47 protein-coding genes and 1 pseudogene (1 of these 48 running past the window's edge) are annotated in these 57,671 nt (G+C 43.6%); 36 read left to right on the top strand and 12 right to left on the bottom strand.

The window, feature by feature from the left end; translation table 11 throughout:
• The 7 genes from ABMY45_RS15120 to tcdA form a co-directional block, all read left to right on the top strand.
• Positions 1–748, top strand: the end of a protein-coding gene (locus tag ABMY45_RS15120; RefSeq protein ID WP_349289091.1) for a DNA internalization-related competence protein ComEC/Rec2. 1,499 nt of this gene lie to the left of the window's left edge; 748 of the gene's 2,247 nt are visible here — the last part of the coding sequence; the start codon falls outside the window, past its left edge; the stop codon is at positions 746–748.
• Positions 749–810: 62 nt separating this feature from the next.
• Positions 811–2,550 (top strand): lipid A export permease/ATP-binding protein MsbA, encoded by a 1,740-nt coding sequence (gene msbA, locus ABMY45_RS15115; RefSeq protein ID WP_349289090.1) that lies wholly within the window; start codon positions 811–813, stop codon positions 2,548–2,550.
• The gene (lpxK, locus tag ABMY45_RS15110) at positions 2,551–3,534 is read left to right on the top strand and encodes a tetraacyldisaccharide 4'-kinase (protein ID WP_174168951.1); all 984 of its coding nucleotides are present in this window, start codon (positions 2,551–2,553) and stop codon (positions 3,532–3,534) included.
• Positions 3,524–3,721 carry a Trm112 family protein gene (locus ABMY45_RS15105; protein WP_010371492.1) on the top strand — a complete coding sequence of 66 codons (198 nt, stop codon included), beginning with the start codon at positions 3,524–3,526 and terminating at the stop codon, positions 3,719–3,721. Before lpxK ends, ABMY45_RS15105 begins: the two co-directional genes overlap by 11 nt.
• On the top strand, positions 3,709–4,470 hold the full coding sequence (kdsB, locus tag ABMY45_RS15100; protein WP_174168950.1) for a 3-deoxy-manno-octulosonate cytidylyltransferase: 762 nt from the start codon (positions 3,709–3,711) through the stop codon (positions 4,468–4,470). Before ABMY45_RS15105 ends, kdsB begins: the two co-directional genes overlap by 13 nt.
• Complete coding sequence (locus tag ABMY45_RS15095) at positions 4,457–5,122, top strand: TIGR01621 family pseudouridine synthase (protein ID WP_174168949.1); 666 nt, start codon at positions 4,457–4,459, stop codon at positions 5,120–5,122. The genes kdsB and ABMY45_RS15095 overlap by 14 nt, the downstream gene beginning before the upstream one ends.
• A gap of 1 nt (position 5,123) precedes the next feature.
• On the top strand, positions 5,124–5,921 hold the full coding sequence (gene tcdA / locus ABMY45_RS15090) for a tRNA cyclic N6-threonylcarbamoyladenosine(37) synthase TcdA (protein ID WP_017218707.1): 798 nt from the start codon (positions 5,124–5,126) through the stop codon (positions 5,919–5,921).
• 29 nt (positions 5,922–5,950) lie between these two features.
• Here tcdA and ABMY45_RS15085 read toward each other — a convergent pair whose 3' ends face one another.
• From ABMY45_RS15085 to ABMY45_RS15075, 3 genes are all read right to left on the bottom strand, one after another.
• Positions 5,951–6,358, bottom strand: coding sequence for a SufE family protein (locus ABMY45_RS15085; RefSeq protein ID WP_010604648.1), 408 nt, complete (start codon positions 6,356–6,358; stop codon positions 5,951–5,953).
• Between the two features lie 4 nt (positions 6,359–6,362).
• Positions 6,363–7,574 (bottom strand): cysteine desulfurase, encoded by a 1,212-nt coding sequence (locus ABMY45_RS15080; protein WP_174168948.1) that lies wholly within the window; start codon positions 7,572–7,574, stop codon positions 6,363–6,365.
• A gap of 102 nt (positions 7,575–7,676) precedes the next feature.
• Positions 7,677–8,963: a citrate synthase gene (locus ABMY45_RS15075; RefSeq protein WP_010371472.1), complete on the bottom strand. Its 1,287-nt coding sequence runs from the start codon at positions 8,961–8,963 to the stop codon at positions 7,677–7,679.
• A 416-nt stretch (positions 8,964–9,379) separates the two neighbouring features.
• On the opposite strand from ABMY45_RS15075, the gene sdhC reads away from it, so the two are divergent.
• The 9 genes from sdhC (at position 9,380) to ABMY45_RS15030 (ending at position 19,871) form a co-directional block, all read left to right on the top strand.
• A complete protein-coding gene (sdhC, locus tag ABMY45_RS15070) occupies positions 9,380–9,757 on the top strand; it encodes a succinate dehydrogenase, cytochrome b556 subunit (protein WP_125252744.1) in 378 nt (125 codons plus the stop codon).
• Positions 9,748–10,095, top strand: coding sequence for a succinate dehydrogenase, hydrophobic membrane anchor protein (sdhD, locus tag ABMY45_RS15065; protein WP_010371467.1), 348 nt, complete (start codon positions 9,748–9,750; stop codon positions 10,093–10,095). Before sdhC ends, sdhD begins: the two co-directional genes overlap by 10 nt.
• Positions 10,096–11,868, top strand: a complete 1,773-nt coding sequence (sdhA, locus tag ABMY45_RS15060) for a succinate dehydrogenase flavoprotein subunit (RefSeq protein WP_010371464.1) — start codon at positions 10,096–10,098, stop codon at positions 11,866–11,868.
• A gap of 10 nt (positions 11,869–11,878) precedes the next feature.
• The gene (locus ABMY45_RS15055) at positions 11,879–12,598 is read left to right on the top strand and encodes a succinate dehydrogenase iron-sulfur subunit (RefSeq protein ID WP_174168947.1); all 720 of its coding nucleotides are present in this window, start codon (positions 11,879–11,881) and stop codon (positions 12,596–12,598) included.
• A gap of 84 nt (positions 12,599–12,682) precedes the next feature.
• Positions 12,683–15,496 (top strand): 2-oxoglutarate dehydrogenase E1 component, encoded by a 2,814-nt coding sequence (gene sucA / locus ABMY45_RS15050; protein ID WP_102056725.1) that lies wholly within the window; start codon positions 12,683–12,685, stop codon positions 15,494–15,496.
• A 10-nt stretch (positions 15,497–15,506) separates the two neighbouring features.
• Entirely contained in the window at positions 15,507–17,000 is a 1,494-nt protein-coding gene (gene odhB, locus ABMY45_RS15045; protein ID WP_045989062.1) for a 2-oxoglutarate dehydrogenase complex dihydrolipoyllysine-residue succinyltransferase, read from the top strand.
• A 173-nt stretch (positions 17,001–17,173) separates the two neighbouring features.
• Positions 17,174–18,340, top strand: a complete 1,167-nt coding sequence (sucC, locus tag ABMY45_RS15040) for an ADP-forming succinate--CoA ligase subunit beta (protein WP_010371452.1) — start codon at positions 17,174–17,176, stop codon at positions 18,338–18,340.
• Positions 18,340–19,212 carry a succinate--CoA ligase subunit alpha gene (sucD, locus tag ABMY45_RS15035; protein WP_010371451.1) on the top strand — a complete coding sequence of 291 codons (873 nt, stop codon included), beginning with the start codon at positions 18,340–18,342 and terminating at the stop codon, positions 19,210–19,212. Before sucC ends, sucD begins: the two co-directional genes overlap by 1 nt.
• 41 nt (positions 19,213–19,253) lie before the next feature.
• Positions 19,254–19,871 (top strand): cyclic nucleotide-binding domain-containing protein, encoded by a 618-nt coding sequence (locus tag ABMY45_RS15030; protein ID WP_349289089.1) that lies wholly within the window; start codon positions 19,254–19,256, stop codon positions 19,869–19,871.
• Position 19,872: 1 nt separating this feature from the next.
• Here the strand turns inward: ABMY45_RS15030 and ABMY45_RS15025 are convergent.
• The 3 genes and pseudogenes from ABMY45_RS15025 to ABMY45_RS15015 form a co-directional block, all read right to left on the bottom strand.
• Positions 19,873–20,087, bottom strand: a pseudogene (locus ABMY45_RS15025) (antibiotic biosynthesis monooxygenase).
• Between the two features lie 476 nt (positions 20,088–20,563).
• The gene (locus ABMY45_RS15020; protein WP_349289088.1) at positions 20,564–21,775 is read right to left on the bottom strand and encodes a Xaa-Pro peptidase family protein; all 1,212 of its coding nucleotides are present in this window, start codon (positions 21,773–21,775) and stop codon (positions 20,564–20,566) included.
• Between the two features lie 15 nt (positions 21,776–21,790).
• Positions 21,791–23,026 (bottom strand): FAD-dependent oxidoreductase, encoded by a 1,236-nt coding sequence (locus tag ABMY45_RS15015; RefSeq protein ID WP_349289087.1) that lies wholly within the window; start codon positions 23,024–23,026, stop codon positions 21,791–21,793.
• A 228-nt stretch (positions 23,027–23,254) separates the two neighbouring features.
• On the opposite strand from ABMY45_RS15015, the gene ABMY45_RS15010 reads away from it, so the two are divergent.
• The 5 genes from ABMY45_RS15010 (at position 23,255) to ABMY45_RS14990 (ending at position 30,667) form a co-directional block, all read left to right on the top strand.
• Positions 23,255–24,169: a dihydrodipicolinate synthase family protein gene (locus ABMY45_RS15010; protein ID WP_211868845.1), complete on the top strand. Its 915-nt coding sequence runs from the start codon at positions 23,255–23,257 to the stop codon at positions 24,167–24,169.
• Positions 24,170–24,173: 4 nt separating this feature from the next.
• On the top strand, positions 24,174–25,175 hold the full coding sequence (locus tag ABMY45_RS15005; RefSeq protein ID WP_349289086.1) for a 4-hydroxyproline epimerase: 1,002 nt from the start codon (positions 24,174–24,176) through the stop codon (positions 25,173–25,175).
• 84 nt (positions 25,176–25,259) lie between these two features.
• Complete coding sequence (locus ABMY45_RS15000) at positions 25,260–26,756, top strand: aldehyde dehydrogenase (NADP(+)) (protein WP_349289085.1); 1,497 nt, start codon at positions 25,260–25,262, stop codon at positions 26,754–26,756.
• A 630-nt stretch (positions 26,757–27,386) separates the two neighbouring features.
• Positions 27,387–28,052 (top strand): GntR family transcriptional regulator, encoded by a 666-nt coding sequence (locus ABMY45_RS14995; RefSeq protein ID WP_010604660.1) that lies wholly within the window; start codon positions 27,387–27,389, stop codon positions 28,050–28,052.
• Between the two features lie 713 nt (positions 28,053–28,765).
• Positions 28,766–30,667 (top strand): propionyl-CoA synthetase, encoded by a 1,902-nt coding sequence (locus tag ABMY45_RS14990; RefSeq protein ID WP_206472854.1) that lies wholly within the window; start codon positions 28,766–28,768, stop codon positions 30,665–30,667.
• A gap of 574 nt (positions 30,668–31,241) precedes the next feature.
• Here the strand turns inward: ABMY45_RS14990 and sbcB are convergent.
• Positions 31,242–32,711, bottom strand: coding sequence for an exodeoxyribonuclease I (sbcB, locus tag ABMY45_RS14985; RefSeq protein ID WP_227387159.1), 1,470 nt, complete (start codon positions 32,709–32,711; stop codon positions 31,242–31,244).
• A 258-nt stretch (positions 32,712–32,969) separates the two neighbouring features.
• The gene (locus ABMY45_RS14980) at positions 32,970–34,172 is read right to left on the bottom strand and encodes an MFS transporter (RefSeq protein ID WP_227387158.1); all 1,203 of its coding nucleotides are present in this window, start codon (positions 34,170–34,172) and stop codon (positions 32,970–32,972) included.
• Between the two features lie 107 nt (positions 34,173–34,279).
• On the opposite strand from ABMY45_RS14980, the gene ABMY45_RS14975 reads away from it, so the two are divergent.
• Complete coding sequence (locus tag ABMY45_RS14975; RefSeq protein WP_010604665.1) at positions 34,280–35,170, top strand: LysR family transcriptional regulator; 891 nt, start codon at positions 34,280–34,282, stop codon at positions 35,168–35,170.
• Between the two features lie 19 nt (positions 35,171–35,189).
• Here the strand turns inward: ABMY45_RS14975 and ABMY45_RS14970 are convergent, their stop codons facing one another.
• Positions 35,190–35,621 carry a MarR family transcriptional regulator gene (locus ABMY45_RS14970; protein WP_017217491.1) on the bottom strand — a complete coding sequence of 144 codons (432 nt, stop codon included), beginning with the start codon at positions 35,619–35,621 and terminating at the stop codon, positions 35,190–35,192.
• Positions 35,622–35,809: 188 nt separating this feature from the next.
• Here ABMY45_RS14970 and ABMY45_RS14965 point away from each other — a divergent pair, with 188 nt between their 5' ends.
• Positions 35,810–36,238: an organic hydroperoxide resistance protein gene (locus tag ABMY45_RS14965; protein ID WP_010604667.1), complete on the top strand. Its 429-nt coding sequence runs from the start codon at positions 35,810–35,812 to the stop codon at positions 36,236–36,238.
• A gap of 287 nt (positions 36,239–36,525) precedes the next feature.
• On the opposite strand, the gene ABMY45_RS14960 is transcribed toward ABMY45_RS14965, so the two are convergent.
• The 3 genes from ABMY45_RS14960 to ABMY45_RS14950 form a co-directional block, all read right to left on the bottom strand.
• The gene (locus tag ABMY45_RS14960) at positions 36,526–36,969 is read right to left on the bottom strand and encodes a hypothetical protein (protein WP_010604668.1); all 444 of its coding nucleotides are present in this window, start codon (positions 36,967–36,969) and stop codon (positions 36,526–36,528) included.
• A 233-nt stretch (positions 36,970–37,202) separates the two neighbouring features.
• Positions 37,203–39,353 (bottom strand): ATP-binding protein, encoded by a 2,151-nt coding sequence (locus ABMY45_RS14955; protein ID WP_206472860.1) that lies wholly within the window; start codon positions 39,351–39,353, stop codon positions 37,203–37,205.
• Complete coding sequence (locus ABMY45_RS14950; RefSeq protein ID WP_010604670.1) at positions 39,328–40,515, bottom strand: extracellular solute-binding protein; 1,188 nt, start codon at positions 40,513–40,515, stop codon at positions 39,328–39,330. The genes ABMY45_RS14955 and ABMY45_RS14950 overlap by 26 nt, the downstream gene beginning before the upstream one ends.
• Before the next feature lie 237 nt (positions 40,516–40,752).
• Between ABMY45_RS14950 and tmk the strand changes: the two genes are divergently transcribed.
• From tmk to ABMY45_RS14885, 13 genes are all read left to right on the top strand, one after another.
• Positions 40,753–41,406: a dTMP kinase gene (gene tmk, locus ABMY45_RS14945; protein ID WP_039497867.1), complete on the top strand. Its 654-nt coding sequence runs from the start codon at positions 40,753–40,755 to the stop codon at positions 41,404–41,406.
• Positions 41,399–42,307, top strand: coding sequence for a DNA polymerase III subunit delta' (gene holB / locus ABMY45_RS14940; protein ID WP_206472865.1), 909 nt, complete (start codon positions 41,399–41,401; stop codon positions 42,305–42,307). The genes tmk and holB overlap by 8 nt, the downstream gene beginning before the upstream one ends.
• 11 nt (positions 42,308–42,318) lie before the next feature.
• The gene (locus tag ABMY45_RS14935) at positions 42,319–42,642 is read left to right on the top strand and encodes a PilZ domain-containing protein (RefSeq protein WP_010604673.1); all 324 of its coding nucleotides are present in this window, start codon (positions 42,319–42,321) and stop codon (positions 42,640–42,642) included.
• Positions 42,643–42,649: 7 nt separating this feature from the next.
• On the top strand, positions 42,650–43,444 hold the full coding sequence (locus ABMY45_RS14930; RefSeq protein ID WP_045990081.1) for a YchF/TatD family DNA exonuclease: 795 nt from the start codon (positions 42,650–42,652) through the stop codon (positions 43,442–43,444).
• Positions 43,428–45,266, top strand: a complete 1,839-nt coding sequence (locus tag ABMY45_RS14925) for an alkaline phosphatase D family protein (protein ID WP_206472867.1) — start codon at positions 43,428–43,430, stop codon at positions 45,264–45,266. The genes ABMY45_RS14930 and ABMY45_RS14925 overlap by 17 nt, the downstream gene beginning before the upstream one ends.
• A gap of 163 nt (positions 45,267–45,429) precedes the next feature.
• Positions 45,430–49,122: an ATP-binding protein gene (locus ABMY45_RS14920; protein ID WP_349289084.1), complete on the top strand. Its 3,693-nt coding sequence runs from the start codon at positions 45,430–45,432 to the stop codon at positions 49,120–49,122.
• 58 nt (positions 49,123–49,180) lie between these two features.
• Entirely contained in the window at positions 49,181–49,696 is a 516-nt protein-coding gene (locus tag ABMY45_RS14915) for a YgjV family protein (protein WP_174168927.1), read from the top strand.
• 291 nt (positions 49,697–49,987) lie between these two features.
• Positions 49,988–52,972, top strand: coding sequence for a TonB-dependent receptor (locus tag ABMY45_RS14910; RefSeq protein WP_349289083.1), 2,985 nt, complete (start codon positions 49,988–49,990; stop codon positions 52,970–52,972).
• 95 nt (positions 52,973–53,067) lie between these two features.
• Positions 53,068–54,066, top strand: a complete 999-nt coding sequence (locus ABMY45_RS14905; RefSeq protein ID WP_349289144.1) for a proline racemase family protein — start codon at positions 53,068–53,070, stop codon at positions 54,064–54,066.
• Complete coding sequence (locus ABMY45_RS14900; protein ID WP_349289082.1) at positions 54,063–55,151, top strand: Xaa-Pro peptidase family protein; 1,089 nt, start codon at positions 54,063–54,065, stop codon at positions 55,149–55,151. Before ABMY45_RS14905 ends, ABMY45_RS14900 begins: the two co-directional genes overlap by 4 nt.
• A gap of 9 nt (positions 55,152–55,160) precedes the next feature.
• On the top strand, positions 55,161–56,105 hold the full coding sequence (locus tag ABMY45_RS14895) for an ornithine cyclodeaminase family protein (RefSeq protein WP_349289081.1): 945 nt from the start codon (positions 55,161–55,163) through the stop codon (positions 56,103–56,105).
• Positions 56,086–56,343, top strand: coding sequence for a hypothetical protein (locus ABMY45_RS14890; RefSeq protein WP_017217477.1), 258 nt, complete (start codon positions 56,086–56,088; stop codon positions 56,341–56,343). The genes ABMY45_RS14895 and ABMY45_RS14890 overlap by 20 nt, the downstream gene beginning before the upstream one ends.
• A 534-nt stretch (positions 56,344–56,877) precedes the next feature.
• A partial coding sequence (locus ABMY45_RS14885) for a tyrosine-type recombinase/integrase (RefSeq protein ID WP_349289080.1) occupies positions 56,878–57,671 on the top strand: 794 nt, incomplete at its 3' end.

The raw sequence follows: 57,671 nt of genomic DNA, 5'->3' as shown, positions 1-57,671 counted from the left end.
TTCTCCGCTATGGCAAATCGATATCTTTGACGTGGGTCACGGAACGGCAGTGTTAGTTTCTCGCAATAACAAAGGGCTGCTCTATGATGTGGGGGCCAAGTATTTTGGTTATTTTTCGATGTTCGAGTTTGTGATCAAACCTTATCTTTTGAATAATCGAATTACGCTGCAAGATACCATCATTAGTCATAATGATGGCGACCATAATGGTGGCGTTGACGACCTCATTGCCTATGATGGCGGAAAATCGTTACAGCGTTTTCACCCTGCAAGTCCAGCTGATAGTTGTGTGCTAGGAACACATCAATTTCAAGGGCTAGACGTATCTGTGATCTGGCCTCAAGAAGTGTCGAACAATGACAATAATAATTCTTGTGTGGTTCGTATCTCTGATGGGCGTTTTACGCTTTTATTACCAGGAGATATTGAGAAAATAACTGAAACTAAGCTGCTTAACATTGAAAAAGAAGCACTCAAGGCCGATATATTACTGGTTCCGCATCATGGTAGTGGCAGCTCTTCAAGCGAGCAGTTTATTCAAGCGGTTGACCCAGATATTGCGATATTTTCTCGTGCCTTTTATTCGCCGTGGAAAATTCCCAATGAGAAAGTGATTGAAAGATACCAAAGAGTAGGGAGCACACTATTGGATACCGCTTTAGATGGCCATATAAAGATCTCAATTTTTGCTCAAGAAATTACAGTTGAACGAGCTCGGGAAGTGGAAAATTACTGGTTTCTCAGATAATCCATTCAGTTTTAATGATTTGAAAGTTACAATAATGCCATATAGAAAAGTAGAGGCTGGCAATGCAACCAACCGACAAGCAGATTTACGCTAGATTATTTAGCTATGTAAAAGACTTTAAACTCGCTGCCATATTTTCAGTAATTGGCATGATAGGGTACGCTGCGATGGACGCTTCGTTCGTTGCCTTAATGGATCCGTTTATCGATGAGGGTCTCACTGCAGGCAATCGCGACGTACTAAAATTAGCTCCCTTTGTTGTCATCGCGTTAGTTATTGGACGCGGCATCTTTAATTATATGGCATCGTATTGCTTGTCTTATGTCGGGTCGCAGGTTGTGCGTGCTTTGCGACAGCAACTATTTGAACACATGTTGTATCTACCAGTGTCGTTTCATGATCAACATTCTAATGGTGAAATGATATCAAAAATCACTTTTGATACGGAGCAGGTACAGCAAGCCGTCACTAAGGCACTTCAAGTGCTGATCCGTGAAGGCGCATTTGTTTTTTTCTTACTTATCACGATGTTTTATGCAAGTTGGCAGCTATCGCTCATTTTCTTAGTTGTGGTACCGATCGTGGCGGTGATCGTTACTGTGGTGTCTAAGCGCTTCAAGAAAATCTCCAAGAATATTCAAGATGCGATGGGAGAAGTGACGAAAAGCTCTGAGCAAATGATGGCGGGTCATAAAGTCATTCATGGCTTTGGTGGCCAAGAAAAAACCATCTCTCACTTTGCTAAAGTTAATAATCATAACCGTCAGCAACGCGTAAAAATGGATGCGACTAAAGCGCTGAGCGTATCTATCATCCAAATCATAGCGGCGAGCGCAATGGCGGTGATACTCGCGATTGTCGCGATGCCTACTATGGTAGACAAAATTTCATCGGGCACTTTTGTCACTTTGATCACCTCTATGATGATGATGCTGCGTCCTTTAAAACAACTTGCCAATGTGAATAGCGACCTGCAACGCGGGATCTCTGCGGCGAAAAGTGTGTTTGCGGTGATTGATCTTGAAAAAGAAAAGGACACTGGCACTCAGTCTTTATCTCGTGCTCAAGGTAACCTACAAGTCAAAGACTTAACCTTTACTTATCCATCTAAAAACGATCCGGTGATTGAGTCATTAAACCTTGAAATCAAAGCTGGGCAGAGTATTGCGTTGGTAGGTAGAAGTGGTTCAGGCAAATCAACTATCTCTAATCTATTACCACGTTACTATGATATTGAAGCGGGCAGTATTGAGTTAGATGGCACGAACATAAATGATTACCAGCTTGCGGATCTACGCGCGCAGTTTTCCATCGTGTCGCAGCAAGTGGTGTTGTTTAATGACACCATTGCAAACAATATTATGTACTCGTTAAAGCAACCCTTATCGCAAGAAGCTCTAGAAAAAGTAGTAAAACAAGCCCACGTCTGGGAATTTGTTAAAGATCTTCCTGAGGGCCTAAATACCCTTGTTGGTGAAAATGGCGTGATGCTTTCTGGCGGACAACGACAACGTATCGCTATCGCGCGTGCTATTGTGAAAGATGCACCTATCCTTATTTTAGATGAAGCAACATCAGCATTAGACACAGAATCTGAGCGTTTGATCCAACAAGCGTTAGAAGAGCTGATGGCCGACAAAACAACCATAGTAATTGCCCATCGGTTATCGACAATCGAGCGTTGCGACTGCATCTATGTGCTAGATAAAGGCAAGATCATCGAACAAGGCAAGCATGCTGAATTGGTCGCGCAGGAAGGGGTTTATCATGCACTTTGCAAAATGCAGTTTGGTGAGCAATAAATGGCATCCAAAATAGAGCAAAGTTGGTATAAAAAACCGGGACTACTAACGCTATTATTGCTTCCGCTAAGCCTGTTATTTGGACTTATTAGCTCGGTGAGAAAGGGGCTTTATCAACTCGGCTTTTGCCCTGCGTACCGCTCGCCTGTTCCGGTTATTATTGTCGGTAACATCAGTGTGGGCGGTAACGGCAAAACGCCATTTGTACTTTGGTTAGTCCCTTTTCTTGAAAATCTTGGTTTTAAGGTTGGGGTGATCAGTCGAGGCTACGGTGCAAAACCCAGTTCAACCCCATTTTTGGTCACTGAAGCGACCTCAACGGAAGAGGGCGGTGATGAACCTTGTTTGCTCGCCAAACGATTGAAATGCCCAGTGATGATTGGTGCTGATAGACAAGCCAGTATTGAAAAATTATTGGGTAATAGCGATGTAAACATCATCGTCAGCGACGATGGGCTACAGCACTATAAATTGGCACGAGATATTGAGTTCTGTATTGTTGATGCTGTGCGACGCTTTGGTAATGGCTTATGGATGCCAGCAGGGCCGCTTAGGGAATTACCTAAGCGTATTCAGAGTGTTGATCTTGCCGTATATAATGGTGGATGCGAAAGTTATTCCTACACGTTAGAGACTGTTGGTTTTTTTCGTGTTACAGATGATAGTCCAGCATCCAATATTGAAATGGCTGGCGCTTCAGTCTGTGCTATCGGCAATCCCGCGCGATTTGAAAATACGCTACGAGATAAGGGGATTGTTCTGAGTGAAAGCCTACATTTTGCGGATCATCATCCATATCAAGCGTCCGACTTCGCGCAAATCGATAACGGCGCTATTTTTATGACAGAGAAAGATGCGGTAAAGTGTCGCACTTTTGCAAAAGATAATTGGTATTACCTCAAAGTAGATGCCAAACCTACATCAGCGCTTGAAAAAGCGGTATTAAATTTACTTAAAAAGAAAGAGATTTATCATGGCCTTTGATACCAAATTACTAGAAATAATTGCCTGCCCAGTATGTAAAGGCAAATTAAGGTATGACAAAGAAAACAAAGAGTTGATCAGCACAGCAGCTAAGCTTGCTTATCCAATTAAAGATGATATTCCTGTGTTATTGGAAAACGAAGCGCGCGAGCTGAGCAGCGATGAGGTTGAGCAGTGGAATTCGTAGTCGTTATTCCGGCGCGTTATGCTTCAAGCAGGCTGCCTGGTAAACCACTTGCTGATATCGGCGGTAAACCAATGATCCAGCGTGTTTACGAACAGGCGATTCAATCTGGCGCGGCAGCGGTTTATATCGCAACCGATCACAGTGCGGTATTTGAGGCAGCGCAAAACTTCACTGATAATGTGCTCATGACGCGTGAAGATCACCAATCTGGAACTGAGCGACTCGCCGAAGTTGTTGAACAACTGGGGCTGAACGAACAAACCTTGGTGGTCAATGTACAAGGTGATGAGCCACTGCTAGAGCCTGATAACATCGCACAAGTGGCAGCACTACTGCACCATTCTGATGCACCGATGGCGACTTTGTGCGTTGATGTGGAAGATGTGGAAGAGGTGTTGAATCCGAATGCGGTGAAAGTGGTGTCTGATATTCAAGACAACGCACTGTATTTCTCTCGCTCTTCTATTCCGTTTCAGCGTAACAGCATGTTAACGCTCGACAAAAATAGCATTCCAGTGAGCCATTTTAAACGTCATGTTGGCATATATGCCTATCGTGCGGGCTTTATTCAAACCTATTTATCGCTAAGTGTTTCACCGCTAGAGGTGCAAGAGTCACTAGAGCAGCTACGTGTGCTGTATCATGGATACAAAATTAAGGTCGCTAAAGCGGTTAAGCCGGTGCATGCTGGAGTGGATACCCCCGAAGATTTGGCACGGGTTCAAGAGATACTGAATGGAAAAGTTTAAGCTCATTGCGGACGAGATAGACTATGTGGTTGCATACAAACCACAAGGTTTGAGCTTCCATAGTGAGGACGGTGCAGGTTTTGTTGCCTTACTGACGGAGCAACTAGGCTATCCCTTATTTGCGGTTCACCGCCTCGATAAAGTCACGTCGGGACTCATCCTTTTAGCGAAGTCTAGTGAGGCTGCAAAGCAGCTAACGAGCCTGTTTTCCGCTCGAAAAATAGATAAATTTTACCTGGCGTTAGTTAGTGCGAAACCGAAGAAAAAGCAAGGTTGGATAAAAGGCGATATGGCTAAGTCGCGCAGAGGCACCTATAAACTGATTAAAACTAAGCTAAATCCTGCGGTGACTCGATTTTATTCATGCTCTGTTGCGACCAACCTACGCGCTTGTATTGTCAAACCGTTTAGCGGTAAAACACACCAAATTCGGGTGGCACTAAAAAGCATCGGTGCACCAATTTTAGGTGATTTAGCCTATAGTGGAGAGCCTGCGGATAGAACGTATCTTCATGCATTTTGCCTTGAATTTGAATGGCAAGGTATACATCAACGCTATCAAGCTGCGCCTGAAGGTGATGGTGCATTTGGCCATTTATTGGCACATGAAATCTTTGCAAGTTGGCAAAATCCAAGTCAATTAGAGTGGTAACATGACGGATTCGAATAGAGAACTAAGATTTGGCGGTATTGGTCGGTTATACGGTAACGCCGAGTTGGAAGCATTAAGTAAAGCACACTTTTGTGTCATTGGTATTGGTGGCGTTGGCAGTTGGGCTGTAGAAGCGCTAGTGAGAACGGGTATAGGTAAAATAACGCTTATCGATATGGACGATATTTGTGTAACCAACATCAACCGTCAGTTACATGCTCATAGCGAAAGTATCGGGATGCAAAAGATTGAAGCAATGCGAGATCGCTGTCTTGCGATTAACCCAGATTGTGAAGTTACCCTGATCGATGATTTTCTGATGTTAGATAACATTAGAAACTACATTCAAGGCTTTGATTATGTTATCGACTGTATCGACGCGGTTAAAGAGAAAGCGGCGCTAATCGCACATTGTAAGCGCAATAAAATACCGGTGATCACCACAGGTGGTGCAGGCGGTCAAACCGATCCGAGCCAGATCCAATATGGGGATGTGGCAAAGACGACCCATGATCCGCTGCTGGCAAAAGTACGCTATATTCTCAGAAAACAATATAACTTTAGCGATAATCCAAAACGTAAATTTGGCGTAGATTGCGTGTATTCCACAGAGCAACTCGTTTACCCAAGTACCGATGGCACCGTGTGCAAAGCAAAGCAACAAGCTGAAGGTGGGAAAAACATGGACTGCGCCACCGGGTTTGGCTCTGCCACTATGGTAACCGGGAGTTTTGGTTTTTTTGCGGCGTCCAAAGCAATACGTAAGTACCTCGATAAACAAAGCAAAAGCAGCGAATAAGTGTGCTCGTTTGAGCACCTTATATCACGTTATTTTAATATCTCCGCCTGCACTTGGATCTGTTCAACAATCGCACGTATACCATTACCTCTTGATGGGCTTAGGTGAGCAATTAATCCAAGCGACTCGAACAGCTTATAAGCATTAAATTGGCTCGCTTGCTCAGGCGTTTTACCTGCGTACGCTGCAATGATGATTGCAAGTATGCCTTTAACAATACGCGTATCTGAGTCGGCAATAAGTACGAGCTGCTGCGCGTTTTCATCTAAGTCCAGATAGAGCCAAACTTTACTATCACAACCCGACACTAACGCTGAGTCAACTTTCAACGCATCAGGAAGCTCAGGAAGTTGTTTACCTAGCAGCATAATTTCACGGTACTTGGCTTGCCAGCCATGACTTTCAGATAATTTTTTTGTGATATGTTCAATATTCATAAGTTCAATCTAATAATTCTATTGTGGCACTTAACGCATTAATAAAATGCTCAATATCGTCTTGGTTATTATAAAAAGCCAAACTTGCACGTACTGTCCCATTAACCTTGAGCATTTTCATTAGCGGCTGAGTACAATGGTGTCCGCTTCTGACTGCTACGCCGTATGTATTGAGTAGTGTGGCAAGATCGTAGTGGTGTTCGTTTTTATAGTTAAAACTGACGACGCCAACATTGTTTTGTGTATCGCCATAAACCGTGATGCCTTCAATCTGTTTTAGCTTTTCTAGAAGGAAGTGATAGAGCGCTTGCTCATAACGTTGAAGTGCACTGGGATCAATCTCGTTTACATAATCTATCGCTGCGGCAAATCCGATAACGCCAGAAATATTGGGAGTGCCGGGCTCAAACTTGCCAGGTGCCTCTCGATAGCTGGATCGCTCAAAACTCACTTCTTTTATCATTTCGCCGCCGGTTTTGTATACGGGGAGCGCATTTAGTTGCTGGTATTTACCATAAAGTCCGCCGACACCTGTTGGTCCAAGCGCTTTGTGAGCTGAAAAAACATAAAAGTCGCAATCCAGCGCCTTCAGATCAGGTCTTAAATGCAGTAAAGACTGTGCGCCGTCGATAACCGTGATGGTACCCAAGGCTTTGCAAACCGAGATGAGCGACTCAACTGGATGAATATTCCCAAGTGCGTTTGAAACATGGCCCATCGCTAACACATCAGGTTTATGCTGCTTTAACATCGCAATGGCACCTTGCTCATCGAGGACGCCGTCTAACATAGGTAACACCAGTAAAGTTGCGCCGGTACGCTGACAAGCTTCTTGCCAAGGCACTATGTTAGCGTGATGTTCAAAGGGACTGATGGCAATTACACTGTCTGAAGTGAAGCGTGCACTCAGGCCATGAGCCAACAAGTTTAGTGATTCAGTTGCGCCGCTGGTCCATACTATTTCTCGTGTTTCAACATTTAAAAAATTGGCAATTGTTTCCCGGGCACTTTCGTAGCGAACAGTGGCGTTTTCACTAAGCGTGTGTAAACCTCTATGTACGTTTGAATTCTCATCTTGATAAAAAGTTTTTATGACATCAATGACTTTGTTCGGTTTTTGCGCAGTTGCAGCAGAGTCAAGATAGCAAAGCGGCTGTCCATCAAGTTGTTTGTTCAAAATTGGAAAGTCGTTGCGCAGAGATTGGATGTCAGTCATAACGTACCTGAGTTAATTGAGCAGCGCGATTCTAACGAATACGCGGCGATATTAAAACAAAAAAGGCCGCATTAAGCGGCCTTTTCAAACACAATAACGAGATTATCTGTCGTTTTGTGTTTTGTAGTCGCGAGACGTGTAGCCTTTGTAAAGCTGACGCGGACGACCAATTTTGTGTCCTGGCTGAGAAAGCATTTCGTTCCAGTGTGAAATCCAGCCCACAGTACGAGACATCGCGAAGATAACCGTAAACATGCTTGTTGGAATACCGATTGCTTTAAGAATGATACCAGAATAGAAGTCTACATTCGGGTATAGTTTCTTCTCAATGAAGTAAGGGTCTTCTAGGGCAATCTGTTCAAGTTTCATTGCTACGTCAAGCAGTGGATCTTGAATGTTTAGCTCTTTAAGCACTTCGTGACACGTTTGACGCATTACCGTCGCACGTGGGTCAAAGTTTTTATAAACGCGGTGACCAAAGCCCATTAGACGGAACGGATCGTTCTTGTCTTTTGCTTTTGCAACGTACTCGTCAATACGATCAACAGAGCCGATTTCTTCAAGCATAGTTAAACATGCTTCGTTTGCGCCACCGTGTGCAGGACCCCAAAGTGATGCAATACCTGCCGCGATACACGCGTAAGGGTTTGCACCTGAAGAGCCAGCAAGACGAACTGTTGAAGTTGACGCGTTTTGCTCGTGATCTGCGTGAAGCATGAAAATACGATCCATTGCTTTAGCAAGTACAGGGCTGACGTTGTAGTCTTCAGCTGGCACAGAGAACATCATGTGGAGGAAGTTTTCTGCGTAGCTCAAGTCGTTACGTGGGTATACGAACGGTTGGCCAACGTTATATTTGTACGCCATTGCAGCAATTGTTGGTAGCTTAGCTACTAACTTGATTGCACAACGCATACGTTGATCTTCGTCAGAAATATCCAAATCGGAGTGGTAGAACGAAGATAACGCACCAACTACACCACATAGCATTGCCATAGGGTGTGCATCTACACGGAAGCCTTGGAAAAACGCAGCAATCTTCTCGTGCATCATTGTGTTGCGAGTGATCTCATCTGAGAACTCAGCTAGTTGTTCTTCGCTTGGTAATTCACCGTTTAATAGTAGGTAGCAAAGTTCAATATAGTTAGAATTTTCAGCAAGTTGCTCAATTGGATAACCGCGATGAAGCAGTACACCTTTGGCACCGTCAATGTAAGTGATAGACGAGTCACAAGAGGCAGTCGACATAAATCCTGGGTCATACGTAAATAGGCCGTGAGCACCTAAAGAACGAACGTCAACTACGTCTTGACCAGCTGTACCTTCGTAAATTGGTAACTCAATCGGATCGTGACCATCAATATGGACTGTGGCTTTTTTATCTGCCATCTATTTGTCTCCTATTTAATAACAATATTCTGATTGTTATGTTGTGATACTAATGTTAAGCAAATTCAGATCATTCTAACTTATAACCTAGGTTAAAAGTCAATTTTTCTGTGATTTATGCATAAATGTATAATAAATATTCTACGACGATTAAATATTAGACCATTCGCTAATTCGCAAGCGTCTCTATCTAAACAAGAATTGTAAAAGGGCGCATAGCCTTATATACTGTCAACGGTTTTATACCGTATCGTCTGTGGGTAAACCTATTTTTACATCAATTTTTACACTCGAGTGAACTTTTTGGTGTCCTAATTGGTTTATCTAGAGTGTGCCACCTACATTTGCAATATGTAGGTGGGTTTCATAAAAACAAGTAGATGAGCTCCTTTGTGGGCAAAGATGGGCAAGTAACTGTGAAAAAGCAAAGACCTGTAAATCTAGATCTTACGACTATATCTATGCCGCCAACGGCTAAAGCGTCGATTCTTCACCGTGTCACCGGTGTTGCTTTCTTCTTCGCTTTGACCTTTGTGATTTGGGCTTGGTCTGAATCCCTTTCTTCTCCTGAAGGCTTCGAGTTTGTAAAAGAACTGATGTCTGGCTTTATCGCGAAATTCATCGCGTGGGGCACCCTAACTGTATTGTCTTACCACATCATCGGTGGTATCCGTCACATGATCCAGGATATGGGACATTGGGAAGAATTAGAATCAGGCAACAATAGCGCGAAGATTGCACTAGCACTTTGGGTTATCGTAGCAATTTTGGCTGGAGTATGGATATGGTCTTAAATCAAGCGACTCTAAAGCGTGATGGCGTACAAGACTACGTGTCACTACGTACAACTGCGTTAATTATCCTAGCTTACGCGGTATTCATCGTAGGCTATCTTCTAATTACTCCTGAACTAACTTATGAAGCTTGGTCAGGGTTGTTCTCAAATTTAGCTGTTAAAGCAGCAACGATGATCACACTAGTATGTATCATGGTACATACACGCATCGGTTTGTGGCAGGTTCTAACTGACTACGTTAAGAACTCAACAACTCGCACTATTCTTGGCTTTGTATTAAACCTTATGGCTTTAGCTTACGTAGCTATTGGTCTGTTTGTTCTGTGGGGTGTTTAAGTGAAATATAACGTACGTGAATTTGACGCAGTTGTAGTCGGTGCCGGCGGTGCGGGTATGCGCGCGGCACTTGCTATCTCGGAATCAGGCAAAACTTGTGCTCTTATTTCAAAAGTTTTCCCAACTCGTTCTCATACAGTATCAGCACAGGGTGGTATCACCGTTGCGCTAGGTAACTCTCACGAGGACAACTGGGAATGGCACATGTACGATACGGTTAAAGGTTCTGATTACATCGGTGACCAAGACGCTATCGAGTACATGTGTAAAACAGGTCCAGAAGCTATCACTGAACTTGAGAACATGGGTCTACCTTTTTCTCGCTTTGAGAATGGTCGCGTATATCAGCGTCCTTTCGGTGGTCAGTCGAAAAACTTTGGTGGCGAGCAAGCTGCACGTACAGCAGCCGCAGCGGACCGTACTGGTCACGCGTTGCTACACTGCCTATACCAGCAAAACGTTAAAAACAAAACAAACGTTTTCTCTGAGTGGTATGCACTAGACCTAGTAAAAAATGACAATGGCGATGTAGTGGGTGTCACCGCAATCGACATCGAGTCAGGTGAAATCACCTATTTCAAATCAAAAGCAGTTGTTCTTGCAACTGGTGGTGCGGGTCGTATTTTCGCATCGACAACGAATGCGCACATCAACACAGGTGACGGCGTTGGTATGGCGGTTCGTGCTGGCATTTCAATGCAAGACATGGAAATGTGGCAGTTCCACCCGACAGGTATCGCAGGTGCGGGTGTACTAGTAACAGAAGGTTGTCGTGGTGAAGGTGGTTACCTTCTAAATAAAGATGGCGAGCGCTTCATGGAGCGTTATGCGCCAAACGCGAAAGACCTAGCATCACGTGACGTTGTTGCACGTTCAATGATGACTGAGATCCGTGAAGGTCGTGGTTGTGATGGTCCTTGGGGTCCGCACATCAAGCTGAAGCTTGACCACTTAGGTGCTGAGACACTTAATTTACGTCTTCCTGGCGTTTGTGATCTAGCGAAGACATTCGCACACGTAGACCCAGCGGAAGAGCCAATTCCAGTAATCCCGACTTGTCACTACATGATGGGTGGTGTACCTACTAACGTAAACGGTCAAGTACTGAACGTAGACGGTCAAGGTAATGAAAAGATCGTTGAAGGTCTATTTGCAGTAGGTGAGATTGCGTGTGTATCTGTACACGGTGCAAACCGTCTAGGTGGTAACTCACTGCTTGACCTTGTCGTATTCGGTCGTGCGGCGGGTAACTTCCTTGGTACTTACTTGAAAGATGCTGAAATCGCCAAAGAAGCAAGCAACGATAACGTAGACGCAGCACTTGCGCGTACTAACCGTTGGGAAACTTCTGCGAAAGGTCAGGGTGAAGATCCTGTACAAATCAAGAAAGATCTACAACGTTGTATGCAGCTTAACTTCTCGGTATTCCGTGAAGGTGATGCAATGGCTGAAGGTCTTAAAGAACTTAAAGAGATTCGTGAGCGTCTACAGTACGCACGTCTTGACGATAAGTCTGCTGAATTCAACACGCAACGTATCGAGTGTCTAGAGTTAGATAACTTGATGGAAACAGCGTATTCGACAGCGGTTGCTGCGAACTTCCGTACGGAAAGTCGTGGTGCACACTCTCGCTTCGATTACCCAGAGCGTGATGATGAAAACTGGTTGTGTCACTCGATTTACAACCCAGAGTCTGAGTCTATGAGTAAGCGTGAAGTTAACTACGCGCCTAAGACTCGTGAAGCATTCCCACCGAAAGCACGTACATACTAGGAGCTAAGCGATGGCAACTTTAGAATTATCTGTTTATCGTTATAATCCTGATGAAGATGCGGCGCCACGCATGCAAGACTATTCTCTAGAAGTAGAGGAAGGCCGTGACATGATGGTGTTAGATGCTCTTATGCAGTTAAAAGAGCAAGACCCATCTTTATCTTTCCGTCGTTCATGCCGTGAAGGGGTATGTGGTTCTGACGGTATTAATATGAATGGTAAAAATGGTCTTGCATGTATTACTCCAATTTCTGCTTTGCAGAGCGGTGGTAAAGGCAAGGTCGTCATTCGTCCATTACCAGGTCTTCCGGTGATCCGTGACTTAGTAATCGACATGAGCCAGTTCTATACGCAATACGAGAAGGTTAAGCCATTCTTGATCAACGACAAGCCAACTGGTGGTGAAGAACGTCTTCAGTCTATTGAAGAACGTGAAAAGCTAGATGGCCTGTACGAATGTATTCTTTGTGCATGTTGTTCAACGTCTTGTCCTTCTTTCTGGTGGAACCCAGACAAGTTCATCGGTCCTGCGGGTCTTCTACATGCTTATCGTTTCTTGGCTGATAGCCGTGATACAGCGACAGAAGAACGTCTTGCTGGTCTTGATGACGCGTTCAGCGTATTCCGCTGTCACAGTATTATGAACTGTGTTAGCGTATGTCCAAAAGGCCTTAATCCAACTAAGGCAATTGGACAAATTAAATCAATGTTGTTAAACCGTTCGGTATAACACATACTACTAGCTAAGATGGCAAGCAAAAGCTTGCCATCTTGTTTTCGTTTGAGTTTCTGCGCTAGATAAAAGGGCTAATAGATGCACGAAGGTGTGATGAAGGCATGGCTAGAATCTTCGCATTTGTACGGCGGTAACGTTGCGTACGTAGAAGATCTATATGAGGCGTATCTAGATGATGCAGCTTCAGTGCCAGAAGAGTGGCGAGAGGTGTTTGATCAACTACCTAAAGTTGATGGAGTGGATGTTGACACTAAACATTCAGAAGTAAGAGCGCAATTTGCGGAGCTTGCTAAAAACAAACACAGAGAAGTCGTGGTTTCCGCAGAGGGTTCTGCTGATGCCAAGCAAGTTAAAGTTCTGCAGTTAATTAATGCATTCCGTTTCAGAGGTCATCAGAACGCAAACCTAGATCCTTTAGGGATTTGGGATAGAGAACGTGTTCGCGATCTTGACCCTGCTTTTCATGATTTAACTGATGCAGACTTAGATAAAGAATTTAACGTTGGCTCTTTTGCTTGTGGCAAAGAGACAATGAAACTCAAAGACTTGTACGCTGCGCTTAAAGCGACATACTGTGGCTCTATCGGTGCAGAGTACATGCACATCACCTCTACCGAAGAAAAACGTTGGTTACAACAGCGTTTGGAATCGTCCTTCTCGAAGCCACAATTCGACAAAGAAACCAAACTAAGAATCTACAAAGGTCTAACTGCTGCAGACGGCTTAGAAAAGTACTTGGGCGCAAAATTCCCAGGCGCTAAGCGTTTCTCTCTAGAAGGTGGTGACTCACTTGTGCCTATGCTGAAAGAGCTTATTCACCGTGCTGGTGAAAGCGGTCAGCAAGAAGCCGTAATTGGTATGGCCCACCGTGGTCGTCTAAACGTACTAGTGAATGTATTGGGTAAAAACCCACAAGAGCTATTTGACGAGTTCGCTGGTAAATATGGCGAGCACGCAGGTTCTGGTGACGTTAAATACCACATGGGTTTCTCTTCTGACTTCGGTACGAAGGGCGGCAATGTTCATATGGCATTGGCATTTAACCCATCTCACCTTGAAATCGTAAACCCAGTAGTAATGGGTTCGGTACGTGCTCGTCTTGACCGTTTGAATTGCCAAAGTGGTTCTAAAGCATTACCAATCACAATTCACGGTGACTCTGCAATCGCAGGTCAAGGTGTCGTTCAAGAAACGTTTAACTTATCGCAAACACGCGCCTACGGCGTTGGCGGTTCGATCCGTATCGTAGTTAATAACCAAGTTGGTTTCACTACGTCAAAACGCGAAGATACTCGTTCGACTGAATACTGTACTGATATCGCTAAAATGGTTCAGGCACCTATCTTCCACGTGAACGCAGACGATCCTGAAGCTGTTGCTTTTGTTACACAAGTTGCACTTGATTTCCGTAACAAGTTTAAACGTGATGTGGTGATTGACTTAGTATGTTATCGTCGTCACGGCCACAACGAAGCGGATGAGCCAAATGCGACGCAACCGCTGATGTATCAGAAGATCAAAAAGCACCCAGTACCTCGCCAATTGTATGCTGATCAACTTGTACGCGAAGGTGTGATTTCTGAAGACGATGCGAAACAAATTGCTGACGAGTACCGAAATGGTCTTGATAAAGGCGTTTGTGTCGTTGAAGAAATTCAAAAAGAAACCAAACACTCATCAGATTGGTCTAAGTATGTTGGTCACGATTGGGATACGCCGTATGAGCCAAAGGTTGCGCTAGATAAACTCAAAGCGCTTGGGGAAAAGATTGCGAGCTACCCAGAGGCTCATAAAGCACAATCACGCGTTAAAAAGATTTACGATGATCGTAAACTTATGGCGCAAGGCGAGAAAATGCTTGATTGGGGTATGGCTGAGACATTGGCTTACGCGACCTTGGTTGATGAAGGTACTGATATTCGTCTTACTGGTCAGGATTCTGGTCGTGGCACTTTCTTCCACCGTCATGCCGTAGTTCATAACCAAAAAGACGCGTCGACTTATCTTCCGCTGCAAAACATTCGTGAAGGTCAAGGCCTGTTCGAAGTGTACGATTCAGTACTATCGGAAGAAGCGGTACTTGCGTTCGAATATGGTTACGCGACAGCAGAGCCAACGTCATTGGTACTATGGGAAGCGCAATTTGGTGACTTCGCCAACGGTGCTCAAGTCGTATTCGACCAATTCCTAAGTTCAGGTGAGCAGAAGTGGGGTCGTTTATGTGGTCTAACACTACTACTTCCTCATGGCTATGAAGGTCAAGGTCCAGAGCACAGTTCTTCGCGTTTAGAGCGTTATTTACAGCTTTGTGCTGACCACAATATGCAAGTATGTGTGCCGTCAACACCAGCGCAAGTATACGCAATGCTACGTCGTCAATCGGTTCGTCCACTACGTCGTCCTTTGATTGTAATGACGCCTAAGTCGCTATTACGCCACCCATTAGCTGTTTCTAGCCTAGAAGAGCTATCCGAAGGCGTATTCAATAACATGATCGATGAGATTGATGATATCAATCCTGAAAACGTTGAGCGTGTTGTGTTCTGTAGCGGTAAGGTTTATTACGAACTACTGCAAGAACGTCGTAAGCAAGAGCTTAACAACGTGGCTATCGTTCGTGTTGAACAGCTATATCCATTCCCTCACAAAGAGATGGATGAGATCATGGCTCGCTATCAGCACGTAAAAGATTTTGTTTGGTGTCAAGAAGAACCACAAAACCAAGGTGCTTGGTACTGTTCACAGCATCATTTCTGGGAAGCTATCCCAGCTGGCGCAAATCTGACTTATGCAGGCCGTAAGGCTTCAGCTGCACCAGCATGTGGATACATGTCTACACATACTAAAGAACAAAACGCGTTAATTGCTGACGCTTTAACAATTAAGAAATAAGGAATAAGAGATGACAACCGAAATTAAGGTTCCTGTTCTTCCTGAGTCTGTTGCCGATGCAACGGTTGCTACATGGCATGTAAGCGTTGGCGATAAAGTGACTCGTGATCAAAACTTAGTTGACATCGAAACGGATAAGGTCGTTTTAGAAGTTGTAGCGCCAGAAGATGGTGTTATCGTTGCAATTTCTGAAGAGGAAGGCGCAACCGTTCTTGGCGAACAAGTTATTGCACAACTAGGTGCTGCTGATGAAGCAGCAGCGCCTGCTCAATCAAATGAAAAACCAGCAGCGTCAGAATCGGCGCCAGCAGCAGAAGGTAAAGAAGTGGACATTAAAGTACCTGTACTTCCTGAGTCAGTAGCAGACGCTACTATCGCAACTTGGCACGTTCAACCAGGTGAAGCGGTTAGCCGCGACCAGAATCTAGTTGATATTGAAACAGATAAAGTGGTTCTTGAAGTTGTTGCACCTGAAGACGGTGTGATGGGCGAGCACATCCACGCTGAAGGTGAGACAGTACTAGGTGATCAAGTTATCGGTAAAATCGTTGCCGGTGGCGCACCAGCTGCATCATCAAGTGCGAAGAAAGAAGAAGCACCAGCTGCTGCTTCTGACGAAAACTCAGATGTACTAACACCATCTGTTCGTCGTCTTATCGCAGAGAAAGGCCTTGATGCTGCTAAGATCAAAGGTTCTGGTAAAGGCGGTCGCATTACTAAAGAAGATGTGGACGCTTTCCTTAAAGCACCAGCAAAATCAGAGTCTAAGCCTGCAGCTTCAGCACCAGCTGCCCCGGTAGGTGAGCGTACTCAGAAACGTGTACCAATGACTCGTCTACGTAAGACAATCGCTAACCGCTTATTGGAAGCGAAGAACTCAACAGCAATGCTGACAACGTTCAACGAAGTAAACATGAAGCCAATCATGGATCTTCGTAAGCAGTACCAAGAGGTATTTGAGAAGCGCCACGGTATTCGTTTAGGTTTCATGTCTTTCTACGTGAAAGCGGTAACTGAAGCACTTAAGCGTTTCCCTGAAGTTAACGCGTCAATTGACGGTGACGATATCGTTTACCACAACTACTTTGACATCAGCATCGCGGTATCAACACCTCGTGGTCTAGTGACTCCAGTACTACGTGATTGTGATAAGCTTTCTGTTGCTGAAATCGAGAAGAATATTCGTGAACTGGCTATTAAAGGTCGTGATGGCAAACTAACTGTTGACGATATGACTGGCGGTAACTTCACTATTACCAATGGTGGTGTATTCGGTTCACTACTATCTACGCCTATCATCAACTTGCCACAGTCTTCAATCTTGGGCATGCACAAAATCCAAGAGCGCCCTATGGCAGTAAACGGTAAAGTTGAAATTTTACCTATGATGTACCTAGCACTATCTTATGACCACCGTCAAATCGATGGTAAAGAGTCAGTTGGTTTCCTAGTAACAATTAAAGAGTTACTCGAAGATCCAACACGTCTACTACTAGACGTATAATATTTGTTTAAAGAATAAGCTGTATGCTCGCATACAGCTTTTTTTTTGCGCCTTTGGTCTAAGTGGGGTTTTCATCAGAAGCCTTGGGATCTATACTATGTGCGCAATTTGGGATAGCTGACTATTTGCATAAATATTCAGCTTTTTTAGTATAAAAAATTGGATAAAGCATCATGAATTTGCATGAGTATCAGGCAAAACAACTTTTTGCCGAATATGGTTTACCTGTATCAGAAGGCTTTGCTTGTGATACACCTCAAGAAGCAGTTGAAGCTGCTGGTAAAATCGGTGGAGACAAGTGGGTTGTTAAGTGTCAAGTACACGCTGGCGGCCGTGGTAAAGCTGGCGGTGTTAAACTTGCAGACAGCAAAGACGAAATCCGCGCATTCGCTGAAAACTGGTTAGGTAAAAACCTAGTTACTTACCAAACAGACGAGAAAGGTCAGCCTGTTGCTAAAATCTTAGTAGAAAGCTGCACTGATATTGCAAATGAACTATACCTAGGTGCTGTTGTTGACCGTGGTTCACGTAAAATCGTGTTCATGGCATCAACTGAAGGTGGTGTAGAAATTGAACAAGTTGCAGAAGAAACGCCTGAACTAATTCATAAAGCTGAGATCGACCCACTAGTAGGTCCTCAAGCTTATCAAGGTCGTGAGCTAGCGTTCAAACTAGGTTTGAACCCAACTCAAGTTAAGCAATTCACTAAGATCTTCATGGGTCTAGCGCAAATGTTTATCAACCACGACTTTGCTCTACTAGAAATCAACCCTCTAGTGATCACAGACGCTGGTAACCTACACTGCCTAGACGGCAAAATCGGTGTAGACGGCAACGCATTGTTCCGCCAGCCTAAGATCCGCGAATTCCACGATCCTTCACAAGAAGACGCACGTGAAGCACACGCAGCAAGCTTTGAGCTTAACTACGTAGCACTAGATGGTAACGTTGGTTGTATGGTTAACGGTGCAGGCCTTGCGATGGGTACTATGGACATCGTAAACCTACACGGCGGCAAGCCAGCTAACTTCCTAGACGTTGGTGGCGGCGCGACTAAAGAGCGTGTATCTGAAGCATTCAAGATCATCCTTTCTGACGACAATGTTAAAGCAGTACTAGTTAACATCTTCGGTGGTATCGTACGTTGTGACATGATCGCTGAAGGTATTATCGGTGCGGTTAAAGAAGTTGGCGTAAACGTACCAGTAGTTGTACGTCTTGAAGGTACTAACGCTGAAGCTGGTCGTGAAGTACTAGCTAACTCTGGCCTTGACATCATTGCAGCTGAGTCACTAACTGACGCTGCTGAGAAAGTAGTTGCTGCTGCGGAGGGCAAATAATGTCTGTACTAATTAACAAAGATACTAAAGTAATCTGTCAAGGTTTCACTGGTGGTCAGGGTACTTTCCACTCTGAGCAAGCTATCCAGTACGGTACGCAAATGGTTGGTGGTGTTTCTCCTGGTAAAGGCGGCACAACTCACCTAGGTCTACCTGTATTTAACACAGTACGTGAAGCGGTAGAGTCAACTGGTGCAACTGCATCTGTTATCTACGTACCAGCTGCATTCTGTAAAGACGCTATCCTTGAAGCGATCAGCGCAGGTATCGAACTAATCGTATGTATCACTGAAGGCATCCCTACACTAGATATGGTTGATGTTAAAGTGAAGCTAGAAGAAACTGGCGTTCGCATGATTGGTCCTAACTGCCCAGGTGTTATCACTCCAGGTGAAACTAAGATCGGTATCATGCCAGGTCACATCCACTTGCCTGGTAAAGTAGGTATCGTGTCACGTTCTGGTACTTTGACTTATGAAGCAGTTAAGCAAACAACTGACGCTGGCTTCGGTCAATCTACTTGTGTTGGTATCGGTGGTGACCCAATCCCAGGCACTAACTTCATCGACGTACTAGAGATGTTCCAAAACGATCCGCAAACTGAAGCTATCGTAATGATCGGTGAGATCGGCGGTACAGCTGAAGAAGAAGCGGCTGAGTACATCAAGCATAACGTAACTAAGCCTGTTGTTTCTTACATCGCAGGTGTTACAGCTCCTCCAGGTAAGCGTATGGGTCACGCTGGTGCAATTATCGCAGGCGGTAAAGGTACAGCTGACGAGAAGTTCGCAGCACTTGAAGCCGCGGGTGTTAAAACAGTTCGCTCTCTTGCAGAAATCGGTTCTGCACTAAAAGAGAAAGCGGGTTGGTAAGTTAATACCGCACGTTAAAAAGGCTCCTCAAGGAGCCTTTTTTGATCTCGCTATACCAATTGCATGAGGGGATTATGCCTTTTCATAAACTCGGTCAGCTTTGTGAAGCCACAAAAAATGAATTATTAACACTTACTCAGCAAAACCCAACGTTCGACACTAAGCGCTGCAGCCGCAATGAAATATTATTGCAACAAGGGCAAGTGCAACGTCATGGTTTTTTTATCCGCTCTGGTAAGCTTGTATCATCGGTTGTAAATGAAACAGGGGAGCTAAGACATAAGGAGTTCTATTTTGCTGGTGAACTTTGTATTTTATTTGCTGAATGGATCCAAAAATCTCCTAGCTTCTATCAAATCTCTGCGCTGGATGATGTGGAGTTGGTACTCGTTCCGCTAGCCGAATTAGAACAAGATAATCTTCGCGCACTTAAATTAAAATTATTAGAACAGCAGTTGCTATTTAAAGAAGCAAAAGAAGCTTTTCTACTACTAAATACGCTGGAGCAAAGATATTGTTTTTTGCGTGACAAACGTCCGCATTGGGTTAATGGTTTAGCAAATTATGATCTGGCTAATTATTTGGGCGTTACACCTCAAGGGCTATCACGGTTAAAGTCGCGAGTAAACAAAGCGCAAGCGACAACAACTAAGCGTTAGCTCAAAGACTATATTCACGCTCTACCTTGGCGATACGAGTTGTATAGCTTTGATACCAGTTTTTATTGCCGTTTTTTGCGCCTCAATATGCTCAGCATTGGCTTTCCATGCTTTGATTGACTCAAGGTCTCGCCAATAAGAAACGGTGATCCCAACCTCTTCACGCGCAGATTCTATTCCTAAAAAACCGGGTTGAAGCTGTGCAAGCTCGACCATTCTCGACGCGGTTTGGGCGTAGCCCTCGTCGTCTTTATTTTTAGGGCCTATTGACCTTTGCTGTTTGATTTTTGTTCTCCTGAGTGTGTTTTGGTCGCGACGCTCGACTTGCCGCCTAGTAATCTAGGCAAAAGTTGAGCAACAATGAACAAAGCGCACTCAGGAGAACCCAAAGGGCAGCGCTTGATTGGCATTTCTACTGTGTTCTCGCCTGACTCACATAGAACAACTATGCTACGCAGGCTCTGCCTTGTATAAATACCAATCAAACTGCTGCAAAAACAAACTTGAAAGATAAACAGGCCCTAATATTGGTAAAAATTACGGCGTAATAGGGTGGTGGTGGAGTAGTTGCAATCATAAGTTGTAGCGCAGTAAATTGTAGATGCTATGTTTATACCAATTAACCTTTGCTCTAATCAATCACAATAAATGATGAGTTCCTCATCAGAGCAACTCATCATTGATTTCTAATATCACTCAACCCCAAAAGGATTGTCTATACTGTGCGCAGGCTCAGTAAACCAACGTGGACCATCGTCGGTCATATAGAAATGGTCTTCCAAGCGAATGCCAAATTCATCAGGAATAACCAGCATCGGTTCATTTGAAAAACACATTCCAGCTGTAAGCGGTTCTGGGTTGTCTTTGACTAAATAAGGCCATTCGTGGATATCTAAGCCGATACCGTGCCCAGTGCGATGTGGGCAACCTGGTAGTTGATAATCAGGACCGAGCCCATTGCTGGCAATATACTCTCTCGCGGCTTTATCAACAGCGCCACAGGGCGCACCAATTTTGGCTACATTAAATGCTGCAATTTGCGCTTGCTTCTCGATTTGCCAAACGGACTTTTGCTTTTCACTGGGGTCGCCAAAAACATAAGTACGGGTGATATCGCTAAGATAGCCGTGTAACTTACAACCAGTGTCGACGAGAACCACATCGCCTTTTTTCAGCGTTTGTGGATTTTTTACACCATGTGGGAATGACGACGCGACACCAAATAGCACAATACAAAAATAATTGCCCGGTGCCCCCACTTTTTTGTGCGCTTCATTAATAAAGGCTTCAACTTCGGTTGTGGTGATCCCTTCATACAGCATAGATGCCGTTGCTTTATGTACGGCAAGTGTCATGTCCATTGCACGTTGAATAAGGGCAATTTCATTGGCCGATTTATGCATTCTACAATGCGCGGTTACTGCCTTTGCATTGATAAGCGAAAGCTCAGGTGCCGCGAGTCTGATCCCATCAGCAACAAAAAACGCAGTGCTTTCGTCAATGGCGAGTGTGCCTGTGCTATCAATATTGAGTGTGTTAAGTACGTTTGCGACGAGCTGGTAAGGAGATTCTTCTTCTTGCCAAGCATGAATAGGGCCTTCAATCAGCCAATAATCCTTAATAGAGCCAATTTCAAAAAACGGGACGATAAACTGAACTTGTCCATTGGCGGGTAAAATAGCACCGACCAAACGCTCACTGGCGTACCATTGTAAACCAGTAAAGTATTTTAAATTTGTACCAGCATTTAAATAGAGTGCATCAATGTTGTTCTGCTGCATATATTGTTGAGCTTTCTCTATTCTTTCTAAATACTCGCTTTCGCCAATTGGCGCTACGCCTTTGGTCATATCTTCTAAGTTATCTAGCGCCTGTTGCGCGCTCTGGTATGCAATACCTTTCATTTTTGTGATCCTTAGCTAATTAAATCGAGCAATACTAAAGGGAGTAAGATCGATGTCGTTGGGCTTGTTGTCAATAAGATCTGCGATACATTCACTTGAAATTGCGGCTTGGGTCAGTCCTAAGTGCTGATGACCCAGTGCAAAATAAAGGTTGTGATGATTTGGCGCTTGTCCGATGACAGGTAAATAATCTGGGAGTGAGGGACGGCAGCCAACCCACAACGCTTCACTATGTTGTGGCAGAGGTTGCCTTAATAGAATACTTGCGTGATGTAATAATGCACGAGCACGGCTGTAGTTGGGTTTACTATCCAGTGTGGCAAATTCTACCGTGCCGGCCAGTCGTAAACCTTGTGACATGGGCGTCATGATAAACCCTCGCTCATTTGATGCAACAGGTCGTGTAAGCGTATTCTTCACTGCCAACATGTTGTGATAACCACGCTCGGCAATCATGGGCAGTGAGTAACCTAAAGACGCACAGAGTGTTTTACTTGCCGCTCCTGTTGCTACAACTACTTTGTTAAAGGTCATCTTGTGGCTTTTGGAGTGAAGTGTATAGCCATGCTCTGTGTGGATAATATTGTCGATTGAGGCTTGTTTGAATGCTCCCCCTAGCTGCATAAACTGCTCATATAAAGTCAAACAAAGGGCGTAGGGATCTGTGCTATGCGCGACTTTATCAAAATACAGTGCTGAGGTAATGGTACTTGATAGGCTCGACTCCATTTCTCGGGCTTGATCACCTGTAAGTAAGCTCACTGAGATGTCTTGTTCGGTGTATTTGTTATAACTTTTACGGGCAGAGCTTTCGTCACCTTCAAATACCAGTAAACTGCCGTTGCTAGATATAAGTGTATGATACTTATCACCAAGTAAACGCTGATATGCGGGTAGTGCGCGTTCATTTAAACTTCTAAGTGCGATTGTACCTTTGTGGAAACAGCTACTTTTCATTTGCTTTAAGAATCGTACAAACCAAGGAATATTTTTGAGCAAAGAGGTGGTCTCAATTCGCAAAGGCCCCACCGGATTGACTAACATGCCAGGCACCTTTGTTAGTAAAGCTGCGTCTGCCATTGGAAATACCTGTTCCGTGGCAAAATGCCCAGCATTACCCTTGGAGCATCCCTCTGCGGGCTGATTTTTATCGAGCAAGGTAACAGCGTGGCCTCGTCTAGCTAATTGCAGCGCGGTGGTTATCCCAATGATCCCTGCACCGATCACTGCAATTTTATTATTACTTTCCACAATTTACCTCTCCATCCTAAATTGTATTTCCACATAGACATCAATCAGGTCTCGTTTAAATACCAAAAAGAAAAAATTTACCACTTATAAATCATAAGATTACAGACGTTTAAGTCAGTCATTTGAGCTAATGGTTAAAAAATCTCCCTTTTGAATATTGATTATTGTATACAATATACCTATCATGGCAAGCACAATAACTAAACAACCTAATGAAAGGCGAGAACCATGAACGTAAATTGGCAGGGTGTATATCCAGCAGTAACCACTCAATTCCATGATGACGAAAGCATTAACTTTGATACCACCAAAGAGATGATAGATAACCTGATTAACGAAGGGGTTCATGGCATCATAGTATTAGGCACCGTCGGTGAAAACTGCTCACTCACGGCTGACGAGAAACGCCAAGTTTTAAAAGCGGCAACAGAAGTGGTAGGTGATAGAGTGCCACTACTTAGCGGTGTGGCTGAGACCACAACTGCACTGGCTGTCGAGTTTGCCAAAGATGCAGAAGCGCTCGGCATAGATGGACTGATGGTATTGCCGGGGATGGTTTATCGCTCAACTGAGTGCGAAGCGATTCATCATTACCAACAGGTAGCGCGAAGCACGGCATTACCTATTATGATTTACAACAATCCGGTGACCTACGGTGTCGATGTGTCTATTGAAGGTATGAAAACCTTAGCTGAGGAGTCCAATATTGTTTCAGTAAAAGAAGCAACGGAAGATACCCGCCGTATTAGCGAGCTGTTTAGCGCATTTGGCGACCGCTACGTGGTATTTGGTGGTGTTGATGATATCGCACTGGAAAGCCTGATGCTTGGCGCGACGGGTTGGATCTCGGGATTGACCAATGTATTCCCACGCGAGTCAGTGGCTATTTATAAACTTGCTGAACAAGGTCGCTATGAGGAAGCGCGCGCGCTATGGCGTTGGTTTTTACCTTTGCTACGCTTAGATACTATTCCCACACTAGTGCAGTGCATCAAATATGCAGAACATTTGGCTGGACGTGGTAGTGAGGTAACTCGTTCTCCAAGATTGCCACTCACCCAAGAGCAAAAAGCTTACGTGAGTCGTTTGTACGATGAAGCGATGGCAAATCGAATTGACTTAAGCCAATATAACTTGGACTAAGCGTATGATTTTAGGCACCTACTATTGTATAGATGGCCACACCTGTGGCAATCCCGTGCGCTTGGTCACGAGTGGTCATCCACCGCTTTTGGGCGAGAGCATGAGTGAAAAGCGCCAACATTTTTTACGCGACTACGATTGGATAAGGCGCGCACTGATGTTTGAGCCCAGGGGCCATGACATGATGTCGGGTGCCTTTTTATATCCACCGACCACTGCTGATGGGGATGTGGCAATCCTATTTATCGAAACTTCTGGGTGCTTGCCGATGTGTGGGCACGGCACTATCGGGACAGTCACTTTTGGCCTTGAAAGCGGCCTTATAACTCCAAAGGAACAGGGGGTACTCAAGCTTGACACCCCTGCGGGGCGCGTGAATGCCTATTATGAGATGAAAGCAGGTAAAGTGACTTGGGTAAGGCTCTACAATGTGCCGGCATTTTTGGCTTACCAAGCGGTGCCTGTCCATGTTGATGGGCTAGGGGAGCTCATCGTTGATATTGCCTATGGCGGTAACTTTTACATTATTGTTGAGCCTCAAAGTCTATTTGCTGGTGTGGATCAAAGTTGCGCCGCCGAATTACTGGCGTGGAGCCCCAAAGTGCGCGCGGCAGTTAATGCGCAAATAAATCCAATTCATCCTGAAGACTCTACCGTGTGTGGTGCCTCCCACGTGTTGTGGACAGGCGCGCCACAACATCCAGATAGTCATGCGGCCAACGCGGTATTTTATGGCGATAAAGCGATTGATAGGTCGCCTTGTGGTACCGGCACAAGTGCACGCATGGCACAGCTGTTTGCAAAAGGACTGCTAAAAGATGGCGACACTTTTGTTCACGAGAGCATCATAGGCAGCCAATTTATCGGTAAGGTCGAAGGCACAACTGAAGTTGCGGGAAAAGCCGCAATTCTGCCAAGTATTCAAGGTTGGGCACGTCAAACGGGGAGTAATTGTATCACTGTGGATGACGAAGATCCGTATGCATTTGGTTTTCAGGTGCTCTAGGGCCTGTTGACCTTTGCTGCAAAAACAAACTTGAAAGATCAACAGGCCCTAGCCATTAAGGTTGAAAGAAAACAGGAGCTAACAATGAATTTATCAGGAAAGAGCTACATTAACGGTGCGTGGCAGGCCGCACAAACTGCAACAACGTTTTACGCGTTTTGCCCAGCAACCAATGAGCCGCTGACGCAAGCATTTTTTAACGCTAGTGAAGTACAAGTAGAGGAAGCTGTTAATGCGGCAGAGCAGGCTTTTAAGGCTTATCGTAAAACGTCGATGACTGCTCGAGCAGAGTTTTTAGAAACCATAGCCCAAGAAATTCTTGCCTTAGGTGATGGGCTAATAACCACAACAATGGCAGAAACTAACCTGCCAAGGGCAAGACTCGAGGGCGAGCGTGGCCGCACGGTAAACCAATTAAACGCATTTGCTACAGCGCTGAGAGATAACCTAGCTGAGCTTTGCCTTGCTAAGGAAGAGCAAGCGGACCCAAATCGCACGCCGCTGCCTAAGCCAAAAACACAGCTTAAGCATATTCCTATTGGCGTTGTTGCGGTGTTTGGTGCATCAAACTTCCCTTACGCTTTCTCAACGCTTGGAGGCGATACCGCAGCTGCGTTAGCCGCTGGTTGCCCCGTGGTGTATAAAGGTCACCCAGCACATCCGGCAACGTGTGAGCTAATGACCAAGGCCATTGCTGCAGCAATAAGCAAATGTGATATGCCAAGCGGGGTGTTTTCAATGCTGCAAGCGAAAGCGTACGATGTCGCGCATTGGCTGGTTAAAGCTGAGCCTATCAAAGCGGTTGGATTTACGGGCTCCTTTGGCGTCGCAAAAGCATTGCAGGGCACTATAGCGAAGCGCCATGAACCTATCCCGCTTTACGGTGAGCTTGGCAGCGTAAACCCGCAAATTGTCTTACCTGAAAAAATACAGTCGCAAGGCGCAGAGCTTGGTACACAATTTGTCCAGTCTTTACTTATGGGCAATGGTCAATTTTGTACTAGCCCCGGTATTTGGTTGGTGCCAAGCAATCATTCACAAACATTTATCGAGACAGCTAAGCAAAATATTAGCGCAGCACCTTCCGATACCTTATTAACCCCTGGCATTTTAAAAGCTTATCAAAACAGCACTGCGGCGCTAAAAGCACACCCTCAAGTAACGTTGTTGAGCGCTGGTGAGCAAGCACAGCCGTTTCACGCCAACGCGCACTTGTTTTCAACGGATAGCAAAAGTTTTGTATCTGACGAGAGGCTTAAAGAAGAAGTCTTTGGGCCAAGTGCTTTAGTGGTGAGCTATGACGACTTAGCGCAGCTTGAGGACTTAATCGCAGACTTAGATGGGCAGCTCACCGCCAGTATTCATGGCACTGATTCTGACTTACATCAAGCCGAAGACATCATAGAGGCGTTACAATACCGCGTAGGTCGATTGATTTATGGGCAAATGCCAACGGGCGTTGAAGTGTGTGCCACCATGAACCATGGCGGGCCGTTCCCGTCATCAACTGATGTACGTTCAACGTCGGTAGGGTTAGAAGCGCTAAAACGATTCGTAAGACCAATTTGTATACAAAGTTAAGCAAACCAAGCCCATAGCATTGCTATGGGCTTTTCTAATGTATTGAACTTAAGGTGGTTTTAGTGCTTATGGCGAGGTTGCATCGTAGGTAGATACTTAGGAGGTTTTCGCTTGAGCAGATATGTGTAGAGTGATAAGTTACCGCTTTTCATAACAATAATCGGAAAAGTGATAGCATTCATGGTTTATAAAAACACAGATAAAAAGCCTAATTCACTAATTAACTCAAACAAGCACAAGTTCAAACTAGCGCTGGCTTTAGGAGTCATAGCGCTAGTCGGTACGGTTATATTTTTTGCCCTGACCAGTAATTTTATGGCGGTTGACAATTGTTTAGATGCTGGGGGAAGCTTCGATTACGCACTAGAGACTTGTGTTCATTCATAAAGTCACCGTTATATGTGTCGCTCCTCATACAATGTTAACCGGTGCGATTTAATAACGAGGAACAAATATGTCTCTTCATCTACGAGTAAACTATAAAACGAAACTCAGTACAATAAACATAAATCTAGGTTTGCTCAGCTGTTGGTAACTCAACACTTGACTCTGTAATTAATTAAGACAAACATGCAATTTGAACTCAGATGCGTTTATAATGAGTTCATAAAACAATAATTACTAAATACTATGGCGATTGTACATAAAACTCGAACTCAATTAGTTGCTGAAGCAATTCGTGAAAAAATCCTCACAGGCGAAATCAAAGCGGGCGAGCCGCTGAGGCAAGCCGCGCTGGCAGATGAGTTAAATGTAAGTCGTATTCCCGTTAGAGAAGCACTGCTGCAACTAGAAGCCGAAGGCTTAGTTAACTTTGAAGCGCACAAAGGCGCGACGGTCACACGTTTAAGCGCTGAGCAAATCGACGAAATTTTTGACCTACGCGCATTGTTGGAAGCCGAGCTTTTATGCCATTCAATCGATAAGTTAACGGCGCGCGACTTGCTAGAAGCTGAAGCCATCTTAGCCGAGCTTGAAGAAGCAATGGCTGCTGGCGATACACAACTGGCAACTGGCAAGCTTAACGCCGAATTTCACAGCAAACTCTACAGCAAAGCACAGCGCCCACAGACTCGTGAGCTGGTGGATGTGTACAGTAAAAATTCCGAGCGTTATGTGCGCATGCATATCCTACTTGCAGGTGGCATTAAAACCGCACCAGATGAACACCGCCAGCTATTGGAACTGTGCCGCGATAAAAATACCAAAGGGGCATGTGACTTTTTGAAAAAACATATTACTGGCGCAAAAGATGATATCAAAGCGCTGCTGCTAAAGCTTGAAAGCGAGCAGTAGGTAAACTTGGTGGGGTAGGCTTCGGCGGATCTCTGAACAATCGTCACGTATATTTCAATGGCGGCTCGATTGTTCAGGGTGCTGTGATTATATTTGCTTGCAAGAGCAAGTGCTCATTTAAGGTTATCTTTTAACTTATGCTAACTCTTTTGAGTAAAGGCGGCACATACTGCAACTCCAAGGCTACACCCAAAAGCCGCACCTATTGCCACACTAAAAGCTAGTATGTTAAACGCTACGCCAACCATAACACCTATTGTAGTTCCAATAACTGCGCCAACTGCAATACTTTTTCCAAGAAACTGATTGTTTAGCTTTTTAGGGGGAGACATAGAAATAATCCTTTATTTTTTAAATAACTTTGAGCGTGCAGAGCAAACTAACAGTAAACAGTAACACCTGCAATCGCCTCATTCTGCTTCATATTAGTACCAGATTAATCAAACATCCACCAACTTTCTTTGTTAAAAAGTAGGGCAATTTATTCGTAGCGAGTAGATGACTCCCAAAGGCACTTTCTTAACTCTAAAAGAAAGTAAGCTTAACTTTGGAAATGTACATTAGCTAAGCTATTGTATCCCCCATACAAACCATAATCGTATCTAACGCCCCCAACCTTGATCTATATCATCCTCGCAAGACTAAAGTCTCATCAAAACTTGGCGATTTTTTATCTATCTTTACTAAGTTCCAGCGAAACTGAGTAACTTAATATGACAACAACAAGCTATCAACAGGCATACCACACATTTTCCCAAGACCCAGAGGCGTTTTGGCTTAAAGAAGCGACACGGCTTGATTGGCACACGCCACCAAAAATCGGACATAGCCAAGACCAAGAGGGGTTGAGTCATTGGTTTAGCGATGGTTTGATGAATACCAGTTATGTGGCACTCGACCATCATGTACACCAAGGGAGAGGAGAGCAAACAGCATTAATTTATGACTCGCCGGTGACGAATACCAAACGCAAAATTAGCTATCGCGAGTTGCTCTCTCAAGTGAGCCATTTTGCGGCAGGCTTAAATCAGCTTGATGTGAGCGTAGGGGATAGGGTCGTAATTTATATGCCCATGGTGCCTGAGGCGGTCGTTGCTATGCTTGCTTGCGCGCGCGTGGGTGCTATTCATTCAGTGGTGTTTGGCGGTTTTGCGCCCCATGAGCTTGCGGTGAGAATAGATGATGCTAAACCAAAGCTAGTGATCAGTGCTTCTTGCGGAATTGAAATAGGCCGCACTATTGAATACAAGCCTATGCTGGATGAGGCTTTGTCGCTGGCAAAGCATCAAGTTGAACATTGCATTGTGTTACAGCGTGAAGCATACCAAGCGCAGATGTCATCGCCAAGAGACTTAGACTGGGCGGTGGTGGCAAACACGCCAGAATCCTTTGATGCCGTGCCGTTACCAAGCACGCATCCGCTTTATATTTTGTATACCTCTGGCACCACAGGTACACCCAAAGGTGTAGTGCGAGAGCAGGGCGGTCATGCTGTGGCATTAAACTACAGTATGAAAACCGTTTACGGCATGGCGCCCGGCGAAGTATTTTGGGCAGCATCTGACATTGGTTGGGTTGTGGGACATTCTTATATTGTTTATGGCCCACTGATTTATGGTTGCACTAGCGTATTATACGAAGGTAAACCGATTAAAACCCCAGATCCAGGTGCGTTTTGGCGAGTGGTAGAAGAATACCAAGTGGCTGCACTTTTTAGTGCACCTACGGCATTTCGTGCCATTAAAAAAGAAGATCCGAGCGCTGCGCTCTTGGCTAACTACAACACCAGCAGTCTAAAAGCGCTATTTTTAGCTGGTGAACGACTTGACCCTGCTACCTACGACTGGCTACAGTCCACCACAAAGCTGCCGGTAATTGACCACTGGTGGCAAACCGAAACGGGTTGGGCAATTGCATCTAACCCAGTTGGAATTGAATTGATGCCAACAAAGGCGGGCAGTGCCACTGTTCCCACACCGGGCTATCAAGTCGAGATCCTTGATGTGGACGGCAGTCCTTGCGAGGCCAATCAACAAGGTGTTGTTGCGGTGAAATTACCACTCCCTCCCGGTTGTTTAACCACTATTTGGAATAACACGGCGCGCTTTAAAGGCAGTTACTTATCACAATACCCCGGCTATTACCTCTCTGGCGATGGCGGGTATTTTGATGAAGACGGCTACCTGTTTATTATGGGCCGCACCGATGACGTAATAAACGTAGCCGGGCATAGACTGTCAACCGGTGAAATGGAAGAGATCGTCGCAGGCCACAATGCAATTGCAGAATGCGCTGTGTTTGCCGGTAAAGACGAGCTAAAAGGCCAAGTGCCTATTGCCATGGTGGTACTGAAAGATGGCGTAAACACCACAGAAACAGCCATTGCAGAGGAAATCAGAAGCCTGATCCGCGAAAAAATTGGGGCGATTGCCTGTCTTAAAACCATTAAAGTGGTTGAGCGTTTACCCAAAACCCGTTCAGGTAAAATACTCAGAAAGAACCTACGCCAGCTGGTGGACGGTGAAGACATCATCGTGCCATCTACCATTGACGACCCCGTCATTATTGAAGAGTTACAGCTAATGTGGAATACATGCCAACACCATAATAGATGAGAGAATTATACCAATTGGCCTTAATACTTGCTCAATTTGAAGAAGCAAACCTGACGCTAACGGTGTTAAAGCTTTCTTATTTAGAACACTAAATAACCTGAGCTTCGATAATTAATGCCTTTCTAGCAGCCTGTTTTAGCGCTAACTGCGTTAAATTCACTTCCAATAGCCCAGCTATTGGGCCGTAAATTTGCCTTGCCTACAAGGATGTAGGTACCAGTGCGGTAGCAGGACGCGAGATCGGAGTTATCCCCCAAAACTCTCTGGCTAGGTAAGAAGATAGTTTAAGGTGATTAAAAAAACAGTGAGTCAGTTCATTCCTTATCCAAACCTCAGGTTAAATAGGATTTTTTCCTGATTATCGACAAGATTTTTTCGCCTCAAAATAGGTAGCTTAATTAAGCGAATTGGTATTAATGCAATATAAACTCTTCATTGCTTAGAGAGGTTATTTCAACACAAGCAGAACGAATATTTTGCCAATGCAAATTATATTAGTAAGCCGCACTGCTGTTTATCGACGAAGTCAGCATTTCATATTAGCGCCAAGCGGTGCGGGCTATTACGGCATTAACTACAAACTTTGAGCGTAATGATAAAGCGCTTTTAAGATCTGCATATTGTGCTCATTACCTTCATTCTCTGCGACTAAATTTTCAAGCTCTAGCATAAAATCTTCGGCTGAAATTGAAGGGTTATCTTCATTATGCATCAACTTGTTTTGGCAGTATTTACGCCATTTATCAAGCTCTACAGGTGAGAGCGTCTGCGGCCAGTTTCTTGCTCGATAGCGAAACAGCAACGTGTTAAATTTACTGTCTTCAAAATCCAGTTTAATGGTTGCCAACTCTTCAGGCGATGCATTGCGAATGATTGCAAATTTGGCTTTATCAGCCTTACTGGTGAAACCGTCGTAGAGTTGATAATCTGGATTACTTGGTTTCTCGAATCCCTTTTCATCGCTAAAGACTTCCGCAACCTTATCCCTTAGTTCTGGACGCGCTTTAAGATACTTTAAATTTTCAAGGCATTGCTCGCGGTCAATTCCAAGCCTCGCTGCGTTTTCGGGCAAGAGGGTCTTAGCTGGCGCAACCAACGGGCATTTATTGATATGTACTAGTTTTAATCCAACTGGTAGCTCATCATCACCCAATTCGCTGCGTTTTGTATAAAGCCGTTGTTTGAGCGCCTCAACGTCAAGGTCATTCAATACCTCTGGCGACTGTGTTAAGTCAAAGCAGATCACGGCATTGCTATTGACCGGGTGAAAACTCATCGGCGCAATCCAAGTGGTGCAACCTTGTTGTGCCGGAAACATAGAAGAAACGTGCACCAAAGGCTGCATATTGAAAACGTCGATTAGGCTCGATACCGCTTTTTTATGTCTGTGATTAAAGTAGAACTCATACAATTTTGGCTGTTTGGTTTTAATCAGTTTAGCCAGCGCAATCGTTGCGGTAACATCACTCAATGCATCGTGCGCGGCGCCGTGCTCAATGCCATTGGCGACGGTTAAGTGTTCCAGTTTAAAACTCGGATTGCCATCTTCTCTGGTTGGCCATTCTATTCCTTCTGGGCGAAGCGCATAACAGGCTCTTACCAGATCTATGATGTCCCAACGGCTATTGCCATTTTGCCATTCACGCTCATAGGGGTCATAAAAGTTACGATAAAGGCTATAACGGGTTAGCTCATCGTCAAACCGAATACTGTTATATCCAGCAACGCAGGTTTGTGGCTTTGCAAATTCAGCGTGGATCTTTGCCATAAACTCGGCCTCGGTCAGGCCTTTTTTTAGTGCTAACTGTGGTGTGATCCCGGTGACTAAACAGGCTTGAGGATGCGGGAGATAATCAGGCGCTGGTTGACAATACTCAATCAGTGGCTCACCAATAATATTGAGGTCCAGATCCGTTCTGATCCCAGCAAATTGGCTTGGCCTGTCTTTTTGCGGCGTCGCACCCCAACTCTCGTAGTCGTGCCAGAAAATAGTTGGGATGTTCTGGGCATTATTCGGTGTATCTGATTGGTTTGTATTTGTCATAAAGTCAAAAAGTTATTCTACTGTTTTTGTTTGTTTTGGTTAATTATATTTGTCGTGATGGTATGACAACTGTGTATATCATCACGACAAATATGATTAACGATAGGCACGCATTATCGCATAGAGGCGCGCTTAGAGTAAGGCATAACCATGGCGGATTGTCTTATTAAAACAAATCAGAGCGGTAATTGGGGAAGCTACGTCACTTATTGACAATCAAACTGCCCAATTACCTATTGTTCAATCACTAAATCGCGATTAAAAGCGCTTTCTTTGAAAGTTTCTCCACATAGCAACTGTTATAACTATTAATAGAGCTGAAACTACAATCAAGACATTAAAATTAAGTGTGTGGTTTTCGCGGGGCGTGACTAGCAAACTTGCAATAGTGCCGCCAGAGGCTATCGCAAAGTGCTGTATCGCATTTTGCAGACTGATAAAGGTACTGCGCTCTTCTGCGTGAAGTGAGGTTATAAGTTCTGTCACTAAGATCATAGAGCGGGTAGCGCTTGCAATCACAAACAGGGTAAAAAGTCCGGCTGCAAAAATAACTGAACTTATCGTAAAACCAAACAAGGCTGCCAATATCATCAAGCCACTAAGAAAGTAAATTAAGTATGAGGTTGTGTGATTGTTTAGCTTACTTCGAGCGTATAGCTGAACCGCAACAAACGAACACACACCACTAAACAAATAGCTCGCGCTTAGCATCGAGCTTGAGATGTTTAAGTTGGTAATTAGCATCACCGGAAATTGAGTTGAAATTGCAAATGTACTTAGCACCACAAAAAATGCGATGAATAGCGCGTATTTAAGGGTTTTGGTCGGGTTAAATGTGTTGCTTGGCATTGGGTTGCTATCGATGCTTTGCGAAGCTTGCTTTATGTTTGAGAGAAATATAAATGTAAATAATAGCACTGTAATGGCTAAGCCACTTCCCAGTATCATGAACCCCAACTGCCAGCCTTGATTTGCTGTGATAAATAATAGCGCAGGGATCCCAATTGCCAAGGCGAGTGGAAAAGCACTCAACAGTATCGCGGTGTCTTTTTTCTTGTCGTTTTCATGGCTTAGCTGAATCACCAAGTTGAGATTGAGTACTACCAGTGCGCCGCCACCAATACCAGTCAATGCACGTACGAAAAGCAGGGTATAAAAACTCTCGAGTGCTGAAGTAAGCAAGGTTAACAATGTGGTTGCTGACAGAAAAATAAAGACTTTGTATTTCTCCTTTGAGAGGTTGCCTGTACCACGCACACATAAACAAGTGAAAGCAGCGGCAATTGCATAAGCTGAAACGAGTAGTCCTGAATTTGATGGGTTGGTACCTGAGCTTAGCGCCATATCCGCGCTAAAGGGTACAATGATTAATGCATCTAACGCGACTAAAAAGTGGATGACAAAACATAACCCAAATTTTGCTTTTGGGCTTGCTAAGGTGGTCATTGAAGCTGAAAACATAGACATCCTTAATTGATATAAACAAAGAAGCCTTGATTGTATTAGCCTTAATTAGGTAATAAAGTGTCTATTATTGAATTGATAAACCCATATGTTGGGCTAATAAAATGATTGATCAGATTGACCCTCAGTGGCTTAACAGTTTCCACTGTGTTTATGAATGCTTAAGCTTCAAACAAGCGGCAGAGTTTCTGGATATACCAACCTCCAACGTAAGTCGTCATATTGCACTACTTGAAGAAAAGCTTGATGCAAGATTGTTGGAACGAACAACAAGGCGGATCTCAGTGACAGAAGCGGGTGAGCAGCTTTATGTGAGTACAAAGCCGTTAATCGATTCGCTGTCGGATGCGTTGCAAGAAGTAAATAAACATGCCTCTACGCCAATGGGGCATTTGCGTATAGTGATGCCCGACATCCCCATTCTTGGTCAAGCAGTGGTAACCTTTTGCGCTGCACATCCATTAATTTCAATAAGTTGTGATACCAGCCTGAGTCCAAGAGAAAATCTCTTAGATGGCTTTGATGTCGTGCTTTACTTTCATCGTGGCAAGCTTGAGGATAGCAATTGGGTGGTTAAAGAGTTGGCTCGATTACCAAGCGTCGTAGTGGCAGCTCCCAGCTTGCTAGAAAAGCATACTTCGCCGTATAGATTAGCAGATTTACAATCTCTGCCTTGTATTTCAACCCTGACCGCCGTAAACGGTACACCTTGGATATTTACTAACAATGAAAGAAGATTAACGACGGTGAATGTTAAATCAAACTTTAGGGTAAACAGTGGGTTTATAGCTAAGTCTGCCGCGCTTTCAGGGGTTGGATTTGCTATCTTGCCACTGAACTCCTGTAAAGCAGAAATTGAGTCAGGCGCGCTGGTACCACTTAAATTAGAGCAGCAACCGGAAGACCTTGTACTTTATGCGTTCTATGCTGGCCGTAAACATCTGGCCAAAAAAATATCAGCGTTTTTGGCACATTTAGAACGCGCGCTACAATGACTATCTTTTGATTTCTACTTTAGGCCAAATCACCATTGATCGAATCTAGTAACTCAATAAGTGCTCGTGCTTTTTGCTCGTCGATGCTTGGAAATTTACAGCGGATCTGCTCAGGAATTGTGGCAGCTTGATGTTGCAGATCTTGACCCCTACTTTGTAGTTTTACCACTCGTTTGCGCTTATCTTTTTCGTCTTTAACGATTGAAAGCAGGGCTTTGTCAGTCATTTTCTTTAATATTTGTGTCATAGCACCGCCATCGATGGCGGTTTTCTCTAGTAACTCAGCAATGCTGATTTCATCTTTCTCCCAAAGTGCCATCATCACCACATATTGAGGGTAGGTTAAGTCGAGTTTTTGTAAAGATGCTCGGTAAGCACGGGCAATACCATTGGAAGCCATGTAGAGGCGGTGGCAGATTTGAGCGTCTAGTTTTAATTGTGGGTAGTTCATCACATATTCCTACAAAGTAGCTAAGCTATATTTTAATTTGCACACAAAGTATTTGCAATTCTAAAAAATTGAATCTATTATTTTGCATGCAAAATAAATGTTTAATTGATTTTACTTCATCTAGAGTAAAGCCTCGCTGCGTTAGGGTGTAGGTGAGTACTCTACAAGCACAAACTTAGGAGAACGAAATGAAAGAACTACAAAGTATTGCATATACGGCGAAAGCCACTGCCACAGGTGGCCGAGAAGGTGTGGCAAAGTCTGACGATGGTCGTCTTGATGTTGCGCTTTCGACACCAAAAGGCTTAGGTGGGGATGACGGCCAAGGGACTAATCCGGAGCAATTGTTTGCAGCAGGTTATGCGGCGTGTTTTATTGGCGCATTAAAATTGGTGGCAGGCAAAGCAAAAGTCAAGTTGCCAGAAGACACACATATTAACTCTGAAGTGTCTATAGGGCCAATTGAAGGTGGCTTCGGGATAGCGGTGAAATTGGCGGTATCAGTTGGTGACTTAGACAAAGACACGGCGCAGTCACTCGTTGAAAAAGCTCACGAAGTTTGCCCATATTCAAATGCTACTCGTGGCAACATTGCGGTTGAGCTTTCAGTTATTTAACTAACCTGAGGTTTGGATAAGGAATGAACTAACTAACTGTTTTTTAATCACCTTAAACTATCATCTTACCTAGCCAGAGAGTTTTGAGGATAACACCGCTTCCGCGTCCTGCTCTCGCTAAGGTACCTACTTCCTGTAGGCAAGGCGAATTTACGTACCAATAGCTAGCTATTGGAAGTGAATTCAACGCAGTTAGCGTTAAAACTGGCTGCTAGAAAGGCATTAATTATCCGAAGCTCAGGTTAACTCACTCAAGTGAGACAAAGCCAGCGTATTTTGACGCTGGCTTATATGTTTTCTAAGGAGTCGGTAATTTTAAAGCAATGAATATCGCCGCCTGTTCTAAAATCAATTCGTTTAACTTGCTCAACGATTTCCACCGTATTATAGCCATTGAGTAAACCAAACATTGCCGCTTGTTGGCCTGAGCCGATGGCATAAGATTGCGCTAAGGGTTCAGATTTACAGGTGCCCCTTTTTACACAACCATACCATACGCCTTTTTTGGGGTGGTATTTAATGAATTCCAAACTCTCAATCGTATCAAATTGATTATTTGAAAAATTGTGCTGCAAATTGTGTATATCGCATGTCTGACCAGTGCAAAACACTCTCCAACCATGATAATCAAACCACTTTTGAGCATTATCGGTAACGATGATCTTATCGGTAGTGGTTCTACTATCACAGGCTATTTCTGCTGTTTTAGCGTTATAGACGATGGTTGTCATTCCTTTTGACTCCTATGAAATTACATTCGATGAAACCATGCAACTAGTGCAGGTAAAAATGCTGATGGTATAAAGACTTGAATGCTAATTGAATGTTGCACGAGAAGAAGTTTACCTGAGGTGAATGTCTGCTTTCAGGCTAAGATTATAAGAATTCTACGATGTTATTCAATTGTAACTTAAATGAACTTTATTTAATTATCTAGTCATATAAAATGGGGCGAAATTGACCGTTAACTCAAAATAGTATTTATCACTTCATAAAGCTTTTTCATATCTATCGGTTTTGCGACGCAATTATCAAATCCAAGTTGCTGATAGTTTTCTAAATCTCCCGACATCACGTTGGCTGTAACGGCAATAAGTGGGGTTGTCTTATCTTGTTCTCTGACTTCTGAACATACTTTTAGGCCATCTTTTTTTGGCATCTGAATATCTACAAAAAAGATATCAGGTTTCAATTCGTGATAAAGCTCAATCGCCTCTTCACCATCCTGAGCTATGACAAGATTCGCTTCAGTTGGTTTAATCATGGCGCTAAATATTTTTTGATTAAGTGGATTATCTTCAGCAAGTAGCAGGTTTTTATCCCTCAAAGCGGGTATAGCTTGCAAATCTTGCATGACAGATTGTTCTGGTGCATCGCAGATATCGAGTACGAGTTCAACTGTAAACTCACTGCCAATACCTTCTTTACTTGTCACCGTAACACGGCCGTCCATTAACTCGGCAAGTTGTTTTACAATTGCAAGTCCAAGACCGGTTCCTCCATACTTTCTGGTGGTCGACGAGTCTGCCTGTTGAAATCGATTAAATAACTTCTTTAGCGCGACTTCGGAAATACCGGCGCCCGTATCTATTACACGGATGGAGAGATGCTTACCGCCATCTTGGAGTATAACGGTTACAGAACCGTCACTGGTAAATTTAACGGCATTGGATATTAAATTTCTTAGTATCTGCTTTAAACGCAGCGAATCACCGAGTCGATAAGGATTTGCAAGCTCCTCAGTATGAATAATAAGGTCAATTTGTTTAGCATTGGCAGTATGGACAAACTCTTGCTTTACTTCACTGACAATACTTCTGACATCCACTGTCGCTGATTCCATTTTAAGTTCACCAGCTTCAATTTTAGAGAAATCAAGTAAGTCATTGAGTAAGCTAAGTAATGTTTCTGTGGACGTCATGCCCTGTGCAATAAGCTCTTTGGAATCTGCTGCATTTCTATGGTGCTTCATTAATTGGAATACACCATAAATACCGTTAAGTGGCGTCCTTAATTCATGGCTCATATTTGCCAAAAAGTGACTTTTTGCCCGCTCTGAACTTTGTGCCTTCACTTTTTCACTTTCAAGAGAACCTATTTGCTCCTTAATTTGTTTCGCAAGTTGGTTGAGGGTCACTTGGAGCGTTCTTAGCTCTCTAAATTCAAAATCGCTTGTTGCAGAAACATAATGTCCCTGTTTAAGTCGTTCGCAATGACGCTCAAGTGCGCGCATCGGATTGGTCAAGCGTTTTGCTAATCGGCGTAAATACCAGGTAAGTAATACCACTAGCATCAAGCCGATAAGTACAATGTATAACACCGCGCTTAAAATATCGTTACTGTATACTTCGGCTTCTCGTTGTAGCTGTAAATCAAGTTCAACAAAATCGTCTTTTTGTGAATAAATAGGACTGTGATATACACCTTCAGTGGCATTTGAGGAATGTGTTCCCGCAAGCACAAGGTCTTGACTGGTGATCCAGATAGAGCCTTTTTCCTGATTGGAACCTAAAAATGGTTCAAGATCGACTTCGAGGAATAGTACACCCGTATATTTATAAGGACGCATTAACGACGATAATTTTTGTCTAAGGGGAATGGCGAGAAACAATTTGGCCTGATCAGACGGTTTTTCTTCAATGCTTTTAACTGGGACAACTAGTTTGTCGATTTTTAATGTGCGTCGCTGTTGCGCGAGGACCTTGTGAGCATGCTCGCTAAATACAGAATTGTTCCAACGTAGGGTATTAAAAGGATATCCCTCTACGGTAAACACGGAGCCATCGTTGATAAACGCAGATTTTACCATGTCGGTATTGTCGACTAAGTTGGTTAGCGCCTTAACCGCGTATTGAGTAAACAGTAGATCGCTCGGTAAGGTAGATAAAATATGGTCTTCACTTAATGGTGCAACTTGATAGATAAGCTCATTGATTTGCGCTTTAAAATCGCTGATAAGACTTGCGCCAGTGCGTTTAACGTCTTCTTGCTCTAGGGTTGCTTTTTGTTGCATTAAGGAAAAGCCAACCATCGCAACCAGTACAACCAGGAAGAGAGAGAATAATGCCGTAATTTTTCTTTTTATTTCATCAACGATGCTGCGATTTGCTTTCATTCTGTCCCGACTTTGTGACGATAAATTGCATATATTGCGTCGTTTCTTCGACACTATACACACCACCTAAATAGCGTGTTAGCCCCTTTAACATGGCTTCCCAAATATAGGCCATAATAGGTTCATTCGGCTGTGGATAGGTTTCATGCAGAGATGCGATCAGTTGAGACAGTGCTTTGTCGTCGCGTTTTATAAGCTCAGCTAAGCTGTCACCGTTTGCAGGCAGCGCATTGAGCTCATCCCATAGTTTATCTTGTACCTTCTGGCTTTGCATAAAGTCAACAAGCTGCTTTAGATGCGGACTTTTTTTAGATTCTATGCCATTGGCAGGAAAAGCCAGTACATGAGACGATGCGAGAGACATCAGCTGATAATTACCCCATCTCGGTAAAGGCGCGATGGCTAGGTCGTCTTTAAGCTTGTCTTTAAGTTGACGATATGCCCAAATTCCATTCACAAAATAATCAAGCTTGCCGGTCTTAAAACGATTCATTAAGCATTGGTAAACACAATCAGCGTCTATGATGCCGCTGTTGAGAAGTGATTGATAATTGGAAATTGCGAGGCGCATCGCTTTGGTGTCAAGCTGTGGCACGCCTGCCTGAATGAGATTAGGCTGAAGGGCGTTCGCAAACGTCACAAACCAATACATTTCATAAAAATTCCAGCCGAGCGTAGGTTTGTCTGCAACAGTTTGCTGTGCGTAGGTTTGTAAGTCGGTAATAGGGTGTGGCACAAGTGCACGGTTGTAATAGAGTACAAGATGGTTGCCATACATAATTGGTACGCCCTTAAGCTCACCATTGACCTTACTATTCTCAATGACTTTTTGTGTGAGCTTTTTGCTTAACCAAGACTCTGGCACCTGAGAAAATTGCAGTTCTGACAACCCCATATAATCGCTGGGAATAATCACGGCATCCGGTAACTGTAGGGCATCTGCATACAACAATAACTCGCTTTTCAACTGATTGTTGTTAAAAGCAAGAATATTAACTTTAATACCCGTTTTTGCACTAAACTCTTCAAATAATGGCTGAAAATCAAAGTTTTCAAGTCCTACCGCGACATCTATCTCTGGCGGTTCACTTGCACGGGCATTTACTGGGTTATAAACCAAAAGAAGTAACATGAACACCAAATAGAGCATTTTACGCGGCATATCAATACGCTTCCTTTACGGGCCTAAAAGGCATGTTAATGTTGCTCAGCATTGGGCGTTTCTTATATAAAATTATTCGGATGTGCTTGTTATTGTAGACCAAATTTTTCTGTTTTAAATTATTTTCAGAATGACAAATTCAATTTATTAGACAATTCAATTCTATTTCAGTCGTGAATAATTCACTAAAACACGATAAAATAACAGCCAAATAAGAATGATGAGTACGTCCTTGCTATGAAAAAAGGGTTTATGCTGGTCTGCGATGGCAGCAATGGCGCTGGAAAAACAACGGTTATTACCGGATTGGAAGCGCATTTAAAACAACGCGGTATTGAAGTTGTGATGACTCGTGAACCCGGTGGAACAGAGATCTCAGAGAAGATAAGAGAAATCATTCTAGATCCCTCAACCCCCGAAATGGCAGACATGACGGAGCTTATGTTGTTTGGGGCTGCGCGTGCTCAGCACGTTCGTGAAAAAATTATGCCAGCACTTGAGCAAGGCAAAGTCGTTATTTCTGATCGATTTGACGCTGCAACATTTAGTTTTCAACATTATGCAAGAGGGCTAGATCTTGCCACCATCACAACCATTAATCAGCTTGCGCTCGGCGGCTTTCGTCCAGACATGAATTTGATTTTGGACTTGGATCCTGAAGAGGGCTTAAAGCGAGTCAAATCGCGAGGTGAGGGGCTAGATAGACTCGAGGATGAAAAGCAACAATTTTTGCAGCGCGCACGTGAGGGTTATCTCGTTCAAGCGAAAAATGACCCTGAACGATTTACTGTGATTGATGCCAGTCAAAGTAAAGCACAAGTACTTGAGCAAAGTATTGAACTGCTTGATAGCTTGATAGCCACACACCTTACAGTGGATGGCAATGAATAATTTGCTTCCAAGTTGGCACAGCAGCGCTCTAAGTTATCTTGCTCGAGCACAGCAAAACGGTCGTTTGCACCATGCTCAGCTGTTATCGGGTAAAAAAGGCGTGGGAAAGTCTCTGCTTGCGGCGCACTTGGCAGATGCACTGTTATGCTTACACCCACAAAATCTCACTGCCTGTGGGCAATGTAAGCCGTGTAACTTGAACTTAGCTGGTAATCACCCAGATAGACTGAGTGTCGTGCCTGAGGGAAAATCAATCGGGGTGGATGAAATTCGAGAGATCACGCATTTCTTGAACCATTCAGCGCAGCAAGGTGGCAATAAAGTCGCGTTGATTGAGCACGCGCATTTGATGACCCATTCAGCCGCAAATGCGCTGTTAAAAACACTTGAGGAGCCAAATGCTAATCGTTATTTGGTCGTAACCAGCGATGATGACAGTAAGTTACCTGCCACCATTTTGAGCCGTTGTAATAAAGTGGCGATCCACTCGCCCAATCAAGCAGAGGCCGCGCAGTGGCTGGCTGCTAAAAATGTCGCTTGTGATTTCCCTTGGTTTGATGAATTTTCTCTACAGCCATTTATAATCGAAGCGTGGCAACAAGAAGGTGCACTTGACGATGTGACTGCGCTTTATCACGCGGCGAATCAATTAACAGTAGAGAGTGCGCAAACGGTTGAAAAAATTCTGTTAAAGCACAGCGCAATGAGCGATGTATTTGCCCGTTTTTTGCTCAACCGTTTAAAAGGGGCGATGACACAAGGGAATGGTTTGAGTTTTACCCAGTATCAAGACTTAGTGAGCTTAGTACATCGGTTTATGTACGAACAGAAAAATGTGTTAGGGTTAAATCAAAACCTGAGCATTTCTAATTTACTTTTTGCCTTACAAAAACAGCTATAAAGAGGTGGTGCATGCAAGAGTTACTTGCGGATTTTGAAGATTTAGATGAGCTATATCGTTGTTATATGCCATTTCTGAAATCCGGTGGCATATTTATCAAGTCCAATGCCCATTTTGATATGGGGCAAGAATTAAAACTCAGAGTCACCTTGCCTGACGCTCTAGAGGCGGACGAAGTCAACGCTGTGGTTGCTTGGTTAACACCGCAAGGCGCGCAAAATTCTAATCCATCTGGGGTTGGCGTTGCGTTTGTTGACGCGCCAGCTCTGAACGATAAAATAAATAAGCTTTTGGGTGCGACTTTGCATTCAGATAAACCAACTTACACCATGTAGAGCCAGTATGATTGTAGACTCTCACTGTCATTTAGATAGACTCGATTTTGAAAAGTTAGGCCTAAGCCTTGAAGAAGTACTCAGCAACGCGAGACAAAAACAAGTAGAACACTTTTTATGCGTTAGCGTGACGCTAGACCAATTTCCATCCATGTTAGAAAAAATAGCCCATTTTGATGATGTTTCTGCATCTTGTGGGGTACATCCACTAGATCAAAAAGATAAATTGGATGTTGAAAGGCTAATACAGCTGGCGAGTAATGATAAAGTCGTTGCTATTGGTGAAACTGGATTAGATTATTATTATTCAAAAGATACGCATCAGGTACAGCAAGAAAGCTTTGCTGGACACATAGATGTGGCTAATCAGCTACAAAAACCACTGATCATTCATACTCGCGATGCAAAAGCGGACACGATAGACATCATGCGTGCCCACAATGCGCAAAATTGCGGTGGCGTGTTGCACTGTTTCACTGAAGATTGGCCGATGGCAAAACAGGCACTAGACCTTGGTTTTTACATTTCAATCTCAGGTATTGTGACGTTTAAAAATGCGACGGCGCTTCAAGAAGTCGTTAAGCAAATCCCTATGGACCGATTGCTGATTGAAACCGATTCACCTTATCTTGCACCTGTCCCGCATCGTGGTAAAACTAACCAGCCTGCTTACGTACAAGACGTTGCGTATTATATTGCTGACTTAAAAGGAATGAGCTACAAAGCGCTTGCAGAGCAAACCACGAATAACTTTTACTCTTTATTTAATTTGGTGAAACGCCAAGATGGTAGCACAACTTAATCAGCTACCTCAGGTGTTGATGGGCCCGCTGGTTCGCCGAGCTGAGCAGAATAAAATTTGTATTCAGGTTGTTACTTGTGAAGCCGTGGACATTTCGGCTTCGCTGTTGGCCCATCACAGTCGATGTGAGGTTGAGACGTTTCAGCTCGGTGCAGCCTGCTTTTTGCATTTTTTGATGATATGCAGCGAGAAGGCTCTGCCAACAGCGCAGCTGCTCGAGTATCAAGTGCTTATTAACGGTGCCGCGTATAAGCCAGATTATCTGCGTTATGGAGAAGAGCTTAGCTTTGCGATACCTGCTTTGCTCAAGCAAATATTACATGGCTCATGCCGTAACCCGCATCACCACGCAAAAGACAGTCTACATACTGCAGATCAGTGGCAAGAGCAGCAACGCGAACTCGGTGAGCTAGGGGCTGACTTGTGTATTTTTTCTGGCGATCAGATCTATGCAGATGATGTTGCCGGCGCCATGTTGTTGGCTATTAACCAACTTATAGCGCGATTGGGTTTGTTTAAAGAAACGAAATTGCCAATGCACCTACCAGCTGATCAACAAGCTCAGCTTTACCATCGTCACTTATATTTACCAAAGACGCCATGGCAGGAGCGCTCAAAGTTTTCACCAGGCTATTGGTTTCGAAAGGATGAACCGCACTTTTCTAGTGTTAAGGCCTTTAATCACCTAATTTTCTTCGAAGAGTTTGTCGCCTGTTACCTGTTAAACTTCTCTCATCTTGCTTGGCAGTTGGTTAACTTTGATGCGCTTCATTATGATGGTGGTAACGACAAAGTTAGGCGAATATTTGAGTCCGAACTTGACGCCTTAAAAGGCTTTGTTGAAACGTTGCCTAGCGCTGAGCGGTTGTGTGCGAACGTGCCTGTACTAATGATGTTTGACGACCATGATGTGACCGATGATTGGAACTTGACGGCTAAATGGGAACAGGCAATTGCGAACCATAAAGTGAGTCGACGCATTATCAGTAATGGCATCATTAGCTATTGGCTGTTTCAAGGCATTGGTAATGATGCGTTTGAGTATAGCGGGGCGCTGACATCAGCTTTTAATTCAAGCCTGATTGACAACGAATGGCACTTTTCGGCGTTTGACAAACAAGTTCGTCGATTCACACACTGGCATTATTGTTTAGATACGTTTCCAAAAGTGGTGGTGCTAGATACTCGTACACATCGGTGGCGTAATGAACAGGATTTCAATGAACCAAGTGGTTTACTCGACTGGGAAATGTTGATGGAGCTGCAAGACACGCTTATTGACCACAGTGCAGTATTGATGGTCAGTCCTGCGCCAGTATTTGGGGTAAAGGCAATCGAAACCATACAAGCCATATTTAACACCTGTGGTGAACCGTTGGTGGTGGATGTGGAAAATTGGATGGCACATGAAGGGGCTGCGAAAAAGCTAATTGAAATTTTTAAGCGTCCAGATACACCTAAAGAAACCATTATACTCTCAGGCGATGTACATTATTCGTTTTGCTTTTCGGTTCAGGCTCGTTTTGGTCGTCATGATAACCGCATTTGGCAGCTAACCGCATCAGGGATAAAAAACGAATTTCCAAAGCCGCTTATCAATATTTTAGATAAGATGGACACGATTTTGTATGCCAAATATAGTCCTCTGAATCTCTTTACGAAACGCTGGCAGCTATCGGTAAGTAAGCATCCTTCATCGCTAAAAAAACATGGCTATTTGGTGTCAGACTCTGCGATTAGTTTAGTAACGCTTGAAAACGGCTTGCTAGAGAAGTATGAGCTACTGCACGGCACGGGGATCCACAGTCATTTTGAGTTATAAGCCTTGGTAATAGATTTTAGAATTGAATAAACCTATTTTAGCTATTTGTAGCTTAGCTTGGCTGTACGAGTGAGCTTGCGTGATGCGCTAAACCCATCAAAAAATACATGCTCTTTTTCGCTTTTGCTATAGTTAATATAACGCGGGCTAACATCTCGACTATATGACTCTACTCAAGCGCATGTCTCTGTTCGTTGTACCATACAGCACACTGAAATGGTTTTGTGTGTTGCTGCTGTTGTTATTACCGAGTTTTCCTTGTGCCGCCAGTTTTCCCGAATTTAGCGATACGGCGCAGGTTATGCGACGTTATGACTATAATTCTGGCCTCAGTCAGGTCACTATCACTGCCATTGCGCAAGATCAACTCGGGTACATTTGGGTTGGCACACAGTCTGGCCTAAATCGTTTTGATGGTCATGATTTTGTTCAATTTGAAGTAAAGCAGAACTCCAAACATCATCTCTCTGGTGGCTTTATTACCTCACTATGCCACAGTGGCAAATATATCTGGGTTGGAACAAGTACTGGGCTTAGCATTTACGATACTGAAGCGGGGACCTTTCGCTCTATCTTAGCGGCGCAGAATGAGGCGGTTAGCTCCGATAGAGTTAAAAAAGTGGCATGTTATGGTGAATCAGTGACAGTATCAACAGAAGAGGGCGATGCTTACCGAGTTAACTACCAAACCTTAATGCCTGAAAAACTTTATTTAACTGGTAAATTTGTTCGTGAAGTCCAAGAAACAAGGGATGCATTTGTTTACCTCAATGCAGATGGCCTAGTCAGTCAGCCAAAAGACAAAGTAGGTGCGAACGTTCTGTTGGAAGGTGAGTTTAAAACACTGTCGCTTTCCCACGGAAGGATATTCGTGGTTGATTCGGATGATAAAATCATTAGTTTCGACACTCAGTTCAATAAAGTGCAATGGCAAAAGTCGGTCAGTGCGAAAGTAAACCTCAGCATTCACCAAATTAAAGTAAGGGCGAATGAGATACTCGTTGCTTCCAATACAGGAGTGTTTATTTTAGATCTGCAAGGTAGTATCAAGCGGCATTGGTATCGCCGTGCAGAACAATATGATGGTCTACAAGATAACAATGTACTTAGTGTTCAACGAGATAGAAACGGCGATTTATGGATAGGGACGGAGTCACAGGGGCTGCACTTTTTTAGTCAGCTGAGCGAATCGTTTGGTCACGTTGGTGAACAAAACTTTCCGCATGCTCCTTTGGGGCATCCTGATGTTAGGAATTTCGCACTAGACAGTAGCGAGCGTTTTTGGATAGGTACGTCATCGGGTTTATATATTTATCAAAAATCGAGCTTTATCGAAGCACATCGAATTTTCCCGAGTTTATCTGCAATCAAAGGGAGCTTTATCACGCAAGTAAAGATCTATGATGATACCTTGTGGGTAACAACAAGAGGTGATGGCGTTGTTAGGTATGCTTTAACCCAAGGGGAATACAGCCATTTGATGCCCAACTCGAATAATGGTCCAGAGCTTAGCTTTAATGATGTTATCGAATACCAATCACAGATTTTGGTAAGTTCCAGAACACTAGGTCTTATGAGGTACGACGTGGAGTCTAAAACCCTAGTGCAGTTTTTCGAAAATCGTTCAGATGCACCTTCACATGTATCTTCATTTAAAGTTGTTGGGCAAGATTTATGGTTTGGCACTATAGGTGAGGGGTTGTTCAAGTTTAGTAAAGGCCAGCTCCATAATCTGACTACGCAGGATGGCTTAAAGTCGAATTTAGTTTTTATGATAGATGAAGACCCGTGGCAACGTATCTGGGTTGCAAGTGAAGCGGGCATTAGTTTAGTTGATAAGCAAATGAAAGTTGTCCGAACCATAGGAGAGCAAGAAGGACTAGGAAACCAAGCCGTGTGGGGGCTGGTTTATGATGACTATGAATATATGTGGCTTGGCACCAGTGGTGGGCTGTCGCGCATTAATGTAATGGATTTTGCCATTGATAATTTTCTTCCAATTGACGGCGTACAAGCGCACGAATTCAACTACAATGCCGCATGGAAAGCCCCTGACGGCCGAATTTTTATGGGTGGAGCCAAAGGATTTAATCAGTTCTTCCCCCAGAATGTATCAATTTCAAATACCGCGCGGCCTATTTTAGTTTCCACAATCGAATTACTGGGCGAGCCTTTACAGCCAAGTCTCGATGGGATCCTCTCTGTTGCGCCAGAGCTTGCGGGGTCATTACGATTACGCTATGACCAAAATATCATATCGTTGCAATATTCAAGTCTAGACTTTGGCTCTGAGAAGCTGAGCTTTTATTACCGTATTAAAGGACTAAGCGACAAGTGGCTGAAACTTGCAAATGGAGCAAGGCAAATAAATTTACTCCAGCTTGAGCCTGGCACCTATCGAGTAGAAACCTATACTGTTAATCGCTTTAATATGCAGTCGCCCGTTCACGAGTTTAGCATTTATATCGCTGCACCAATTTGGTGGAACGCTTACTCGAAGACCCTTTATACCCTAGTCATTGTGCTTATCATTGCAGCATTTGTTCGAGCGAGACAACGGCGTTATCAGCAAGTGCTGCGGGATAATCAGAAAATGTCAGCGTTACAAGAGCGGTTAGAGTTGTCATTGTGGGCAAGTGGTGATGAACTTTGGGATTGGCATGTTGAGTCGGGTAAAATTTATCGTTACAGCGTAAATCCAAGGATCGATTTTAGTGATCTCCAAGATAAACTTATTCTCAATGAGCTTGACCAGTTTGTACACCCTAAAGATTGTGTGTTACTTGAGGAGCGCCTGCAATCTTGTGTGGACGGCCGTGAAGACGTATATGAATTGTCTATTCGAGTTAAAGATCAACAGGGAGAGTGGATCTGGGTATTAGATAGAGGAAAGGTAGTTGCACGAGATGATAATGGTAGAGCAACGCGGATAGCGGGGGCACTGAAAGATATTGCTGATTTGAAAGCACATCAACAAGCCTTGCAGTCGTTAAACGAGCAACTTGAGATAAAAGTTGCGATGCGCACCGATGAGCTATATAAAAAGAATCAAAAACTTGAGCAAGCAATGTTTGAGTTAAAGCAAACGCAAGAAGACTTGATTGAAAGTGAAAAAATGGCTTCTTTAGGTGTTGTGGTTGCGGGGGTTGCGCATGAGATCAATACACCTTTGGGTATTGCTATCACAGCGCTTTCTCATAACGAAGATTGTTTATCTGAGTTGGTAGAAAAGCTTGAGAATAAAACCCTTAAGCAAAAAGATTTGGTTTCCTCCATCGATGCACAGCAAGAAGGGTATCTGCTGATTAGTCGCAATCTGCAAAGAGCTGAAAGCCTTATTAGTAACTTTAAGCAAGTCGCAGTAGATCAATCCAGTGAGACTGAGCGTGATATTAACCTGCTTGAATATATCAATGACGTATTTGACTCACTTAAGCCATTGGCTAAAAATAAAGAAGTATATTTGTCTATAGATGGGAATGCTGATGTAAATCTCTCCACCTATCCAGGCGCGGTTTATCAAATAATGGCAAACCTATTTAACAACTCCGTTATCCATGGCTTTGAGGGGAGTGCCTCTGGTACGGTTAGCGTGTTAGTCGAGGCGACGGATAGCCACTGGACTATTGTATACTGCGACAATGGTGTCGGCATGGACGAAGCAATGCAAAAGACCTTGTTTGAGCCATTTGTAACCACAAAACGTAATCAAGGCGGATGCGGATTAGGCATGCATATTGTTTATAATTTGGTTACGCAACTTTTAAAAGGCGAGATCCGCTGTAAAACGGCGAAATTACAAGGTGTCGAAATTACAATAAAAGTACCGTTTAGGAAAATAGCGGTCGAAAATTAACTTAGGTGAATTACAGTTAGCTAACAGCCTGTGACAATGCTTCTTTTAGGAGTTTGTCATGTTCTTATTATCTCAAGTTTTGGTTACCCTTGCTGTTTTACTCGATCTCGCCTCATTTCAATTTATGAAACGCCAGCAGGTGTTATTGGCACTAAGCTTGTCGACTGCACTCACTGCAATTCACTTCTATCTACTTGATGCTATGGCTGGTGCTTTGCTTATGGCGGTTGCGAGCCTCAGATATCTGGTGTTTATCAAGTCGCAGTCAAAGCGCTTGCTTATCGGGTTTCTACTACTCAATACAGTGCCACCTTTAGTACAATTAAATGCAAATTACGAACTTTATGCTGTTATTGGTAGTATTTTATTGACATTTGGTGCATTTATTCGAAAGCAAGTGGTATTTCGGTGTGTGATGATGTTAGGTACGGTGTGTTGGCTGATACATAATTGTTATATCGGCTCTCCCATGGCGATTGTGTTAGAAAGTACTTTTTTGGTGAGTAATTTGATTGGGTTATGGCGAATTTATATGAAGCGTAAAGCGAGTAAGTTAAAGGCTGGGTTGAAGTAGATTCAATTTTACTGGAATGGGCACTAATAAAATAGGTTGAGCTTTAAATGTGTTATATTTCAGTTGGTTAAGTTGTTTTCTATCTACTTTTTCAGATAATTGCGCTGATTACAAGTGGCATAGGAAACAGACTGGAATAAAAGTTATATAAATAATCTTTATATAAATCATAGTGTTATCACTTTTATTAATATTAATTGCATAATTAATATTGTATACAATATATCAATTGTGTATTGTTTGTTCGTTACCAAAAAACACTCAAATCAATGGGAACAAAAGGACAACAATATGCGTAATAACAAAAAAACAGCGCAAACACTGTGTAAATCACTCACTGCATCAGCACTTGCTCTAGCATTGGGGACTTCTACTGCATTTGCTGCAGATGGCAATAGTACTGTGAAAGGGAGCATCGTAAATGGTCAAGGTACTGAGTTATCTCAGGCTCAATTGACCTTTACACACAAATCCAAGGGGCTGAAGTTTGCTGTACAAACTAATGGCAAGGGCGAATACATTTTGCGTAATCTACCTGTTGGCCGTTACAGCGTGTCAATTAATAAAGCTGGATTCGAATCCGTTATTGAAGAGGATGTCGAGCTTAATATTGGACAGGCGCTAATCTTAGACGCTCAATTATTACAACAAGGGCAGGACATAGAACGGATAGCGGTGACTGGCACGGCGATTCGACGTGTGGATATGGCCTCTTCAACTGCTGGAGTAACGTTTACAGACGCCGAGCTTAAAGTCATGCCAGTAAATACCGGCTTTGAAAGTATAGCGTTATTGGCACCGGGTACAGCTGAGCCTGGTGGTGATTCATTTAATAGAGCCTCAAGTTTCGGTGGGTCCTCATCGGCTGAGAATGGCTACTATTTTAATGGTCTAAATGTCACGAGTATTCAAACTGGTTTAGGCTCAATTCGTTTGCCTTGGGAAGCTATCTCACAAACTCAAATCAAAACGGGGGGAATTAGTCCTGAATTTGGTGGCGCACTAGGTGGCATCGTTAACGCAATTTCTAAATCTGGGGATAACGAATTTAACTTAGGGGCAGAAGTGAGAATAGACCCTGCTTCAACCCATAGTTATCACGACTCAAACTACCTAGATAATGGCACAGTGAATCTTAATACTGAGCAAGAATACGACTCTTTTAAAGAGCTACAAGTTTGGGCAAGTGGTGCACTAATAGAGGACAGCTTATTTTACTATGGTTTGTATGCACCTCGACGGGAGGTTAATCGTTGGGCTGGGCAAACGACCTTCAATGACAGAAAACGAGATGAAGATCGCTGGTTTGCAAAAGTTGATTGGTTCATCAATGAAGACCATTCCATCGGTTTTTCCGCCATGAATAACAAAAGAGAATGGACACGGCAAACCTATGCCTATGACTGGGAAAGCGATGTGATTGGTGATAAACAAGGGGTTGCGGCTCCTGGTGAAGATGGCGGCAAGGTTTACAGTGTCAATTATAGTGGTTACTTTTCTGACTTTTTCTCGGTGTCGGCTGTGGTGGGCCGAGTGACCGAAAACGTTGAAAATATTGTCGCATCAACAGTGCCGGGTGTTTGGGATGAAAGAGAGGGATTCGTTACTTTATCAAGTCATACAGCCAGCAGTGTTTCTGAGCAAGAGTTTATCCGTGATCAAGCGAGAGTCGACTTTAATATCGATTTGGATTACCACTCCATTTTGTTCGGTGTTGATTATACTAAAGTTACGGTAGATCACTTTGAAGGTCAAAATGGCCTTGGAGACGCAGAAGGCTGGTGGACAATCAAAACCGCTGGTGAAGGGAGCATTTCTGGTGCTGCGCTTGGTCAGGATTATATCGAACGTCGAATAAGAACAAGGACGGTTGATTCTGAGGTTAACTCGCTTGCTTTCTACGTCAATGATTCTTGGCAAGTCACCGACCAACTCGTGTTAAATCTGGGCCTGCGTTATAGTCAGTTTGAAAATACCGTTACTGACGGTAGAGCGTTTGTAGATATGGATAACCAACTTGCGCCTAGATTTCAAGCGATTTATGACCTAAACGGTGATGGCGAATCCAAAGTTTTCTTTACTTACGGGCGGTACTTTCAACCTGTTTCTGCCAACATGAACATCACTCAAGGCTCGGCTTCAGTAGAGTGGTTTGAGTATTTCGACCTCGATCAAGTAGACAGTGATGGCTATCCTGTTTTATTAAGTGATGGCTCGCCAAGTCGAGGGGAAATGCTTCGAGATAGACGCTGGCGTCAACGCGGAATTACAGAGCCCGGTTTGATTGCTTCATCCACCCTTAAGCCGATGTATTCTGATGAATTGACTTTAGGATATCAGACCACCGTTTTTGACGATATGGCATTTGGGGTTAGAGCGATTTATCGAGACCTTGGACGCAGTGTTGAAGATACGGATGTTGGTCCTGTGCTTGCGAAGAAATTGGCCGAACTCGGTATCCAAGACAATGTCGGTCAGGGTTCTTACTATGTGCTAAATAACCCGGGTGAAGCGATCACCATGAGTTATGACTTCGATGGCGATGGCCAAGTCGATGAAGTGACACTCAGTGCAGAAGAGCTTGCCCTACAACAGGCTGTGCGTAAATATCTGGCACTTGAATTTACCTTAGAAGGAAATATTACCGACAAGTTACGGATTAATTCTTCTTATACTTGGTCACACAGCTATGGTAATACAGAAGGTTTAGTGAAAACCGATAACGATCAGGCAGATCCAGGTTGGACAACTTCTTATGATTACGCGGATCTGATGGATCACGGCTATGGTAATTTACCGAATGACCATCGCCATTCAATAAAAGTATCAGGTTCTTACGATATCACAGATGAGTTAACTTTGGGTCTGGTTGCAAGAGCGTCGTCAGGTCGCCCGACTAACTATTTCTCTAAGCACCCAGTCGGTACAGATAGCTGTACCGCAGGAAGCCCTTGGGATGCATGCGTAAGTAAAGATTATGGCCATGTTTCGCATTACGACGAAAATGGCAACCCAGCCCCTCGCGGTAGTGTAGGTAATCTTCCTTGGGCAACCACGATAGACTTATCACTCAGTTACTCTACAGATATTATGGGACATGACTTGTTACTCAAGGGCACCGTTTATAACCTACTAAACAGTGATAAAGCGCTTGGGATCAATGAACAGCGATCTTTAGATGGTGCAAATGGCTTAATCGTTAACCCTGACTACGGCATTACAACGTTACGACAAACTGAGCGTTACGCGTCGTTAGTTGCAAGGTTTACGTTTTAATTTCCCTGGTGATAGCCAAGACTGGGTGCTACGCACCTAGTTCTTGGTTTAAGCCAAACAAAACGTTTGGCTTATTTCATGTCACGGAGAGTATGATGACGTTAACAATAGATTTTGAGCAAATACTGAGCCACGCGGAAGTAATAGAGACGGTTGACATGCATACCGCCGGAGAGCCTTTGCGGGTAATTGTCGATGGTTTCCCTGAACCTCAAGGCAACACTATTTTAGATAAACGGCAATACTGCGTAGAAAATCTTGATCACTATCGCACCGCGCTGATGTATGAGCCTAGGGGTCATGCTGATATGTATGGTGCGCTTATCGTTGAAAAGCAGTTACCAGAAAGCGATTTTGGCGTGTTATTTCTTCATAATGAAGGATACTCAACAATGTGTGGTCATGCGATTATTGCTTTAGCTACACTATTTTTACAGCACAATCCCGCAAAGAAACAGTTGTTGATAGATACGCCTGCAGGGCTAATTACCGCATGGCTAAGAGACGGCCAAGCTGAATTTGCTAATGTACCAGTAGAGGTAGTGACACTTGATAAGCAAGTCAAGACATCTGAATTTGGTTTAATCTCAGTGGATATTGCATTTGGTGGTGCGTTTTATGCCTATATTGACGCTGATACAATCGATTTAGCTCTTACGTCAGAAAATGCAGCTTACATTCAGCAGTTAGGTTTAACGCTTAAACAAGAAATTGCAACACAGATTAGCTTAGTGCATGACGATGCGCGCCTCGCATTTTTATATGGTGTGATTTTTTATTCCAATTCTCAAAAATCGGACTCTGCTCACAGTAAGCATGTGTGCATTTTTGCCGATGGCGAATTAGATCGCAGTCCAACAGGGACTGGGGTCAGTGGTAGGGCTGCAATTCTTGCCGCCAGAGATGAGCTTGCCGCAAACCAACGTATCTTTATTGAAGGTATATTAGGCTTGGGTTTAGATGTTTGTTATCAACTTAGTGATGACAGTAAATCGTTGATCCCAATAGTTTCGGGCGTGGCCTATATTACAGGCCGACACCAATTTATTTTAGACGACCACGATCCATTAGTAAGAGGATTTTTACTACGATGAATGTAGATTACGCAGCCAGACAGCAACGCTTAGTCAATAAATTACAACAACACCAAAGTGACGCTATCATTATTTATGGCTACGAGAATATTGTATATTTAACCGGCTTTACCGGTCATGCAGCAACATTGTTGATGTCTTCAAATGGGCAACACCGACTCATTACCGATTATCGTTACTTTGAGCGTGCTAGCGATGAAGCGGTGGGAGTCGAAGTTATTTTAAGAAATCGTGATAAAGAAACGCTACCTGATTGTATTTTTAGATTATTGGATGGGCCGCGACAGCTTGCATTTGAAGCGCATCAAATCAGTCACGCAGATTATGTTTTATTAAACATCAGCGCAAAAAATACCACGCTTATTGCCGCGCCGCTTTGGGTGGAATCGCTAAGACAAGTTAAAGATGGTTATGAAATTAACTGTATTAAACGCGCCGCCGAGATAGCTGACTCGGCGCTTGCCCATACACTGCCTTTGTTAAAAGTAGGGATCACTGAGCGAGACGCGGCAATTGAGCTTGAGTATCAGATGCAAAAGCTAGGCTCAGAAGGACTCTCTTTTGACACAATCCTATTATTTGGTGCGCGTTCTTCCTTACCGCACGGAAACCCAGGACAGACAAAACTTAACCTAGGCGATTTAGTACTTATCGACTTTGGTGCGGTAATAGGCGGCTATCGCTCTGATATGACGCGAAGTTACGTGTTAGGGGAGCCGACGAAGCAACAACAATCCATTTATGACACGGTCCAACATGCGCAGCGAGCTGCGTTGGCGCTAATAAAAGCGGGCGTTAACTGCATAGATTTAAATAACGCATCACACGATGTGTTAAGTCATAGTGACTTTTCACAATACGCAGGTGAGGGACTTGGTCACGGTGTGGGGCTATTTCTACACGAGCAGCCGTTTATTAAACCTGGGGTCGATCACCAATTAGAAGCTGGCAATATCATTACCATAGAGCCGGGTATTTACATTCCAAATTATGGTGGTGTGCGCTTGGAAGAAGATATATTGGTGACTGAAAATGGTTTTGAATGCTTAACCCACGCGCCACAAGTATTTCAGCTAACGAACTAAGGAGTTGGGATGCAAATTATTACTCGCCAAGAGGTCGCGGATAACCTCAACTACCCAAGCTTAATTCAAGCGCTTAAACAGGGTTTTGCGCAACCAGCAGGTACACCAACACGGCAAGTTTTTGAGCTAGATAATAGTCACAACAATCATGACGCTTTTGCTGTTTTACCTGCTTGGAATGCCGATGTGATTGGCGTAAAGGCGTTTACCTATTTCCCAGATAACAACCAGTACGATAAAGCCAGCCTTTACTCAAAAATCATGCTGTTTTCTAGGCAGTTCGGTGAGCCGCTCGCGCTTGTGGACGGCACCGAAGTAACATTGTGGAGAACCTCTGCTGTGTCAGCATTAGCCGCGGAGTATTTAGCACCTAAACATGCCAAACATTTGGTTTTCTTTGGCTCAGGCAATTTAGCTAGTTACATGATTAATGCTCATTTAAGTGTTAGAAATTATAGTAAAATTTCAATAATTGCACGTAATTCTGAAAAAGGACGCCTGTTGCTGGAGCTATTGTCCTCGCAGCATCAGGGAGTGGAATTTTCATTGTATCAGCAGGCAACCGCATCTGTTATTGCTTCGGCAGATGTGATCAGCTGTGCAACAGGCAGTCATACGCCTTTGTTCAATGGAGAGTGGTTGAGCGATGGCACGCATATAGACTGCATTGGCAATCACCATAAAGATTGTCGAGAAATTGATACCACAACGGTAACTAAGAGCCGCGTTTTTGTAGATAGTCGCGCAAATGTATTGAACGAGGCGGGCGAATTGTTGTTACCGATCAGTGAAGGTAAGTTTAGCCCCGATAAGGTGGTTGCAGAGCTTAGCGAAATGACTAAAAATAACCTAGGTCGAAGTAACGAGAATGAAATTACTTTGTTTAAGTCTGTAGGAACAGCGCTGAGTGATTTAATTGGAGCGAAATTAGTGTATGACTTGGTTCAAAAATAAAGAGCACGGTAAAGTGTATGAAGTAACCGCAGTAGTCAAAGCTGCTGATAAGCGCTTGGTGAATCCGCTTATTTGTCACGAATGTCACATGTTGGTTAGTTATCAAGGAGTTGGCGGCGAAACGAAAAGCGAAAAGCTGCTTTATGACGAGGTGTTTTACAAAGCGTTTCAAAACCACGATAGCTGTTACGTCATGGTGGATGACAATGGTATTCGCCATTATCATCCAAGTGAGTAAAGTGACTTATTCAATTAAGTGAACACAATTAAGTGAACACAATTAAGTGAACACAATTAAGTGAATAAGCGCTAATTTTTGACCTGACAGAGTACAAATATAGAACGCTATGAATACTGACATTTAAGTTATTGGTCTGGTGCGGACTGCGGCACTAACATGTTTCTGCCCCGAAATGAGTTAACGTAAATGCTCTAAGGGTGGCTTTGAGCGAAAAGCTGACGTTCATCCTTTCACCTAAATAACTGTATATACATCCATTGTAATTGAGTTTCTTCCATAGTCAGGAAAACGACCCTGTGGGTCGTTTTTGTCGTGTTCACATTTAGATCAATGTAACGTAACTTTAATGCTGGTAAGTACTTCCTAAATTTGCTATCAATAGGCATGGGACAAAAACGAGACAGATTGCTGTAGAAAAACGACCCAATCGCTCGATATTAAATTGTTGAACTAAGCCGCTACGCGGAGATCCAACTCTCACCAACTGAGCCACACTTACCTTGAGGTTATCCCATAACTTGGAGGTAAGTCATGAACACACTCATAGAACAAGTCAAAACAGAAATAGCCTACCGAGGGTATTCGCAATGTACATGCAAAAGTTACTGTGAGCATCTACTTAAACTGAGTCACTATTTCAATAAACCACTCGATTCAATTACCGGTGATGAACTGAATACCTTTTTTAATGATCCGGCTATTCGTAAACTCTCTAGAGCAAGCCAAAAAGTACAAATAAATAGTATTTGGTTTTTGTTTAAACATATTTTATATCGACCGCTGAACCTAGATATCGCATTACCAAAAGCGAAGACTCGCGCATCAACCTATTTATCTCGAGATGATATTCGGCGGCTGATAGAAAACTGTATGGATATGCGATTAAAAACGTTAATTGTGGTTTGCTATGGTTGTGGCTTACGCATTGGTGAGCTTTTACATATTAAAGTGCAAGACATTGATGGAAAGCGAAAAACCATTTTGATTGAGCAAGGTAAAGGAGATAAGTCACGCTATGTAGTGGCCTCCGATAGCGTACTCAACCAATTACGCAGTTACTGGAAAATGTATCACCCAACAAAGTGGATGTTTTACTCACGATGGTTAATGGATAAACCCATGTCAGCATCAAGCTTTAGGAGACCATTACGTGAGCATGCACAACATTGCGGTTTAACTCACTGTAATCCACATGCATTACGCCATGCTTATGCAACACATCAACTTGAATCAGGCATGCCATTGCACCAACTTCAACATCAGCTTGGACACAGTGATATTAAAACCACGCAAAGCTACTTACATTGGTTACCCGAATTGGGGCA

The organism is Pseudoalteromonas sp. XMcav11-Q, from assembly GCF_040104525.1.
In the GTDB taxonomy this organism is placed as follows: domain Bacteria; phylum Pseudomonadota; class Gammaproteobacteria; order Enterobacterales; family Alteromonadaceae; genus Pseudoalteromonas.
The sequence above is the reverse complement of the archived record's forward strand: the minus strand, read 5'-3'. Positions and strand labels throughout refer to the sequence as shown.

Excerpts from the sequence above, each read along its gene's own strand:
- ABMY45_RS14935 (WP_010604673.1), top strand. The coding sequence starts at position 42,319 with ATGCAAGAGTTACTTGCGGATTTTGAAGATTTAGATGAGCTATATCGT.
- ABMY45_RS14910 (WP_349289083.1), top strand. The coding sequence starts at position 49,988 with ATGCGTAATAACAAAAAAACAGCGCAAACACTGTGTAAATCACTCACT.
- sucA (WP_102056725.1), top strand. The coding sequence starts at position 12,683 with ATGCACGAAGGTGTGATGAAGGCATGGCTAGAATCTTCGCATTTGTAC.
- ABMY45_RS14905 (WP_349289144.1), top strand. The coding sequence starts at position 53,068 with ATGACGTTAACAATAGATTTTGAGCAAATACTGAGCCACGCGGAAGTA.
- lpxK (WP_174168951.1), top strand. The coding sequence starts at position 2,551 with ATGGCATCCAAAATAGAGCAAAGTTGGTATAAAAAACCGGGACTACTA.
- ABMY45_RS15000 (WP_349289085.1), top strand. The coding sequence starts at position 25,260 with ATGAATTTATCAGGAAAGAGCTACATTAACGGTGCGTGGCAGGCCGCA.
- ABMY45_RS14925 (WP_206472867.1), top strand. The coding sequence starts at position 43,428 with ATGGTAGCACAACTTAATCAGCTACCTCAGGTGTTGATGGGCCCGCTG.
- ABMY45_RS15095 (WP_174168949.1), top strand. The coding sequence starts at position 4,457 with ATGGAAAAGTTTAAGCTCATTGCGGACGAGATAGACTATGTGGTTGCA.
- ABMY45_RS14960 (WP_010604668.1), bottom strand. The coding sequence starts at position 36,969 with ATGACAACCATCGTCTATAACGCTAAAACAGCAGAAATAGCCTGTGAT.
- ABMY45_RS14915 (WP_174168927.1), top strand. The coding sequence starts at position 49,181 with ATGTTCTTATTATCTCAAGTTTTGGTTACCCTTGCTGTTTTACTCGAT.
- ABMY45_RS14920 (WP_349289084.1), top strand. The coding sequence starts at position 45,430 with ATGACTCTACTCAAGCGCATGTCTCTGTTCGTTGTACCATACAGCACA.
- tmk (WP_039497867.1), top strand. The coding sequence starts at position 40,753 with ATGAAAAAAGGGTTTATGCTGGTCTGCGATGGCAGCAATGGCGCTGGA.
- sbcB (WP_227387159.1), bottom strand. The coding sequence starts at position 32,711 with ATGACAAATACAAACCAATCAGATACACCGAATAATGCCCAGAACATC.
- ABMY45_RS14990 (WP_206472854.1), top strand. The coding sequence starts at position 28,766 with ATGACAACAACAAGCTATCAACAGGCATACCACACATTTTCCCAAGAC.
- ABMY45_RS14980 (WP_227387158.1), bottom strand. The coding sequence starts at position 34,172 with ATGTTTTCAGCTTCAATGACCACCTTAGCAAGCCCAAAAGCAAAATTT.
- odhB (WP_045989062.1), top strand. The coding sequence starts at position 15,507 with ATGACAACCGAAATTAAGGTTCCTGTTCTTCCTGAGTCTGTTGCCGAT.
- ABMY45_RS14895 (WP_349289081.1), top strand. The coding sequence starts at position 55,161 with ATGCAAATTATTACTCGCCAAGAGGTCGCGGATAACCTCAACTACCCA.
- ABMY45_RS14900 (WP_349289082.1), top strand. The coding sequence starts at position 54,063 with ATGAATGTAGATTACGCAGCCAGACAGCAACGCTTAGTCAATAAATTA.
- ABMY45_RS15005 (WP_349289086.1), top strand. The coding sequence starts at position 24,174 with ATGATTTTAGGCACCTACTATTGTATAGATGGCCACACCTGTGGCAAT.
- ABMY45_RS15020 (WP_349289088.1), bottom strand. The coding sequence starts at position 21,775 with ATGAAAGGTATTGCATACCAGAGCGCGCAACAGGCGCTAGATAACTTA.
- ABMY45_RS15075 (WP_010371472.1), bottom strand. The coding sequence starts at position 8,963 with ATGGCAGATAAAAAAGCCACAGTCCATATTGATGGTCACGATCCGATT.
- sdhD (WP_010371467.1), top strand. The coding sequence starts at position 9,748 with ATGGTCTTAAATCAAGCGACTCTAAAGCGTGATGGCGTACAAGACTAC.
- ABMY45_RS15085 (WP_010604648.1), bottom strand. The coding sequence starts at position 6,358 with ATGAATATTGAACATATCACAAAAAAATTATCTGAAAGTCATGGCTGG.
- ABMY45_RS15080 (WP_174168948.1), bottom strand. The coding sequence starts at position 7,574 with ATGACTGACATCCAATCTCTGCGCAACGACTTTCCAATTTTGAACAAA.
- ABMY45_RS14970 (WP_017217491.1), bottom strand. The coding sequence starts at position 35,621 with ATGAACTACCCACAATTAAAACTAGACGCTCAAATCTGCCACCGCCTC.
- ABMY45_RS14890 (WP_017217477.1), top strand. The coding sequence starts at position 56,086 with ATGACTTGGTTCAAAAATAAAGAGCACGGTAAAGTGTATGAAGTAACC.
- tcdA (WP_017218707.1), top strand. The coding sequence starts at position 5,124 with ATGACGGATTCGAATAGAGAACTAAGATTTGGCGGTATTGGTCGGTTA.
- ABMY45_RS14950 (WP_010604670.1), bottom strand. The coding sequence starts at position 40,515 with ATGCCGCGTAAAATGCTCTATTTGGTGTTCATGTTACTTCTTTTGGTT.
- ABMY45_RS14965 (WP_010604667.1), top strand. The coding sequence starts at position 35,810 with ATGAAAGAACTACAAAGTATTGCATATACGGCGAAAGCCACTGCCACA.
- ABMY45_RS14930 (WP_045990081.1), top strand. The coding sequence starts at position 42,650 with ATGATTGTAGACTCTCACTGTCATTTAGATAGACTCGATTTTGAAAAG.
- msbA (WP_349289090.1), top strand. The coding sequence starts at position 811 with ATGCAACCAACCGACAAGCAGATTTACGCTAGATTATTTAGCTATGTA.
- sucD (WP_010371451.1), top strand. The coding sequence starts at position 18,340 with ATGTCTGTACTAATTAACAAAGATACTAAAGTAATCTGTCAAGGTTTC.
- ABMY45_RS14955 (WP_206472860.1), bottom strand. The coding sequence starts at position 39,353 with ATGAAAGCAAATCGCAGCATCGTTGATGAAATAAAAAGAAAAATTACG.
- ABMY45_RS15010 (WP_211868845.1), top strand. The coding sequence starts at position 23,255 with ATGAACGTAAATTGGCAGGGTGTATATCCAGCAGTAACCACTCAATTC.
- ABMY45_RS14975 (WP_010604665.1), top strand. The coding sequence starts at position 34,280 with ATGATTGATCAGATTGACCCTCAGTGGCTTAACAGTTTCCACTGTGTT.
- ABMY45_RS15105 (WP_010371492.1), top strand. The coding sequence starts at position 3,524 with ATGGCCTTTGATACCAAATTACTAGAAATAATTGCCTGCCCAGTATGT.
- ABMY45_RS14995 (WP_010604660.1), top strand. The coding sequence starts at position 27,387 with ATGGCGATTGTACATAAAACTCGAACTCAATTAGTTGCTGAAGCAATT.
- sucC (WP_010371452.1), top strand. The coding sequence starts at position 17,174 with ATGAATTTGCATGAGTATCAGGCAAAACAACTTTTTGCCGAATATGGT.
- ABMY45_RS15055 (WP_174168947.1), top strand. The coding sequence starts at position 11,879 with ATGGCAACTTTAGAATTATCTGTTTATCGTTATAATCCTGATGAAGAT.
- holB (WP_206472865.1), top strand. The coding sequence starts at position 41,399 with ATGAATAATTTGCTTCCAAGTTGGCACAGCAGCGCTCTAAGTTATCTT.